This window comes from Burkholderia sp. AU45388 (assembly GCF_030481585.1).
GTDB classification, from domain to species: Bacteria; Pseudomonadota; Gammaproteobacteria; order Burkholderiales; family Burkholderiaceae; genus Burkholderia; species Burkholderia sola.
On sequence record NZ_JAUJPV010000022.1, the window covers coordinates 56477 to 113758 of the forward strand.

49 protein-coding genes, 1 pseudogene and 1 riboswitch (1 of these 51 running past the window's edge) are annotated in these 57282 nt (G+C 67.8%); of the genes and pseudogenes, 29 read left to right on the forward strand and 21 right to left on the reverse strand.

Going from position 1 to position 57282, the window contains the following annotated elements; translation table 11 throughout:
• The 4 genes from QZM72_RS27660 to QZM72_RS27675 all read right to left on the reverse strand — a co-directional run.
• A protein-coding gene (locus tag QZM72_RS27660) for a hemagglutinin repeat-containing protein (protein ID WP_301739684.1) crosses the window boundary here: on the reverse strand, nucleotides 1-2777 show its 5' portion. The gene continues 7186 nt to the left of window position 1, outside the view; 2777 of the gene's 9963 nt are visible here — the first part of the coding sequence; its start codon is at nucleotides 2775-2777; the stop codon falls past the left edge of the window.
• 407 nt (nucleotides 2778-3184) lie between these two features.
• Entirely contained in the window at nucleotides 3185-3610 is a 426-nt protein-coding gene (locus QZM72_RS27665; RefSeq protein WP_256979672.1) for a transposase, read from the reverse strand.
• Between the two features lie 68 nt (nucleotides 3611-3678).
• Nucleotides 3679-4644 carry a LysR family transcriptional regulator gene (locus QZM72_RS27670; RefSeq protein WP_089468371.1) on the reverse strand — a complete coding sequence of 322 codons (966 nt, stop codon included), beginning with the start codon at nucleotides 4642-4644 and terminating at the stop codon, nucleotides 3679-3681.
• Nucleotides 4645-4821: 177 nt separating this feature from the next.
• Nucleotides 4822-5796, reverse strand: coding sequence for a GlxA family transcriptional regulator (locus QZM72_RS27675; protein ID WP_089468372.1), 975 nt, complete (start codon nucleotides 5794-5796; stop codon nucleotides 4822-4824).
• A 116-nt stretch (nucleotides 5797-5912) separates the two neighbouring features.
• On the opposite strand from QZM72_RS27675, the gene QZM72_RS27680 reads away from it, so the two are divergent.
• Nucleotides 5913-6596, forward strand: a complete 684-nt coding sequence (locus QZM72_RS27680; protein ID WP_089468373.1) for a DJ-1/PfpI family protein — start codon at nucleotides 5913-5915, stop codon at nucleotides 6594-6596.
• 59 nt (nucleotides 6597-6655) lie between these two features.
• Nucleotides 6656-6967 carry a cupin domain-containing protein gene (locus tag QZM72_RS27685; protein ID WP_089468790.1) on the forward strand — a complete coding sequence of 104 codons (312 nt, stop codon included), beginning with the start codon at nucleotides 6656-6658 and terminating at the stop codon, nucleotides 6965-6967.
• Between the two features lie 57 nt (nucleotides 6968-7024).
• On the opposite strand, the pseudogene QZM72_RS27690 reads toward QZM72_RS27685, so the two are convergent.
• Nucleotides 7025-7195, reverse strand: a pseudogene (locus QZM72_RS27690) (PAAR domain-containing protein); the annotation flags it as partial.
• 416 nt (nucleotides 7196-7611) lie between these two features.
• Between QZM72_RS27690 and QZM72_RS27695 the strand changes: the two are divergent.
• Both QZM72_RS27695 and QZM72_RS27700 read left to right on the forward strand, forming a co-directional pair.
• Nucleotides 7612-8499, forward strand: a complete 888-nt coding sequence (locus QZM72_RS27695) for a LysR family transcriptional regulator (protein ID WP_089468374.1) — start codon at nucleotides 7612-7614, stop codon at nucleotides 8497-8499.
• 244 nt (nucleotides 8500-8743) lie between these two features.
• A complete protein-coding gene (locus tag QZM72_RS27700; protein WP_301739685.1) occupies nucleotides 8744-11851 on the forward strand; it encodes a transglycosylase domain-containing protein in 3108 nt (1035 codons plus the stop codon).
• Between the two features lie 39 nt (nucleotides 11852-11890).
• On the opposite strand, the gene QZM72_RS27705 is transcribed toward QZM72_RS27700, so the two are convergent.
• Complete coding sequence (locus QZM72_RS27705; protein WP_089468376.1) at nucleotides 11891-12238, reverse strand: GFA family protein; 348 nt, start codon at nucleotides 12236-12238, stop codon at nucleotides 11891-11893.
• Between the two features lie 148 nt (nucleotides 12239-12386).
• On the opposite strand from QZM72_RS27705, the gene QZM72_RS27710 reads away from it, so the two are divergent.
• Entirely contained in the window at nucleotides 12387-12632 is a 246-nt protein-coding gene (locus QZM72_RS27710) for a DUF1272 domain-containing protein (protein WP_089468377.1), read from the forward strand.
• A gap of 24 nt (nucleotides 12633-12656) precedes the next feature.
• Here the strand turns inward: QZM72_RS27710 and QZM72_RS27715 are convergent, their stop codons facing one another.
• Nucleotides 12657-13367, reverse strand: coding sequence for a FadR/GntR family transcriptional regulator (locus QZM72_RS27715; protein ID WP_301739686.1), 711 nt, complete (start codon nucleotides 13365-13367; stop codon nucleotides 12657-12659).
• A gap of 120 nt (nucleotides 13368-13487) precedes the next feature.
• Here QZM72_RS27715 and dgoD point away from each other — a divergent pair, with 120 nt between their 5' ends.
• Nucleotides 13488-14636: a galactonate dehydratase gene (gene dgoD / locus QZM72_RS27720; RefSeq protein WP_089468379.1), complete on the forward strand. Its 1149-nt coding sequence runs from the start codon at nucleotides 13488-13490 to the stop codon at nucleotides 14634-14636.
• Between the two features lie 148 nt (nucleotides 14637-14784).
• On the opposite strand, the gene QZM72_RS27725 is transcribed toward dgoD, so the two are convergent.
• On the reverse strand, nucleotides 14785-15717 hold the full coding sequence (locus QZM72_RS27725; protein ID WP_301739687.1) for a CopD family protein: 933 nt from the start codon (nucleotides 15715-15717) through the stop codon (nucleotides 14785-14787).
• A gap of 390 nt (nucleotides 15718-16107) precedes the next feature.
• On the opposite strand from QZM72_RS27725, the gene QZM72_RS27730 reads away from it, so the two are divergent.
• From QZM72_RS27730 to QZM72_RS27740, 3 genes are all read left to right on the forward strand, one after another.
• On the forward strand, nucleotides 16108-16872 hold the full coding sequence (locus QZM72_RS27730) for a c-type cytochrome (RefSeq protein WP_089468381.1): 765 nt from the start codon (nucleotides 16108-16110) through the stop codon (nucleotides 16870-16872).
• A 19-nt stretch (nucleotides 16873-16891) separates the two neighbouring features.
• Nucleotides 16892-18190 (forward strand): cytochrome c, encoded by a 1299-nt coding sequence (locus QZM72_RS27735; protein WP_006477897.1) that lies wholly within the window; start codon nucleotides 16892-16894, stop codon nucleotides 18188-18190.
• A gap of 137 nt (nucleotides 18191-18327) precedes the next feature.
• A complete protein-coding gene (locus tag QZM72_RS27740; RefSeq protein WP_301739688.1) occupies nucleotides 18328-19779 on the forward strand; it encodes a DEAD/DEAH box helicase in 1452 nt (483 codons plus the stop codon).
• Here the strand turns inward: QZM72_RS27740 and QZM72_RS27745 are convergent.
• From QZM72_RS27745 to QZM72_RS27755, 3 genes are all read right to left on the reverse strand, one after another.
• A complete protein-coding gene (locus QZM72_RS27745) occupies nucleotides 19773-20279 on the reverse strand; it encodes a hypothetical protein (protein ID WP_301739689.1) in 507 nt (168 codons plus the stop codon). The two genes, QZM72_RS27740 and QZM72_RS27745, sit on opposite strands and share 7 nt — an antisense overlap.
• A gap of 70 nt (nucleotides 20280-20349) precedes the next feature.
• Nucleotides 20350-21177, reverse strand: coding sequence for a ferritin-like domain-containing protein (locus QZM72_RS27750; protein WP_301739690.1), 828 nt, complete (start codon nucleotides 21175-21177; stop codon nucleotides 20350-20352).
• Nucleotides 21178-21502: 325 nt separating this feature from the next.
• Nucleotides 21503-23143 carry a gamma-glutamyltransferase family protein gene (locus tag QZM72_RS27755; protein WP_301739691.1) on the reverse strand — a complete coding sequence of 547 codons (1641 nt, stop codon included), beginning with the start codon at nucleotides 23141-23143 and terminating at the stop codon, nucleotides 21503-21505.
• A 209-nt stretch (nucleotides 23144-23352) separates the two neighbouring features.
• On the opposite strand from QZM72_RS27755, the gene QZM72_RS27760 reads away from it, so the two are divergent.
• Nucleotides 23353-24132 carry a DeoR/GlpR family DNA-binding transcription regulator gene (locus tag QZM72_RS27760; protein ID WP_006493999.1) on the forward strand — a complete coding sequence of 260 codons (780 nt, stop codon included), beginning with the start codon at nucleotides 23353-23355 and terminating at the stop codon, nucleotides 24130-24132.
• Nucleotides 24133-24432: 300 nt separating this feature from the next.
• Nucleotides 24433-24630, forward strand: a complete 198-nt coding sequence (locus tag QZM72_RS27765) for a hypothetical protein (protein WP_050014609.1) — start codon at nucleotides 24433-24435, stop codon at nucleotides 24628-24630.
• 92 nt (nucleotides 24631-24722) lie between these two features.
• On the opposite strand, the gene QZM72_RS27770 is transcribed toward QZM72_RS27765, so the two are convergent.
• Nucleotides 24723-25091: a hypothetical protein gene (locus tag QZM72_RS27770; RefSeq protein ID WP_041489246.1), complete on the reverse strand. Its 369-nt coding sequence runs from the start codon at nucleotides 25089-25091 to the stop codon at nucleotides 24723-24725.
• 162 nt (nucleotides 25092-25253) lie between these two features.
• Here QZM72_RS27770 and glpD point away from each other — a divergent pair, with 162 nt between their 5' ends.
• From glpD to QZM72_RS27790, 4 genes are all read left to right on the forward strand, one after another.
• A complete protein-coding gene (glpD, locus tag QZM72_RS27775) occupies nucleotides 25254-26777 on the forward strand; it encodes a glycerol-3-phosphate dehydrogenase (RefSeq protein ID WP_301739692.1) in 1524 nt (507 codons plus the stop codon).
• A 111-nt stretch (nucleotides 26778-26888) separates the two neighbouring features.
• On the forward strand, nucleotides 26889-28391 hold the full coding sequence (glpK, locus tag QZM72_RS27780; RefSeq protein WP_301739693.1) for a glycerol kinase GlpK: 1503 nt from the start codon (nucleotides 26889-26891) through the stop codon (nucleotides 28389-28391).
• Nucleotides 28392-28471: 80 nt separating this feature from the next.
• Nucleotides 28472-29188, forward strand: coding sequence for an MIP/aquaporin family protein (locus QZM72_RS27785; protein WP_050014615.1), 717 nt, complete (start codon nucleotides 28472-28474; stop codon nucleotides 29186-29188).
• A 278-nt stretch (nucleotides 29189-29466) separates the two neighbouring features.
• A complete protein-coding gene (locus tag QZM72_RS27790; RefSeq protein ID WP_301739694.1) occupies nucleotides 29467-30153 on the forward strand; it encodes an HAD family phosphatase in 687 nt (228 codons plus the stop codon).
• Between the two features lie 68 nt (nucleotides 30154-30221).
• On the opposite strand, the gene ribB is transcribed toward QZM72_RS27790, so the two are convergent.
• The 3 genes from ribB to QZM72_RS27805 form a co-directional block, all read right to left on the reverse strand.
• Nucleotides 30222-30932, reverse strand: a complete 711-nt coding sequence (gene ribB, locus QZM72_RS27795) for a 3,4-dihydroxy-2-butanone-4-phosphate synthase (protein ID WP_006489272.1) — start codon at nucleotides 30930-30932, stop codon at nucleotides 30222-30224.
• A 118-nt stretch (nucleotides 30933-31050) separates the two neighbouring features.
• Nucleotides 31051-31199, reverse strand: a riboswitch (FMN riboswitch).
• Nucleotides 31200-31386: 187 nt separating this feature from the next.
• Complete coding sequence (locus tag QZM72_RS27800) at nucleotides 31387-32073, reverse strand: helix-turn-helix domain-containing protein (RefSeq protein ID WP_089468390.1); 687 nt, start codon at nucleotides 32071-32073, stop codon at nucleotides 31387-31389.
• A gap of 213 nt (nucleotides 32074-32286) precedes the next feature.
• Complete coding sequence (locus QZM72_RS27805) at nucleotides 32287-33462, reverse strand: MFS transporter (RefSeq protein ID WP_301739695.1); 1176 nt, start codon at nucleotides 33460-33462, stop codon at nucleotides 32287-32289.
• Nucleotides 33463-33610: 148 nt separating this feature from the next.
• Between QZM72_RS27805 and QZM72_RS27810 the strand changes: the two genes are divergently transcribed.
• From QZM72_RS27810 to lnt, 8 genes are all read left to right on the forward strand, one after another.
• On the forward strand, nucleotides 33611-34543 hold the full coding sequence (locus QZM72_RS27810) for a LysR family transcriptional regulator (RefSeq protein WP_301739696.1): 933 nt from the start codon (nucleotides 33611-33613) through the stop codon (nucleotides 34541-34543).
• 213 nt (nucleotides 34544-34756) lie between these two features.
• Entirely contained in the window at nucleotides 34757-36130 is a 1374-nt protein-coding gene (gene miaB / locus QZM72_RS27815) for a tRNA (N6-isopentenyl adenosine(37)-C2)-methylthiotransferase MiaB (RefSeq protein ID WP_301739697.1), read from the forward strand.
• 33 nt (nucleotides 36131-36163) lie between these two features.
• Nucleotides 36164-37210 (forward strand): PhoH family protein, encoded by a 1047-nt coding sequence (locus QZM72_RS27820; protein WP_006477874.1) that lies wholly within the window; start codon nucleotides 36164-36166, stop codon nucleotides 37208-37210.
• A gap of 150 nt (nucleotides 37211-37360) precedes the next feature.
• Complete coding sequence (ybeY, locus tag QZM72_RS27825) at nucleotides 37361-38137, forward strand: rRNA maturation RNase YbeY (RefSeq protein WP_301739698.1); 777 nt, start codon at nucleotides 37361-37363, stop codon at nucleotides 38135-38137.
• 12 nt (nucleotides 38138-38149) lie between these two features.
• Entirely contained in the window at nucleotides 38150-38782 is a 633-nt protein-coding gene (locus QZM72_RS27830) for a gamma-glutamylcyclotransferase (protein WP_301739699.1), read from the forward strand.
• A gap of 71 nt (nucleotides 38783-38853) precedes the next feature.
• Complete coding sequence (locus QZM72_RS27835) at nucleotides 38854-39003, forward strand: hypothetical protein (RefSeq protein ID WP_301739700.1); 150 nt, start codon at nucleotides 38854-38856, stop codon at nucleotides 39001-39003.
• A 291-nt stretch (nucleotides 39004-39294) separates the two neighbouring features.
• Nucleotides 39295-40182, forward strand: a complete 888-nt coding sequence (locus QZM72_RS27840) for an HlyC/CorC family transporter (protein WP_021160150.1) — start codon at nucleotides 39295-39297, stop codon at nucleotides 40180-40182.
• A 52-nt stretch (nucleotides 40183-40234) separates the two neighbouring features.
• Nucleotides 40235-41935: an apolipoprotein N-acyltransferase gene (gene lnt, locus QZM72_RS27845; RefSeq protein ID WP_089468395.1), complete on the forward strand. Its 1701-nt coding sequence runs from the start codon at nucleotides 40235-40237 to the stop codon at nucleotides 41933-41935.
• A gap of 54 nt (nucleotides 41936-41989) precedes the next feature.
• Here the strand turns inward: lnt and QZM72_RS27850 are convergent, their stop codons facing one another.
• Entirely contained in the window at nucleotides 41990-43717 is a 1728-nt protein-coding gene (locus QZM72_RS27850) for a tetratricopeptide repeat protein (RefSeq protein ID WP_301739701.1), read from the reverse strand.
• Nucleotides 43718-44037: 320 nt separating this feature from the next.
• Here QZM72_RS27850 and glyQ point away from each other — a divergent pair, with 320 nt between their 5' ends.
• The 5 genes from glyQ to QZM72_RS27875 are packed head-to-tail and all read left to right on the forward strand — an operon-like array spanning nucleotide 44038 to nucleotide 49479.
• Nucleotides 44038-45042 (forward strand): glycine--tRNA ligase subunit alpha, encoded by a 1005-nt coding sequence (gene glyQ / locus QZM72_RS27855; protein ID WP_006477868.1) that lies wholly within the window; start codon nucleotides 44038-44040, stop codon nucleotides 45040-45042.
• A 22-nt stretch (nucleotides 45043-45064) separates the two neighbouring features.
• Nucleotides 45065-47164, forward strand: a complete 2100-nt coding sequence (gene glyS / locus QZM72_RS27860) for a glycine--tRNA ligase subunit beta (protein ID WP_089468397.1) — start codon at nucleotides 45065-45067, stop codon at nucleotides 47162-47164.
• Between the two features lie 10 nt (nucleotides 47165-47174).
• Complete coding sequence (gene gmhB, locus QZM72_RS27865) at nucleotides 47175-47738, forward strand: D-glycero-beta-D-manno-heptose 1,7-bisphosphate 7-phosphatase (RefSeq protein ID WP_089468398.1); 564 nt, start codon at nucleotides 47175-47177, stop codon at nucleotides 47736-47738.
• Nucleotides 47739-47781: 43 nt separating this feature from the next.
• A complete protein-coding gene (locus QZM72_RS27870; protein WP_050014656.1) occupies nucleotides 47782-48546 on the forward strand; it encodes a 1-acyl-sn-glycerol-3-phosphate acyltransferase in 765 nt (254 codons plus the stop codon).
• Nucleotides 48547-48591: 45 nt separating this feature from the next.
• Nucleotides 48592-49479, forward strand: coding sequence for a M48 family metallopeptidase (locus QZM72_RS27875; protein WP_301739702.1), 888 nt, complete (start codon nucleotides 48592-48594; stop codon nucleotides 49477-49479).
• 108 nt (nucleotides 49480-49587) lie between these two features.
• Here the strand turns inward: QZM72_RS27875 and gloA are convergent, their stop codons facing one another.
• Nucleotides 49588-49971, reverse strand: a complete 384-nt coding sequence (gloA, locus tag QZM72_RS27880; RefSeq protein WP_006477863.1) for a lactoylglutathione lyase — start codon at nucleotides 49969-49971, stop codon at nucleotides 49588-49590.
• Nucleotides 49972-50390: 419 nt separating this feature from the next.
• Between gloA and QZM72_RS27885 the strand changes: the two genes are divergently transcribed.
• Entirely contained in the window at nucleotides 50391-51326 is a 936-nt protein-coding gene (locus tag QZM72_RS27885) for a DMT family transporter (protein ID WP_301739703.1), read from the forward strand.
• Nucleotides 51327-51416: 90 nt separating this feature from the next.
• Here the strand turns inward: QZM72_RS27885 and rsmA are convergent, their stop codons facing one another.
• The 4 genes from rsmA to QZM72_RS27905 are packed head-to-tail and all read right to left on the reverse strand — an operon-like array spanning nucleotide 51417 to nucleotide 57063.
• A complete protein-coding gene (gene rsmA, locus QZM72_RS27890) occupies nucleotides 51417-52244 on the reverse strand; it encodes a 16S rRNA (adenine(1518)-N(6)/adenine(1519)-N(6))-dimethyltransferase RsmA (protein WP_301739704.1) in 828 nt (275 codons plus the stop codon).
• A gap of 47 nt (nucleotides 52245-52291) precedes the next feature.
• Entirely contained in the window at nucleotides 52292-53281 is a 990-nt protein-coding gene (gene pdxA, locus QZM72_RS27895; protein WP_089468401.1) for a 4-hydroxythreonine-4-phosphate dehydrogenase PdxA, read from the reverse strand.
• A gap of 11 nt (nucleotides 53282-53292) precedes the next feature.
• Nucleotides 53293-54651: a peptidylprolyl isomerase gene (locus QZM72_RS27900; protein ID WP_301739705.1), complete on the reverse strand. Its 1359-nt coding sequence runs from the start codon at nucleotides 54649-54651 to the stop codon at nucleotides 53293-53295.
• Between the two features lie 51 nt (nucleotides 54652-54702).
• Complete coding sequence (locus QZM72_RS27905) at nucleotides 54703-57063, reverse strand: LPS-assembly protein LptD (RefSeq protein WP_089468403.1); 2361 nt, start codon at nucleotides 57061-57063, stop codon at nucleotides 54703-54705.
• Nucleotides 57064-57282: the final 219 nt, after the last annotated feature.

Here is a 57282-nt window from a genome sequence, read left to right on the forward strand (position 1 = left end):
AGCGTCGCCGGAGACAGCGTAAGGTCGGTACTGCGGGTCTGGATCGCGCCGCCCGCCGAATTGTCGATCGTGTTGCTGACGTCGACGTTCATCGCCGACGAGCCATACTGGGTGATCGTCCCGTTACGGTTCGTCAAATTCGGCGCGGTCAATGCGAGCTGATTCGCCTCCAGCGTGCCTTGACTGTTGTCGAGCAATTCGCTCGCGGTCACGCTCAGCGTCGACGCGGCGATCGACCCGCCGCTGTTCGACAGCGTTCGGCCCTGGATCGACGCGTTCGTATTCGCGCTGATCCTCCCGTTATCGTTTTTCAGCGTGCCGCCTACGATACCGAGGTCGGCGTTCGACAGCAGCTTGCCTCCGGTATTGTCGAGCGCACTGCCGACGGCTGCCGTCAATCCGGTTTGGCTGCTGATTACCCCGGCCGTGTTGTTCAGCGTCCCCGTTCGAGCTGCGACACGCCCATTGCTGGTAATGGTGCCGCCGGCATTCGACACTCGGCCCGTACCGTTATCGATGGTCAACGTACCGTTGCCGGCATGCGTGATCGTGCCGCCATCGTTGACGATAGCCGCCGCCCCGAGCGTGAGGTCGGTACTGTTGGTTTGCAACGTACCGCCGTTCGAATTGTCCAGCGTGCCCGACACGTTCGCGCTCGTCACGCCTGTGCCGGTCTGCGTAATCGTGCCGCCGTGGTTCACGAGATCGATCGCATTCAACGACACCTGGGCGGCCTGCACAGTGCCCGCACTATTGTCGAGGGTCGTGCCCGTCAGAGTGGCGGTCTGGCCGGCGATCGAACCGCCGTTGTTGGTCAGGCGCGCGCCTGCGTCGACCGCCACCTTCTGTGCGGCCTGCAAAACGCCGTTTGCATTGTCGACCGATTGCCCCGAGACATGCAGGTTTGCATGGGATGTGATCCTGCCGTGATTCGCGATATTGCCGCCTTGCACGGTGACGTCTCCATTGCCGCCAATGATGCCGCCCTGTGCGCCGTTCGCGGTCGTGCCTGCCGCATTGGTCAACTCACCGCCGGTCGTCACTGTCAGGCCATCGCCGTTGAGCGATGTGATCCGGCCCGCCGTGTTGTCCAGCGACGCGCCTGCTACTGTCATGCCGGCGGCGCTCTGGATCGTCCCTCGGTTGTTCGCGATTGCTCCGCCACGCAGGTCAGCCGTGCTTTCGGATACGAGTTCACCCGACTGGTTGGCGATCTGGCCGGCGACGTTGACCGACAGCGGCCCCTGCGACGACACCTTGCCGCCCTGGTTCGACAGGTTGCCGCCGGTCAGCGTCGTGCTGTTGCCGCTCGACAGGCTGCCGTGATCGTTGATCACGGTGCCCGATGCGTTCGCCTGAATGGCGCCTTGCGCGCTCGTCGTCGCGTTCGACAGGTTCACGTCGCCGGCCGTCGCGTTCAGCGACAAATTGCCGTTTGCAGCCGTCTGGCCGCCGGCGAGATTCACATTAGCGCCCGTCAGCGAGGCATTGCCGCCCGCGACGTTCTGGCCGGTCGCGCTCAGTTGGCCCGACGCACTCAGGTTCAGGTCGCCGCTGTGCGCGACGGAGCCGTCGTTGTTCACACCCGCACCGAGCGTGCCGGTCGAGTTGACACTGCCGGCGTTGACCGTCGTACTCTGCTGCGCCGCGAGCGTCCCGCTGTTCGTCAGATCGGCCGCAGTGTTCGCCGACAACGATTGCTGCGCATACGTGGTGCCGCTATTCTGGATGCCGCCCGACGCCGACATCGCGAGGTTGCCGCTTGCCGTGGTCTTGCCCGCGAGCACGAGCCGGCCGTCCGATTGCAACGTCAGATCGCCTGCCTGCGCCGCGATCGTCCCTGCGTTCGCGACACCAACGCCTGCGGAGTTGCCAACCAGAAACACCCTGTTGGCATACATGCCGCCCAACTGAGCTACGTCGATTGCGACAGCAGGAGCAGGGCCGTCACCGGCGATCTGCGTCGCGGCAAGCGTGTCGTGATTAACCTGGTTCGTACCGGCGATTACGTTGAGATTCTTCGCATAAATCGCGGCATTAGCCTGTACAGCACGGGCGATGATGTCGGTCTCATCAACATTCGAGGTATCGAGGCCCGCCCCTTGCACAGTTACAAGGCCGCGATTGACATTGAAGCCCGACAACGACCCGTCCGCGCCAAACTGCGGCACGCCGGTTGTCAAGACCGCGCGCGAGGTATTGATGAACCCGCCGCCGTCCACGACGATACCGGCAGGGTTGGCCAGCACGACCTCCGCCCGGCTGCCCGCGATCTCCACATATCCCTTGATCTGACTCGCCGCGGTGCTGTTGACCTGGTTGACGATGATGCGCGCCGCCTGCCCCGCACTCAGGTTCGGGTTGCCGTTGATATAGCCGGCCTGCTGCGTGTTGACGATCGTCGACGCGTTGTTCAGGATCGCGCCATTCTTCTGAACGTCGAACTGGTTATAGGTGTTCAACGACACGCCGGCAGCGCTCGGCGTGTTGATGTTGACTTGCGGCAGGCCGTTGGGCGTCTGCACCACCGCGGGCGCGTGAGGCCCGCCGCCGACGATCTGCGCATTCGCCCAGATCGGATTCGCGCCGGCTGCGACCAGCGCGCCGAACACAGTAACCCGTAACGCGAACATCGCTGCCGGATGCTCACCGCCGCGCTTGGCGACGCGGCGAGTTTCGCCCGTATTTGTTTTCCCCGTCCTGCTAGCCGTTTCTTCAACGGCGACCAACATACCCCGCACGCGGCTGAATACCAGCCGATATTGGTTCTTGTTCATGATTTTGGTCTACTCGCGATTTTTTGGTTTCGATCCGCTCTCACGGCATCGAACATCGCTGGAATCTAATTGAAACGTAGAAAGTCAGCGTCAAAGAACGTCAATCGTTGCCCGGTTGAAACAGTTCGTTCGCGCCGAAGCTCCAACACGGGCGCTCGCCCCTCTCCCCCGACCGTGGCAAGTTACATATTGCGTCGTCCGCAACTATGGGCGCCATTGTAATGGCAATCCGCGCGAATATTACCTCACCCATCACCTCAAAAATCCCTGACAGAATTGCGAGGGCGAATTGGCGCACAAACGATAATCAACTTTCTTTCAACCACATATCACCTTCCTGAGCCCGGCCAGCTATGGCCGCTCCGTCGATGCATTTCCGCGCCGGCGCACTTCGCTTAAAGGCCAGTTCAAAAAGACCGCTCCGTTCGGCTGAAGATATTCCGGCAGACGAGCGCGCAGGCCAGTTTTAAGAATGCCTCGTGAATGTCGGAGCGGCGTTCAAAGCGAGTACGAAGGCGACGGAAACCATGGAGCCACGAATGAGTTCGTTCGACGACCCAACGGAATTTCCCGAGACCGCTGCCGTGTTCGGTCCGACGCCTAGCGATAACCGGTCGGATGCCGCGCTCGCGAAGTCGGCGCAGCTCCGAGGGCGACAGCCCGCCGTATTTCGTCCGCCAGTTGTAGAACGTCGCATCGCTGATCCCCATCTTGCGGCAGACCTCCGCGACAGGCGTGCCCAACTCGGCCTGCTTCAATGCGTATGCGATCTGCTCTTCGGTGAACCTGCTCTTCTTCACGGCATGACCTCCTGGTCTTGATGACAACGTCATGCCGGAATTTTCCACTTTCAAATGGGACAGTTTTGTGGGCTAGGGTCACTTCAGCCCGCGCGCCGCGACTACGCCACCACCGCTCCGCGCAGCGCCTCAACCCCCACCTTCCCCCGCCAGTTCTCCCCACCCTCCAGCGCCGGCGTCGACTCGAACACCTCCGCGATCCAGTCGGCGAACACGCGCACCTTCTGCGACAGATGCCGATTGTGCGGATACACGATCGAGATAGGCTTCGGCTTCGGATTGCTATCCGGCAGCACCTCGACCAGCGAGCCGTCGAGCAGGTGCGGCAGCACCATGAACAGCGTCGGCTGGATCATCCCGAAGCCTTCGAGCCCGCACGTCACGTACGCATCCGAATCGTTGACCGTGACGCTGCCGTTCATCCGCACCTCGAACGGCTTGCCGTCGATCATGAACACCCACGGAATCGCCCGCGCGCCGTGGCTCGCGCGGAAATTCACCGCATGATGCTCGACGAGATCGGCAATCTCGTTCGGCTCGCCGTGACGGGCGAGGTAGTCGGGCGACGCGCACGTCACGCGCTTGAGCATCCCGATGCGCCGCGCGACCATCGACGAATCCTCGAGCGGGCCGACCCGGATCATGCAATCGATGCCCTCCTCGACCGGATCGACGTAGCGGTCGGACAGCCCCAGCTCGAGCGTGATGTCCGGATAGCGCTGCCGGAAGATCGACAGCGACGGCAGCACGACGCGCCGCCCGAGCGAACTCGGCATGTGGACGCGCAGCACGCCGCTCGGCTTGCGGTTGCCGGCCTGGAAACTGGCGTCGGCCTCGGCGATCTCCGCGATGATCTTCATGCAATGCTCGTAGTACGCGGCGCCCTCCGGCGTCAGCGACAGCCGGCGCGTCGTCCGGTGCATCAGGCGCACGCCGAGCAGCGCCTCGAGATTCTGGATGATGGTCGTCACCGACGCGCGCGGCATCGCGAGCGTGTCGGCCGCCCGCGTGAAGCTGTTCGCGTCGACCACGCGGGTAAAAACTTCCATTGCCTGGATTCGGTCCATGCTGCTTCCCTCTTTCGAATCGCCAACGGAACAGAATAGAGCGCGCGGTAGGCGCGGCACAAGCCCCCGCCTATTGTTGTCCGATCCTGAATAGTTTCGGCGCTTCGGACTGGAAACCGACCGGTTTCCGTTCAGTTCCGGGCAGCGCCCGCGCCGGCCCCGCCCATCCGTCGTCCGTCACCGCACGAACCGCTCGCGATATCCCTGCGGCGACACGCCGAGCACGCGCACGAAACTGCGTCGCAGCGTCTCCTCGGAACCGAAGCCGCAACGCCCGGCGATCCGCTTGACGGGCCACGCCGTTTCGCCGAGCAGGCGTTGCGCGGCCTCGACCCGGATCTGCTCGACCGCGCGCGCCGGCGTGCGGCCGGTCTCCGCACGATAGTGGCGCACGAAGCTGCGCTCGCTCATGCTTACGCGCTCGGCGAGCGCGGGCACCGACAGGTCGGCCGTCAGGTGCTCGGCCATCCACGCGTGCAGTTCGCCGAACCGGTCGGCGGTGCGCTGCATCGACAGCATCGTGCTGAACTGCGCCTGCCCGCCCGGACGCTTCAGGAACACGACGAGTTCGCGCGCGACGTCGAGCGCGGTCGCCCGCCCGAGATCCTCCTCGACCAGCGCGAGCGCGAGATCGATGCCGGCCGTCACGCCGGCCGACGTCCACAACGCGCCTTCGCGGATGAAGATCGGGTCCGGCTCGACGCGCACGTTCGGGTAACGCGCCGCGAATTCGTCGCAGCGCGCCCAGTGCGTGACCGCGCGCCGCCCGTCGAGCAGGCCGGCCTCGGCGAGCAGGAACGCGCCGGTGCAGACCGACGCCACGCGCCGCGCGCGAGCGGCCTGCTGCCGCACCCAGCGCACCACCCGCGCATCCTTCGACGCCGCATGCACGCCCTTGCCGCCGGCGACGATCAGCGTATCGGGACGGCGCGCAGCCGCGCGCAGCGACTCGGCCATCACGACGAGGCCGGACGACGTCTCGACGGGCCCGGCTTCGACGGCCACGACACGCGGCGCATACGGCGCCGGCTGCCCGCGCTCCAGCGCGAGCTCGTTCACGGACGCGAACACCTGCAGCGGCCCGGTCACATCGAGCAGCTGCGCACGGGGAAACGCGAGGACCAGGATCGAACGCGGGGCGGCGGCAGGCACGGCGATTGGCTGAAAACGTGGGTGATATGGCAATTTCGCCAAACACTACGCGCCTAGAATCGATCTGTCCATCCCGTGCCGAACGGCACGCGTTCCCTTCCCGACGGAGTCTTCGCATGACCCTGCATATCGGCCTTCTCGTCTTTCCGGGCGTCCAGCAACTCGACCTCACCGGCCCGCACGACGTGCTCGCGTCGTTGCCCGATGCGGCCGTCCATCTGGTGTGGAAGTCGCGCGACGCAGTCGCGTCGAGCAGCGGCCTCGCGCTCGCGCCCACCTGCACGTTCGACGACTGCCCGCCGCTCGACGTGATCTGCATCCCGGGCGGGATCGGCATCAACGAGCTGCTGCTCGATGCCGACACGATCGCGTTCGTGCAGCAGCGCGCGGCCGCCGCGCGCTACGTGACGTCGGTCTGCACGGGCGCACTGCTGCTCGGCGTGGCCGGCCTGCTGCGCGGACGGCGCGCGACGACGCACTGGCGGTTCCACTCGCTGCTCGAACCGCTGGGCGCGATACCGGTGCGCGAGCGCGTCGTGCGCGACGGCAACCTGGTCACGGGCGGCGGCGTGACGGCCGGCATCGACTTCGCGCTGACGATCGCCGCGGAGCTGGTCGGCGACGAAGAAGCGCAGGCGATCCAGCTGCAGCTCGAATATGCGCCCGCGCCGCCATTCGACGCCGGCTCGCCCGACACCGCGCCGGCGGCGGTCGTGACGCGCGTCACCGAACGGACGGCAGCCGGCTTCGCGAAGCGCAAGCAGATCGTCGAGCAGGCGCTGCGCGCGACGGCGCGCTGAATACGGATGTCGGAAAAATCACGGGAAAGCGGCACACACGCGTGCCGGAGAACACATCGATGAAGATCGTCCGGAGTGCCGCATTCACGGCGGATCGCGCGTGGGATGCGCTCGACATCGCGAACCTGAACGGCATCACGGTCCGGCTGCACTGGGCCGACCAGCCGTATCGCTGGCACGTGAACGACGGCGAGGAGGTGTTCGCGGTGCTCGATGGCCGCGTCGAGATGCGCTACCGCGACGCAGGCGTCGAGCATGCGACGGTGCTCGAGACGGGCGACGTCTTCCATGCGACGGTCGGCACCGAGCACGTCGCACATCCGCTCGGCGCCGCGCGCATCCTCGTGATCGAGACCGCAGGCAGCGTCTGACGGCGGACATCGGCGTCTCGAGGCCGCGCGAGCGCCACCGCCTGCGCGCGGCGGGGCTCAGCCCGAGATCGTCCCCGTCGCCTGCGACGGGATCAGTTTCGGCTGCGGCGTGCAGTGGCACTGGCACAGGTCGTGTTCGAGCGCGACGACCTTGCCCATCACGGTCGTCGTGCGCTCGCCGCCGTCCGACACGATCACGCCCGGCGACTTGCACGCCGCACAGAACACGGATCCGGCGCCACGCGCGCTCAGCCGCCGCGATGCGCCGAACCCGACTGCGTACGACTACCCGATCCACCGTTCCGTCGAGGCCGTGCGTCGGCACGAGTGCGCGAAGCCACCAACGCAACAGGGACGTATACGGTTCGGCATCACCTTGCATCGATAACGTCCGATGCTTTAACGAAAAAATTCGCCTATATTTTCGTACAATTACTAAATACAAATCCCCAAAAAAGGTTTAATGGCATACTAAATCAAATCGCCAATTCAACGCCTTAACGCCCGGGAACCCATCATTCTCCGACCGTTCGCACACCCGATAAATACGCGATTCCATAATAATCATTCGTTAAAACGGGTCGTTAAAATTCGGTAATCCGATAGATAGAATTCAATCAACACTTTCTGTTTATCGATAAAAAATGGACGAACTCCTACCGATGCGACTATTCGTCAAGGTCGCCGAACTTCGCAGTTTCGCGCGCGCAGCCACGGAACTGAACATCTCCAACTCGTCGGCCACCCGGCTCGTGATGAGCATCGAGGATCGGCTCGGCGCACGCCTGCTGAATCGCACCACCCGCAGCCTGTCGCTGACCGATGCGGGCCACCTCTATCTGGCGCAGATCCGCCACGTGATCGACGAAATCGACCGGGTCGAGGAAACGATCGCGTCGATGCATCACGAACCGATCGGCTCGCTGAAAATCGCCGCGCCTGTCATGTTCGGCATGCACGTGCTCGCGCCGGCCATCGACGCGTTCAAGACGCGCCATCCGGCGATCGTGCCGGAAGTGACAATCGTGGACCGTCACGTCGATCTCGTGTCGGAGGGTTTCGACATCGGGCTGCTGCTGTCGCAGCACATCAGCAACAACACCCTCGTGAAGCGCCCGCTCACGCGCATCAACCGGATCGTCTGCGCGGCGCCGCACTATGTCGAGAGGCACGGCGCGCCGGGCCATCCGCACGATCTCGCGTCGCACGCGGGCCTGGCATTCCATGCCGATTTCGCGGGCGAATACCTGTCGTTCGAACACGAACAGACGCGCACCACCGTGCGCCCGAACAAATCCGCATCGTCGAACAACGTGGGGTTGATCCGGAACTGGGCGTTGTCCGGCATGGGCATCGCGGTCCTGCCCGATTTCCTCGTCAAGCCGGATCTCGACGACGGCCGGCTGCTCGCGCTGCTGCCCGGCTATCGGCTCGAGACCCTCGAGATGAATGTCGCGTACCCGAGCCGCCGGCACTTTCCGCGCAAGGCGCGGCTGTTCGTCGATCATCTGATCGAGCATTTCGTCAGTTAAATGAAGGACGCAATCGCGCCCGATTTTCCTCGCCGATTCGCCGCCGCCCGCTCCCCACGCTTGGCCGGGGCGGCACGCCGGCAGGCGTGCCGACGGCCGTCGGCCCGTCGCTGGGACGGAACGGGCACGCCTGTTGCGCCGGCGCATCTCGGTAGTCAACCGCTCTTGGCAGCTCGCTGCGGAGGACTACACTAATCCTTAATGGGGTGTGGCCGGACAACCGCGCCCTCAGGGAGACGCCGCCATGAATCGGCCGCTGAATCGTATCCTCCCGCGCGTGACCGGTCCCGCATCGGTCTGGACGTGGGCCAAGTGGTCTTTGCTCGCCGCGCTGCTGATCGCGGTGGCGATCGTCGCACGGCTCGTGCAGACCGAGATCGAAACATCCCGGCTGCAGGCACGCTACCTGTCCGAGCTCACCCGCGACGTCGGCTACACGGTCGAGGCGGGGCCGAGCGATCACATCCGCTTCCCCGGGAACGGCCCGTACGACCAGCGCTTCGGCTACGCGATGATCCCCGCGTTCCAGCAGCGGTTGCTCGCGCGCGGGTTCGTCGTCAGCGAACAGGCGCGCGATTCGCAACGGATGCTGTCGCTCGGCGAGCGCGGGCTGTTTCTCCCTTACGAAGAGAAAGACCAGACGGGCCTGATGCTGTTCGATTCGACCGGCTCGCCGCTGTTCGCGACCGTGTTCCCGCAGCGCGTCTACGCCGACTTCGACACGGTGCCGCGCGTGATCACCGATTCACTGCTGTTCATCGAGGATCGCTACCTGCTCGATGCGAACCAACCGAACCGCAACCCGGCGATCGACTGGGGGCGCTTCAGCCGCGCGCTGGCCGACCAGGCGCTGCACGTGGTCAACCGCCATCAGGCGCGCCCGGGCGGCAGCACGCTCGCGACGCAGATCGAGAAATTCCGCCATTCGCCCGAGGGCCGCACCGCGACGCCGCCCGAGAAGCTGCGGCAGATCGCGTCCGCGTCGGTGCGCGCGTACCTGAACGGCCCGCAGACGATGCTCGCGCGCCGCACGATCGTGGTGCGCTACCTGAACTCGGTGCCGCTCGCGGCGCGGCCGCACGTCGGAGAAATCACCGGCATCGGCGACGGTCTCGCCGCGTGGTACGGCCGCGACTTCAACGAGGTGAACCGCGTGCTGTCCGCGCCGACGACCGGCGACAACGTCGACCAGCAGGGCAAGATGTTCCGCGAGACGCTGTCGCTGCTGATCGCGCAGCGCGCGCCGTCGTACTTCCTCAACCGCGGCTATCCGGCGCTGCAGAAGCTGACCGACAGCTACCTGCGGTTGCTGTCGAACGGCGGCGTGATATCGCCCGCGCTGCGCGATGCCGCGCTCGCCGCGCAGATCGAACGCAGCGCGCCGCCGGCCGCCGCGCGCGTGCAGTCGTTCGTGTCGCGCAAGGCCGTGACGTCCGCGCGCGCGTCGCTGCTGTCGGCGCTCGGCATCAGCGACCTGTACCAGCTCGACCAGCTCGACCTGCAGGCCACCAGCACGCTCGACAACGGCGTGCAGCAGGCGGTCGCCGAGCGGCTCGCGCGGGCATCGACGCGCGACGGCGCGCAGGCTGCCGGCCTGTACGGTTTCGAGATGCTCGCGCCGAAGGACGATCCGTCGCACCTCACGTACAGCTTCACGCTGTACGAGCACCGCAACGGCGCGAACATGCTGCGCGTGCAGACCGACAGCGTGAACCAGCCGTTCGACGTGAATCGCGGCGGCCGCATCAACCTCGGCTCGACCGCGAAGCTGCGCACGCTGATCACGTACCTGCAGATCGTCACCGATCTGCATGCGCGCTATGCGAACCTGTCGAACGCGGAGCTCGCGCGCGTGAAACCCGATCCGATCGACGGGCTGTCGCGCTGGGCGCTCGACTACCTGTCGCATACGCGCGACCGCTCGCTGCAGGCGATGCTCGATGCGTCCGTCGAACGCAAGTATTCGGCGAGCCCGGACGTGTTCTATACGGGCGGCGGCGCGCAGGTGTTCTCCAACTTCGAGAAGTCGGACAACGGCCGCATCCTGACGCTGCACGCGGCGTTCGAGCACTCGGTCAACCTCGTGTTCGTGCGGCTGATGCGCGACATCGTCCACTACGAAATGCTGCAGGCGGCCGGCCCGTCGTCGTCGTGGCTCAACGATCCCGCGCAGCGCCAGCATTACCTGCAGCAATTCGTCGACGGAGAAAGCCAGGTCTACGTGAAGCGCTACTACACGCGCTATGCGGGCAAGGCGCCCGACGACGCGCTCGCGCTGATGCTGCGCGACGTGCGCAAGTCGCCGCCGAAGCTCGCGACGGTGCTGCGCAGCGTCGCGCCGAACGAATCGCTCGCGTGGTTCGATGCGCAGATGCGCGCGCAACTGAAAGGCACGCCGGCCGCGACGCTGTCCGACGACGATCTCGCCGCGCTCTACGCGAAGTACGCGATCGACCGCTTCAACCTCAACGATCGCGGCTATATCGCGAGCGTTCATCCGCTCGCGCTGTGGACGCTCAACTACCTGCGCGCGCATCCGGCCGCGTCGCTCTCCGAGGTGCAGCGCGACAGCCGCGATGCGCGTTTCTACACGTATTCGTGGCTGTACAAGACCCGCTACCACGCGACGCAGGACCGGCGCATCCGCCGCATGGTCGAACTGCGCGCGTACGCGGAGATCACGAAGTCGTGGCGCGCGCTCGGCTACCCGTTCGCGGAAGTGACGCCGTCCTACGCGGCCGCGATCGGCGCATCGGGCGACCAGCCGGACGCGCTCGCGAAGCTGATCGGCCTGATCGCGAACGGCGGCCAGAAGGCGCCGACCGAGACGATCACACGGCTCGATTTCGCGAAGGGCACGCCGTACGAAACCCGCTTCGTGCGCGCGGCCGCGCAGCCGCAGCCGATGCTGGCGCCGGAGATCGTCAACGTGGCGCACACGCTGCTGCGCGACGTCGTGCTCCACGGCACCGCGCGCCGCCTCGCGGGCGGGCTCACGCTGCCGGACGGCAAGACGCTCGACGTGTACGGCAAGACCGGGACGGGCGACCAGCGCTTCAACGTCTACGCCCGTGGCGCGCGGCTGATCGAGTCGCGCAAGGTCAACCGCAGCGGCACCTTCGTGTTCGCGATCGGCGATCGGTTCTTCGGCGTGCTGACGGCGACCGCGCACGAACCGTATGCGGCGCGCTACGACTTCACGAGCGCGATGGCTGTGCAGTTGCTGAAGTCGATGGCGCCGGCGCTCGCACCGCTGATCGAACGCCCTGCCGACGCCGGCACGCGCACCGCCGGCCCGGCGCCGCAGGCGGAGACGCCTGCGCCGAACGCGGCGGCCGCGCAACCGTCGTGATCGGGCCGCGCCGCGCAGGCGCCCGCAACGGCGCGCCGCTCAGTGCGAGCGGCCGTCGTAGTGCGTGACGGGCAATGCGTCGAGATCGACGCCCTCGACGCAGCGCACGTTGATCGCGGCCATCGCGGTGCCGTCCGGATGGACGCCTTCGCCGAACGCGTGAATCCCGCAGCGCTTGCAGAAGCGATGCCGGATCACGTGCTTGTTGAACAGGTAGGTCGCGAGATTTTCGTCGGGCGTCAGCAGCTTCATGTGGTCGCGCGGCACGAACCACATCAGCGCGCCCTTGCGCTGGCAGATCGAGCAGTTGCACGCCATCACGCCCTGCAGGTCGCCTTCCGCCTCGAACGTCACGTCCCCGCAATGACAGCTTCCGCGATAAAGCATGGTCGTCTCCCGGTGCAGCCCGTGCGCAGCGCCGGCGCCCGAGCGGGACACCGTTGGCCGGGCCGATCCAAACGCGTACAGTAGCGCTCGCACGTGCCGCACGCAATGTCCGGGCGGCGCCCATCCCTCATCGACCCAGGAGACGATCATGCTCGAACTGCGCCCCGGCTGCGAATGCTGCAACAAGGACCTGCCGCCCGACTCGGCGGAAGCGCGCATCTGTACGTTCGAATGCACGTTCTGCGCGACCTGCGCGGACGACGTGCTGAAGGGCCGCTGCCCGAACTGCGGCGGCGACCTGGTCGCGCGGCCGCGACGGCCGGCGAGCCTGCTCTCGAAATACCCGCCGTCGACGGAACGCATCCACAAGCCGGGCGGCTGCGCGAACGCCTGACGGCGCCGCCTCACCCCGCGTCCGTCACGACATCTCGATCCGCGCACGCGTCACCGCGAGCAGCGTCGCCATCGCGCGGCGCGCGCCGCTCTCGTCGCGCACGCGGATCGCGTCGCTGACGGCCGTATGCTCGGCAAGCGACGCGTTGTACACGTCCGCCCGGCGCGCGTTCAGTTGCAGTTGCGCCTCGAGCGTGCGATCGATCAGCGCGCCGAGCGGCACCAGCAACTCGTTGCCGCCGGCCTCCAGCACGCTCAGGTGAAAGTGCAGGTCGGCGCGCACCCATTCGTCGACGTTGCGCGCGGCGGCCATCGCGCGCACCGCGTCGTCGATCGCGTCGAATGCTTCGGGCGTATGCGTGCGCGCGGCCAGCGCGGCCGCGTGCGGCTCGATCATCTCGCGCATCTCCTGCAGCTTCAGCGCGAACGCGAGCGGCGGCGCGACGCGCGCATACCAGTCGAGCAGATCGGCATCGAGCAGGTTCCACGAACGACGCGGCCGCACGCGCGTGCCGACCTTCGGCCGCGATTCGACCAGCCCCTTCGACGTCAGCGTGCGCAGCGCCTCGCGCATCACCGTGCGGCTCACGCCGTACATCTCCATCAGGTCGGGTTCCCTCGGCAGCAACGATTCGGGCGGATAGTCGCCGCGCAGGATCGCCGTCGCGAGCCGGAAGGCCGTCTGTCCATGCAGGTCGCGTTGAATGATCGTTCTCCGTCGGGCGGGGCTGCCCACTATCTGCGCATTAATGCTATTAATACTATTTTTTATTCGACTACGCTAGGATAACCGCGAAAGCACGGATCGTGCGCCGCGCCCGCGCGGGCGCGCCGGTCAATCATGGAGACTCGCGTCATGAAAATCACCCGCCTCGAAACGTTCGTCGTCCCGCCCCGCTGGCTGTTCCTCAAGATCGAGACCGACGAGGGCATCATCGGCTGGGGCGAGCCGGTCGTCGAAGGCCGCGCGCACACGGTCGAGGCCGCCGTGCAGGAACTGGCCGACTATCTCGTCGGCCGCGACCCGCTCCTGATCGAGGATCACTGGCAGGTGATGTACCGCGCGGGCTTCTACCGCGGCGGCCCGATCATGATGAGCGCGATCGCGGGCGTCGACCAGGCGCTGTGGGACATCAAGGGCAAGCATCACGGCGTGCCCGTGCATGCGCTGCTCGGCGGCCAGGTGCGCGACCGCATCAAGGTGTATTCGTGGATCGGCGGCGACCGGCCGAGCGACGTCGCGAACAACGCGCGCGCGGTGGTCGAGCGCGGCTTCAAGGCCGTGAAGATGAACGGCTCCGAGGAGCTGCAGATCGTCGACACCTACGACAAGGTCGAGCAGGTGATCGCGAACGTCGCGGCGGTGCGCGACGCGGTCGGCCCGCACGTCGGGATCGGCGTCGACTTCCACGGCCGCGTGCACAAGCCGATGGCGAAGGTGCTCGCGAAGGAGCTCGACCCGTACAAGCTGATGTTCATCGAGGAGCCGGTGCTGTCGGAGAACGCCGAGGCGCTGCGCGACATCGTCAACCAGACCAACACGCCGATCGCGCTCGGCGAGCGGCTCTACTCGCGCTGGGATTTCAAGCACATCCTCGCGGGCGGCTACGTCGACATCATCCAGCCGGACGCGTCGCATGCGGGCGGCATCACCGAGTGCCGCAAGATCGCGACGCTCGCGGAAAGCTACGACGTCGCGCTCGCACTGCACTGCCCGCTCGGGCCGATCGCGCTCGCCGCGTGCCTGCAGCTCGACGCGCTCAGCTACAACGCGTTCATCCAGGAACAGAGCCTCGGCATCCATTACAACCAGGGCAACGACCTGCTCGACTATCTGCGCAACCCCGAGGTGTTCCGCTACGAGGACGGCTTCGTCGCGATCCCGCAAGGGCCGGGGCTCGGCATCGACGTGAACGAGGAGAAGGTGCGCGAGATGGCGAAGACCGGCCATCGCTGGCGCAACCCGGTATGGCGCCACGCGGACGGCAGCGTCGCCGAGTGGTGATGAACGCGTGAGATGGAAGGATGCGTTGCGCGGCACGTGCGCCGCGCAACGCGTTCGACACGGCCGCCCCGACAAGGCGGCCGTTTTTGCATCCGCGCCATGCCGGCGGCGCGCGCCGGCGCCCGCCCGGCGCCCCGCCGTTCGGCCGTCAGCCGAGCGCGGCGAACCCCGGCACGCTGAACGACAGCACGGCCGCCGCGACAAACACGCCGATCATCGTCATCCCTTCGAGATGCAGGATGTTGCGGAACGTGTACGCGTCCTCGGTCGACGCGGTGCGGCGCAGGCGCGGCAGCGCCGAGAAGCGGTTGAGCCCGCCGAGCACGAGCGCGAGCGCGACGAGCAGCAGCTTCAGCAGCAACACGCGCCCCCACGTGCTGCCGTCGAGCGGCGCGAGCGAGCCGCCGAGCCCGCGAATTGCGTTGAGCACACCGGTGCCGAGCACGAAGACGACCGCGACGATCGACGTGCGCGACAGGTGCTGGCCGATGCGGATCAGCGCGCCGCGCGCGACCGACGTACCCAGCGCCGGCAGCACCGCGAGCCCGCCCGCGAGCACGAGGCCGCCCCACACGGCGGTGGCCAGCAGGTGCAGCGTCTGCACGCCGACCGCCGCGGACAACGCGCCGCTGTCGGCCGCATGGCCGAGCGACGCCTTGCCGGCCGCGACCACGATCACCGCGAGCCACAGCACCGCATGCGCGAGCGGGCCGTCCGGCTTCGCGAGCGCGACGATCGCGAGCAGCACCGCGCCGGCGAACGCGACGCTCCAGGCAAAGCCCGTGTGCGTTTGCATCAGCACGACGGGAATCGCGGCGAACGCACCGCCGAGCCCCGCGCCGCTCATCGTCGCGGCCTCGTAGACGAGCCAGCCGAGATCGGCGAGCACCAGCGCCAGCGCCGCCGCGGCCAGCGAATGTTGCGCGCGCAGCCATGCGGAATGCGACGGCGCGACGACCGGCCGCGCGCCGTCCTTGCCGAGCCACGCCTTGAGGAGCGCCGAGCCGACCGCCATCGCGAACGCCGCATCCATCAGCGCCGCGAGCGCGACCTGACCGATCCACAAGCTGTCGAACTTCATCGCGCGGCCCCTCCCGCAAGCGGCAGGCCGGCAGTGCGGCGGCAAGGGAACGGGCAGCGGGACGGACAGCGGGAGGCAGGCAAGGGCACGGTAGAAAACGTCATCGATGAATCCGGAAACGGGAGAAATGACTGGACCTGCGGCGGAGGCGGCGCCGCGCGACCCGCGAGTGTACGGTCTTCGATGGGGAAAACGCACGCCGGTTCACATGAGCCCGGCGCAATGCGCGTCAAATTGTCGCAAGTCGCAAACGGACAGGAACCGATGTCCTTTTGCCAAATAGCCGTCATTACCCATCGATGATAGAATGCCGCGTCGCAGCAGCCCGGCTGTCCTGCCGTCCATGCGCCGAGCCGATCGTAGCCCGGACAAGGTCCCCGACGAATAAACATGGAGTCTCGTGTGTCTTCAAGACGCCTCTTCCGTCCGCTGCTCGCCGTTCTGATGATCGGCGGCGCGGGCCTTATGAGCGCTGCCCAAGCGCAGACCAAGCCCACGGAGCAAGCGCACGCCCAGCAGGCGCCGCTCAAGGCACCCGATACGATGGCCGAGCGTGTGCGCGGCTGTACCGCATGCCACGGCGTCCACGGCCAGGGCACGGACAACGACTACTTCCCGCGTCTGGCCGGCAAGCCCGCCGAGTACCTGTACAACCAGCTCGTCAACTTCCGCGACGGCCGGCGCAAGTACCCGCCGATGAACTATCTGCTGACGTACCTGAACGACGATTACCTGAAGGAAATCGCCGAGCACTTCTCGGCCGAACGTCCGCCGTACCCGACGCCGGCGAAGCCGACGCTGCCGGCCGCGACGCTCGCGCGCGGCAAGCAGCTCGTCACGCAGGGCGACCCGTCCCGCAAGCTGCCTGCCTGCGTGGCCTGCCACGGCGCAGGGCTGACCGGCATGCAGCCGGCGATCCCGGGCCTCGTCGGCCTGCACGCCGATTACCTGAGCGCGCAGCTCGGCGCATGGCGCTCGGGCAACCGTCACGCGAAGGCACCGGATTGCATGCACGAGATCGCATCGAAGCTGTCGGATGAAGACGTGACGGCCGTGACCGCGTGGCTCGCCGCGCAACCGGCGCCCGCCAACCCCGTGCCGGCCCCGGCGCGTTCGATGAAGACTCCGCTCGCCTGCGGCAGCGAACCGCAATAAGGCAAGGGAGACAGACACAATGAAACGCAAGTCCCTGTTTGCACTCTCGGCCGTCGCGATCGTCGCGGCTGCCGCCCTCGTGCCGGTCCTGTGGCCGGGCAACGACACGCTGCACGGCGCCGCCGCCGTCGCGGCCACGCCGGCCGACCAGGCCGCACTGATCAAGAAGGGCGAATACCTCGCGCGCGTCGGCGACTGTATCGCATGCCACACCGTGCGCGGCGGCAAGTCGTTCGCGGGCGGCCTGCCGATGGCGACGCCGTTCGGCACGATGTACACGCCGAACATCACGCCGGACGACCAGAACGGTATCGGCAAGTGGACGTCGGACGACTTCTACCGCGCGATGCACACGGGTCGCTCGAAGGACGGCAGCCTGCTGTACCCGGGCTTCCCGTTCGCGAGCTACACGAAGGTCACGCGCGCCGATTCGGACGCGATCTACGCGTACCTGCGTTCGGTGCCGCCGGTGTCGGTGCCGAGCCGTCCGCACGAACTGAAGTTCCCGTTCAACAACCGCAACCTGCTGATCGGCTGGCGCACGCTGTTCTTCAAGGAAGGCGAGTACAAGCCGGATCCGACGAAGTCGGTCGAATGGAACCGCGGCGCGTATCTCGTCGAAGGCCTCGGCCATTGCTCGATGTGCCACACGTCGATCAACATGATGGGCGGCCCGGTGAGTTCGTCGGCGTTCGCCGGCGGCCTGATCCCGCTGCAGAACTGGTATGCGCCGTCGCTGACGAACGACAAGGAACTCGGCCTCGGCGACTGGCACGTGCAGGAGCTGTCCGACCTGCTGCAGGCCGGCGTGTCGCAGAAGGGCGCGGTGTTCGGCCCGATGGCGGACGTGGTCCACAACAGCCTGCAGTACATGACCGACGAAGATACGCGCGCGATGTCGACGTACCTGAAGTCGATCCCGCAGAAGGCTGAAGCGCCGAAGAACATGCAGTACGAGCCGTCGAAGCAGTTCGGCAACGCGCTGTTCGACCAGGGCAAGAAGATCTACGCGGACAACTGCGCGACCTGCCACGCCGAAACCGGCGCCGGCAAGCCGCCGGCCTATCCGCCGCTCGCGGGCAACCACTCGATCATGATGGAATCGGCGGTCAACCCGATCCGCATGGTGCTGAATGGCGGCTATCCGCCGAGCACGTTCAAGAATCCGCGTCCGTACGGGATGCCGCCGTTCGCGCAGTCGCTGTCGAACCAGGAAGTCGCGGCAGTCGTCACGTATATCCGGATGTCTTGGGGTAACAACGGTACGCCGATCTCGCCGCAACAGGTGAGCGACCTGCGTTCCGCGCCGCTCGACTAAGAAGCGGCTCACACAAACGGGGCGCGGCTGCGGGAAACCGCGGCCGCGCCCTTTTGCTTTTTGGCTGTTTAGCGATGCAGGTTTGCCGCGCGGGCCGCGCGCTGTGTCGCCGATCATAAAACTCAAGAGTGGTATCTATGTCTTTCGAATCTCTCGGCTTGGCCGAACCGCTGGTCAAGGCGGTCAACGAGCTCGGCTACACGTCGCCGACCCCGATCCAGCAGCAGGCGATCCCGGCCGTCCTCGGCGGCGGCGACCTGCTCGCCGGCGCACAAACCGGCACCGGCAAGACCGCCGGCTTCACGCTGCCGATCCTGCAACGCCTGCACACGTTCTACGCCGAGCACCGTGGCGCGAAGCGCGCGGTGCGCGCGCTGATCCTCACGCCGACGCGCGAACTCGCCGCCCAGGTCGAGGAAAGCGTGCGCGCGTACAGCAAGTACCTGAAGCTGCGCTCGACCGTCATGTTCGGCGGCGTCAGCATCAATCCGCAGATCGACGCGCTCAAGCGCGGCGTCGACATCGTCGTCGCGACGCCGGGGCGCCTGCTCGACCACATGCAGCAGAAGACCATCGACCTGTCGGATCTCGACATCCTCGTGCTCGACGAAGCCGACCGGATGCTCGACATGGGCTTCATCCACGACATCAAGCGCGTGCTCGCGAAGCTGCCGCCGCAGCGCCAGAACCTGCTGTTCTCGGCCACCTTCTCCGATGAAATCAAGGCGCTCGCCGACAGCCTGCTCGACTCGCCCGCGCTGATCGAGGTCGCCCGCCGCAACACGACCGCCGAGAGCGTCGCGCAGAAGATCCACCCGGTCGACCGCGACCGCAAGCGCGAGCTGCTCACGCACCTGATCCGCGAACACAACTGGTTCCAGGTGCTGGTGTTCACGCGCACCAAGCACGGCGCGAACCGGCTCGCCGAGCAGTTGACGAAGGATGGCATCAGCGCGATGGCGATCCACGGCAACAAGAGCCAGTCGGCGCGTACGCGCGCGCTGGCCGAGTTCAAGAACAGCACGCTGCAGGTGCTCGTCGCGACCGATATCGCCGCGCGCGGGATCGACATCGACCAGTTGCCGCACGTCGTCAACTTCGACCTGCCGAACGTGCCCGAGGATTACGTGCACCGGATCGGCCGCACGGGCCGCGCGGGCGCGACCGGCGAAGCCGTGTCGCTCGTGTGCGTCGACGAGAAGCAACTGCTGCGCGACATCGAGCGGCTGATCAAGCGCGAGATCCCGCAGGAAGTGATCGCGGGCTTCGAACCCGATCCGCATGCGAAGCCGGAGCCGATCCAGCAGCGCCGCGGGCAGCAGCAGCCGCGCGGCGGTGGCGGTGGTGGCGGCAATCGCCAGCCGCGTGCCGGCGGCTCAGGCCAGCCGGCCGCGAAACGCGACGGCAACGCGCAACCGAAGGCTGCCCAGCAGAAGGCCGCGAAGCCGCGCACGCAAGGCGGCGCCGGCGCGGGCGGCAACAGCGGCGGACGTCCGGCAGGCGGCAACAACGGCGCCCGCCCGGCAAGCGGCAACGCCGCGCATCCGAACCGCAACCGTTCGTCGCGCAGCGGCCAGCGCGGTCACTGAAGCCGCGCGGCCGCGCGCCGCAGGTGCTCGATCTGGCGTTGCCAGCGTGCGAGCACCGCGGCGCGCTCCTCTTCCAGCGTGAACGTGACGCCTGTCGCGAGACGCGCATAGCCGACCCGCTGCGCATCGCCGTGCGCGATCGTCGCAGCGAATCCGGCCAGCCCGCCGAAGTCTCCTTCGAGCGGCGCCATCTCCAGTTGCGCCTGAAAGAACGCGCCGTCCGCGACGAGCGTCAACGCGGCCGCGCGCCGTTGCGCGATCGCGCGCGCCGCTCGCGACTGCGGCCAGAGCGCGATCAGCAGCGTGCGCGCATCGTGTGCGTAGATCTCGCCGACGCCGAGCAGCGTCGTGCGCAACTGGCCGTCGTCGGTCGCGACGATCAGCGACGCGGCGACGTCGGCATGGCGCTCGAGCGCGGTGCCGTCGAACAGCGACACGACGGCGGGCGGCCACGCGTCGAACGTCCATTGTTCGAGCGCGTGGCGATGGGTATCGGTCATGATGGCGTGGCCCGGCTGCGGATCGGATGAGGAGGCGCCAGCACACGCGCGCCGAGCCCTCCCGCGGCGATCAGCGCAGGAAAACGTGCCGCGTGATCTTCGTGAGCGGATAGTGAACGCCCGGCTGGATTTTCGCGGGCAGGTCGAGCGGCTTGAGCAGCATCTTCACGCACATGTCGGCCGACAGGTTGCGACGAACGAGCGAATTGATGCGCGCCGCGCGCTCGCGGTTGTACTGGCTGTCGCCGACGCGGTCCGGATAGCGGATCGCGAACACGTGGCGCAGCGCGATCTCGGAATCCTCGTTCTTGATTTCCATCACGCGGCGCGCGAGCGCACCAAGCACCGCGAGCCGGCCGTTGCCTTCGACCTGGTTGTACTTCTTGAAGAACTTGAAGAAGTGCTTGTAGTGACGCACTTCGTCCGTGCGGATGTTGTCGGTGATTTCCTTCAGCACCGGCTCGTCCGAGCATTCGTTGATCGCGCGATAGAGCGTGGCCGTGCCCGTCTCGACGACGCAGCGTGCGACCATTTCGAGCGCGCGGGTTTTTTCGAACGCCTCGACCGAGCAGGTCTTCGAATACTCGGCGAAGAAATTCGCGAAGGCCGTATCCCAGTCGAACTCGGGCCACACGTGCGCGATATACGCCTTCAGCGCGCGGCCGTGCTGCAATTCTTCGGGCTCCCACGCACTGTTGAGCCATGCGGAGACTTCCGGATCGTCATTGAAGAATTCGCTCAGATTGCTCGTATAGAGATCCGAGCCGCTCTCGATGAACGACGACGCGCACAGCAGCAGCAGCAGATCCTCGTCCGCGGCGGCACGCTGACGATCGATCCGGTTCAGGTCGATGTCCTCGATACGCCACGGCATCACATGCGTCGTTTTGGTGTCCATGGTAGTGCGCTCCCAGTCGTCGCGCGGAGGCCGGCCCGTGCCTGGGGCACAGGCGCCAGCCGATCCGCAGGCGGCGTTTTACTTGCGTTTATAGTGAGTCGGTCCGGCCGAACCATCCTGGCATCTTAGCCGGACTTTGAAGTTCGTGCTCCAGAGCACTGACCATACCCGACAGGCGCAGTTCCACGGCGTCCGTTGCCGTTCGTTAGATGAGTCCTTCAAACCGCTTGCGCGCCTTCGATGGCATGCGCCGCGCCAAACGCAACGGGCGGCCGCCGGGCCGCCCGTGATACGGGGAAACTGCAAGGCGAGCTGAAGCGATCCGTCAGAAACCGGCCGCGAGCCCGTCGCGCCGGCTGTCGCTCGCGGCCACGTAGCCGCGCTCCGGATCGTCGGGATCGAGGCGCCACACGAACTGTCCGGACCCGAAATCCATGTAAGGATCGTCGATCGACTGGATCGTATGGCCGCGGGCGGCCAGCGCGTCGACCGTCGCGCGGTTCATCGTCGCCTCGACGTCGAGCGTGAAGTCGCGGTTGACCTTCCAGCGCGGCGCGCAGCACGCGGCCTGCGGCTGCTGGCCATAGCCGAGCATCCGCACGATGGTCTGCAGGTGGCCCTGCGGCTGCATGTCGCCGCCCATCACGCCGAAGCTCATCACGGCCTCGGTGCGGCCGTTGGCTTCCTCGGTGACGAACGCCGGGATGATCGTGTGGAACGGCCGCTTGCCGCCCGCGACGACGTTCGGCGAAGCCGGGTCCATCGAGAAGCCGTACCCGCGGTTCTGCAGCGCAATGCCGGCGCCGGGCACGACGAGCCCCGAACCGAAGCCCATGTAGTTCGACTGGATGAAGCTCACCATCATCCCGCGCTCGTCGGCCGCCGACAGGTAGATCGTGCCGCCCGAACGCGGCCGGCCGGCGGCGAAGTGCGTCGCACGCGCGCGATCGATCAGCTTCGCGCGTTCGGCGAGGTACGCATCGTCGAGCATCTGTTCGGGCGTGACGTCCATGGCGCGCGGATCGGCGACGTAGCGATAGACGTCCGCGAACGCGAGCTTCATCGCCTCGATCTGCAGATGCTGCGAATCGACCGAGTCGACCGGCCATTCGGTCAGGCCCGCATGCTCGGCGATGCCGAGCGCGATCAGCGCGGCGATGCCCTGCCCGTTCGGCGGGATCTCGTGAATCGTGTGACGGCCGAAGCGCTTGCCGATCGGCTCGACCCATTCCGGCCGGTACGCGCGCAGGTCGGCTTCGGTCAGCGCGCCGCCGCCTTCGCGCGCGAACGCGGCGATGCGCTCGGCGAGCGCGCCTTCGTAGAACGCCCGGGCGCCGTCCTTCGCGAGCGTGCGCAGCGTCTGCGCATGACCGGGCAGGCACACGCGTTCGCCGACGAGCGGTGCGCGGCCGCGCGGCATGAAGGTGTCCGCGAAACCGGGCAGGCCCTGCAGTTCGGGAATGGCCGCCGCCCACTTGTGCGCGACGATCGGCGGCACCGAATAGCCGCGCTCCGCGATCTCGATCGCCGGCTCGAGCAGGTCCGCGAACGGCAGCGAACCGAACTTCGCGTGCAGCGCTTCCCAGCCCGCGATCACGCCCGGCACGGTGACGGTGTCCCAGCCGCGCGTCGGCTTGTTCGCGATGCCGCGGGTGTCCTCGCCGTGGCGCTTGCGGAAGTAGTCGACGCTCCATGCGGCCGGCGCGACGCCCGATGCGTTGAGCCCCGACAGTCGCTCGCCATCCCACACGAGCGCGAACGCGTCGCCGCCGAGCCCGCACGACACGGGTTCCACCACCGTGATCGCGGCGGCCGCGGCCAGCGCCGCGTCGACCGCGTTGCCGCCCTTCCACAGCATCCGCAGCCCGGCCTGCGCGGCAAGCGGGTGCGACGTCGACACGACGTTGCGCGCGAACACCGGAATGCGGGTCGACGGATACGGGTTGTGCCAGTTGAAGCCACTCATCGATACACCTCGCGAAAGCTGGATGAACGTGCCCGCGCGAACGGGCAGTCCGCCATTCCAGCGCGATAAGCGCGATCGCACAAATTCATTTGTCACATGAATCCATGCCATTTCCGCATGAATCATGGGCGCCGACGCCCAGCAGGCCGGCCGAACGCCGTTACCGCCCTTACAATACCCGCTCCGTCTCACGACACGACCACCGAGCCATGACCCGAGATCCCCGCCTCACCCTCAACGCGCGCCAGCAGGAATTGCTCGAATGGGTGCAGCGCGACGGCTTCGTGACCGTCGACGATCTCGCCGCACACTTCGCGGTCACGCCCCAGACGATCCGCCGCGACGTGAACTGGCTGGCGGACCTGAACCTGCTGCGCCGCTACCACGGCGGCGCAAGCCTGCCGACCAGCTCGGAGAACGTGTCGTACACCGCGCGCCAGCGGATGTTCCACGACGAGAAGCGGCGCATCGCGGCGCTCGCGGCGTCGCACATCCCCGACCAGGCGTCGCTGTTCATCAACCTCGGCACGACGACCGAGGAAGTCGCGCGCGCGCTGAACCGCCATCACGGGCTGCACGTGATCACGAACAACCTGAACGTCGCGTCGATGATGAGCGGCTACCCCGACTGCGAGGTGCTGATCACGGGCGGCATCGTGCGGCCGTGGGACAAGGGCATCGTCGGCGAGCTCGCGATCGACTTCATCCGGCAGTTCAAGGTCGACTACGCGATCATCGGCACGTCGGCGATCGAGGCCGACGGCACGCTGCGCGATTTCGACACGCGCGAGGTACGCGTCGCCGAGGCGATCATGCAGCATGCGCGCACGGTCTACCTCGTCACCGATCATTCGAAGGTCGGCCGCCCGGCGCTCGTGCGCCAGGGGCATCTGAGCCAGGTGCACGCGCTCTTCACCGACAAGCCGCTGCCGCCCGAGATGGCCGATACGGTGGCCGCGGCCGGCACCCAGGTGTACGTCGCGGAATGACGGTTGCGATGCTGCACCGCACCTGAAACTTCAAGTGAAATCAAGAAGTTGGCGCCCCGCGCGAACCGCTTGGGGAGGGCGCTTCTGTCAAACGGAAAATTAACGGGGCACGATTTGTCGTTGCGTGCGCGCTCGACTAGACTCCAGTTCCCCGGCCCGTTCGCCGATCCGCCTGTGCCAGGGCGGTGCGAATTTCAAGGCCGGCGAATACAGCTTTCCCCCCAAGCCATACCCCGTGGGGTATCGCGCGTCGGCGTATGCGCCGGCCGCGCGGGCAGTCCGATTGCCATGGAGAGAACGATGCTGAGTCCGCATGAATTCGCCACGCTCTTGCTTGTGAAGGACGCGCCTGATCAGCGCGACATGGATCGGGATGAACTGGACATCCTGCTCGAACAACAGCTCGTCCGCCTGGAAGGGCTCGGCTCGGGGCGCAGATACTGCGTGACCGAGACCGGTGACGCCACGCTACGATCCGTCAAGTACCGCTATTCGTAAGCCCCGCTGTTCCCGACCTTGACCTGATCGCGCGGCCGGCCTCCCGGCCGCGCGGTCGTTCCCGCCTCCCGCCTGCCCGTTCGCCGCCGGCTTCAACCGCCGCGCAGCGTCGGATCGACCGCCGCCCGCCAACTGATGGCCTGCGCGCGCGCCCCGTTGAAATACGCGATCCAGCCCGCGCGTGCCGCCGCGTCCGGCGCCACGTAGTGGGTCGAAAGTTCGTTTACGAACGCACAATAGTTCGCTTCGGTCAGCCCGCGATACCGTTTCGCGACGTACGCGTCGTACAGCGTCGAATAGACCGGCTGCGCGTCCGCGCCCCAGTCGCGCGCGGCGCCGCCGCACGACGTCTGCAGATCGACGAATGACGGCGCCCGCCAGTTGCCGGCGAGCGGCGGCATACCCGCGCTGCACCCCGCCAGAAGGACGGCGCACACGCCGGCCCACATCCCAATACGCATGATTCACCTCGCGAAACGGTCGATTTCGCCAGTATCGTCCGGGATCGTGTCGCGCGCTACTGGCCCCGCTTTATCGAACTTTACTTTTTCGATTTCGTTCGTTAAATTTCGAATTCGAACATTTCATGTTCGCCCCATTTCAACAGACGATAAGGACAGCAGGTGACCCAACCGAATCGCTACGATCTGCTCGTCGTCGGCGGCGGCATCAACGGCGCGGGCATCGCGCGCGATGCGGCCGGCCGCGGCCTGTCGGTCATGCTCTGCGAGCAGGACGACCTCGCGTCGCACACGTCGTCGTCCAGCACGAAGCTGATTCACGGCGGCCTGCGTTATCTCGAGTACAACGAGTTCGGACTGGTGCGCAAGGCGCTGCAGGAACGCGAGACGCTGCTGCGCGCGGCGCCGCACATCATGTGGCCGCTGCGCTTCGTGATGCCGCACATGCCGAACCTGCGCCCGGCCTGGCTGATCCGCATCGGCTTGTTCCTCTACGATCACCTCGCGAAACGCGAACTGCTGCCCGGCTCGCGCGGCATCGACATGCGCCGCCATGCGGCCGGCGCGCCGCTGATCGACTCGATCAAGCGCGGCTTCGTGTATTCCGACGGCTGGGTGGACGACGCGCGCCTCGTCGTGCTGAACGCGATGGATGCGAAGGAGCGCGGCGCCGAGATCCTCACCCGCACGAAACTCGTTTCCGCCGAACGCCGCGGCGACGAATGGGAAGCGCGGCTCCAGCAGGCCGACGGCTCGATCCGCGTCGTGCAGGCGCGCGCGATCGCGAACGCGGCCGGCCCGTGGGTCGGAGACGTGCTGCACGGCGCGCTCGGCCGCGGCGCGCATCACAGCGTGCGGCTCGTGAAGGGCAGTCACATCATCACGCGCCGCCTGTTCGATCACGATCACGCGTACATCTTCCAGAACCCGGACAAGCGGATCATCTTCGCGATTCCGTACGAGCACGACTTCACGCTGATCGGCACGACCGACGTCGAATACACGAACGATCCCGCGAAGGTCGCGATCGATCGCGACGAAACGCAGTATCTGTGCGATTCGATCAACCGCTACTTCAAGCGCAAGATCTCGCCGGCCGACGTGCACTGGACCTATTCGGGCGTGCGCCCGCTGCTGGAAGACGAGAACGCGGCGAACGCGTCCGCCGTCACGCGCGACTATCGCCTCGAACTCGACGACGGCGCGGGCGCGCCGCTGCTGTCGGTGTTCGGCGGCAAGATCACGACGTTCCGCAAACTCGCGGAAGAAGCCGGCGACATGCTGTGCCGCGCGCTCGGCCGCGACGCGAAGACCTGGACGGCCGGCGTCTCGCTGCCCGGCGGCGATATCGCCGACGCGAAATTCGACGTGTTCGCCAGCGCGTTCGCGAAACGCCATCCGTGGCTGCCCGCCGCGCTCGCACGCCGCTATGCGCGCGCGTACGGCACGCGTGCGGAGCGCGTGGTCGACGGCGCGAGCTCGCTCGCCGACCTCGGCGCCGAAATCGCGCCGGGCGTCCACGACGCCGAACTGCGCTACCTGCGCGACGCCGAATGGGCGACCTGCGCGCAGGACGTGCTGTGGCGCCGCTCGAAGCTGGGCCTGCACGTCGCGCCCGGCACGCTCAACGCCGTGACCGCCGCGGTCGACGCGTGGTTCGCCGCCGCGCATGCGCCGCACGCGTGACTCGAATGCACATTGCAGTTGCAGTTGCCTGACCGACGTTGATTCACCGACGCGCCGCCCACATGCGGCGCGCATCACAACTAAGCCAATCCACGGATGGAGATGAGAGACATGCAGGACCAGTACATCCTCGCGCTTGACCAGGGCACCACGAGTTCCCGCGCGATGCTGTTCGATCGCCAGGGCAATATCGTATCGATCGCCCAGAAGGAATTCGAACAGATCTACCCGCAACCCGGCTGGGTCGAGCACGACCCGCAGGAAATCTGGTCGACGCAAGCCGGCGTCGCCGCGGAAGCCGTCACGCGCACGGGCCTGAACGGCACGTCGATCGCGGCGATCGGCATCACGAACCAGCGCGAGACGACCATCGTCTGGGATCGCGAGACGGGCCAGCCCGTCTACAACGCGATCGTCTGGCAGGATCGCCGCACGGCCGACTTCTGCGATTCGCTGAAGAAGCAGGGCCTCGAAGCGAAGGTGCGCGCGAAGACCGGCCTGCCGATCGACTCGTACTTCTCCGCGACGAAGATCCGCTGGATCCTCGACAACGTGCCGGGTGCGCGCGAGAAGGCCAGGCAGGGCAAGCTCGCGTTCGGCACCGTCGACAGCTGGCTCGTGTGGAACTTCACGAAGCACGAGCTGCACGTGACCGACGTGACGAACGCGTCGCGCACGATGCTGTTCAACATCCATACGCGCGAGTGGGACAGCGAGCTGCTCGAACTGCTCGACATCCCGCGCAGCATGCTGCCGGAAGTGAAGGCGTCGTCGGAGATCTACGGCCACACGAAGACCACCGTGTTCGCGTCGAAAATCCCGCTCGCGGGCATCGCCGGCGACCAGCACGCGGCGCTGTTCGGCCAGATGTGCACGACGTCGGGCATGGTGAAGAACACCTACGGCACCGGCTGCTTCCTGATGATGAACACCGGCGACAAGCCGATCGAGTCGAAGAACAACCTCGTCACGACGATCGCGTGGCAGATCGGCGACGACGTGCAGTACGCGCTCGAAGGCAGCATCTTCATCGCGGGCGCGGTCGTGCAGTGGCTGCGCGACGGCGTCGGCCTCATCAAGACGGCCGCCGAGATCGAGGCGCTGGCCGCGACCGTGCCGCACACCGACGGCGTGTATCTCGTGCCCGCGTTCGCCGGCCTCGGGGCGCCGCACTGGAACGCGCGGGCCCGCGGCTCGGTGTTCGGCGTCACGCGCGGCACGACGGCCGCGCACCTCGCGCGCGCGGCGCTCGATGCGATCGCGTACCAGTCGCTCGACGTGCTGGCCGCGATGGAAGCCGACTCGGGCATCAGCATCGGCGAGCTGCGAGTGGACGGCGGCGCGAGCGCGAACGACCTGCTGATGCAGTTCCAGGCCGACCTGCTCGGCGTCGACGCGGTGCGTCCGCAGATCACCGAGACGACCGCGCTCGGCGCGGCCTATCTCGCGGGCCTCGCGATCGGCTACTGGAAGAACCTCGACGAAGTGCGCAGCCAGTGGCAGCTCGATCGCCGCTTCGCGCCGGCGATGCCGAAGGAGCAGGTCGAGCAGCGCATGGCCGGCTGGCAGCGTGCGGTACGTGCCGCGAAGGCATGGGCCGACGACACGCAGTAATCCGAACAACACCAAACGACATACAACAACACCGGCGGACCGCGTAGCGCGCGAGTCCGCCGTGACTTCGAGAGACAACCATGTCACCTTATATTGCAGAATTCATCGGCACCGCGATCCTCGTGCTGCTCGGCAACGGCGCGGTTGCAAACGTGCTGCTTGCAAAGACCAAGGGCAAAGGCGCGGACCTGATCGTGATCGTGATGGGCTGGGCGATGGCGGTATTCGTCGCGGTCTACGTGACCGCGTCGTTCAGCGGCGCGCACCTGAACCCGATCGTCACGATCAGCCTCGCGCTCGCGGGCAAGTTCGCGTGGTCGAAAGTCGGCGGCTACGTGCTCGCGCAGATGCTCGGCGGGATGGCGGGCGCGCTGCTCGTGTGGCTCGCGTATCGCCAGCACTTCGCGAAGGAAGCCGATGCGGACCTGAAGCTCGCGGTGTTCTGCACGGCGCCGGCGATCCGCAGCACCACGCACAACGTGCTGACCGAAGCGATCTGCACGTTCGTGCTGATCCTCGGCGTGCTGTATCTCGCATCGCCGCAGGTCGGCCTCGGCGCGCTCGACGCGCTGCCCGTCGGCCTGCTGGTGCTCGGCATCGGCATCTCGCTCGGCGGCCCGACCGGCTATGCGATGAGCCCCGCGCGCGACCTGTCGCCGCGCATCATGCATGCGCTGCTGCCGATTCCGGGCAAGCGCGACAGCGACTGGCGCTATGCGTGGGTGCCGGTGATCGGCCCGCTGCTCGGCGGCGCCGCGGCGGCCGGCCTGTATCTGCGCCTGCACGCGATGGCCTGATCGCGGTCCGAACGACGCGTGCGGCGTTCGCTGCCGCGCGCGTCGCTCCCCTCTTTTTTCCCTCGGTCGTCATGAGCCGCGACCCGGGCGCGCCGCCGGCCGACTCCATTCGCCACTCGGGCGGCATCGCGACGGACACGCCCGAACCGTTCCTCCTCGAACGCTACCGGCACGCGGCCGCATCGGGCACATTGACCGCCGCGCCGCACGGCCCGCGCGTGAAAGCACGTATGATGGCGAATCGATCGGCGTCGCCGATATCCCGCGTTTTCATCACCATGCTCGATCACCTCATCTGCGACTGCGACGGCGTGCTCGTCGACAGCGAAGTCATCGCCGACCGCGTGCTGCTCGACACGCTGTCCGCCACGTTCCCGAACCTCGATTTCGAAGCCGCCGCGAAGTCGGCATTCGGCCAGCAGACGTCGCGTTTCCTCACCGGCATCGAATCCCGCTTCGGGATCGAAATGCCCGCCAACTTCATCGAGACCATCGAGCACAACATCGAGGTCGCGCTCGCGCAATCGCTCGCGCCGATCAGCGGCGTGCGCGATGCGTTGCTGAAGGTCACGCTGCCGGCTGCCGTCGTGTCGAACAGCCGGCTCGTGCGCGTGCGCAGCTCGCTCAAGCGCGCATCGCTCACCGAGATCTTCGGCGAGCGCGTGTTCAGCGCCGAACAGGTCGCGCGGCCGAAGCCCTACCCCGACGTCTACCTGCACGCGGCGCACACGCTCGATGTCGCGCCGGCGCGCTGCGTCGTCGTCGAGGACAGCATCTCGGGGTTGAATGCCGCGCGCGCGGCCGGGATGAAGACGATCGCGTTCGTCGGCGCGAGCCACATCCCCGACAACTACGCGGACGCGCTGCGCGCGATGGGCATCACGCGGATCATGCGCAGGATGGAAGAACTGCCGGCGCTCGTCGAAGCCGGCATGCGCGGCGAATTCGGCGACGTGCAGTCCTGATCGTCATTCGGGCCGGATCGGTCGATCCGGCCGCGCTACGGACGCGCGAACGCGCGCCTTTCCTTCTCTCAAGCCGGCTCGCAGCAGCGTTCGCGCGCCGCGGCCAGCGCCTCGCGGAACTCGACGAGTTCCGCGATCGTCAGCATCGGCAGCCCGTGCCGTTGCGCGAAGCGCTCGACATCGTCGCCGCGCGTCATCGTGCCGTCCGGATTCATCAGCTCGCACAGCACGCCGGCCGGCTTCAGGCCCGCGAGAATCGACAGGTCGACCGTGCCCTCGGTGTGACCGCGGCGCGCGAGCACGCCGCCCGGTTGCGCACGCAACGGAAACACGTGGCCGGGGCGCACGATGTCGTGCGGCTTCGCGCCGTCGGCGATCGCCGCTCGAATCGTCGTCACGCGATCGGCCGCCGACACGCCGGTATGCACGCCTTCGCGCGCCTCGATCGACACGGTGAACGCGGTGCCGTTGCGGCTTTCGTTGGTCTGCACCATCGGCGGCAGTTCGAGCGCCCGCACCGTGTCGTCGGTCAGGCACAGGCACACGATGCCGCTGCACTCGCGAATCAGCAGCGCCATCGTCTCGGGCGTGATGCGCTCGGCGGCGACGATCAGGTCGGCTTCGTTCTCGCGGTCGTGGTCGTCCTGCAGCACGACCGCGCGGCCTGCGCGCATCGCGTCGAGCGCGGCGGCGATGCGCGGCGGCACCGGTTCGGAATCCAGCAGAGGGAGATCGGCAAAGGCGTCGGCAGGCGCCGACGAAACGGACATCAAGGACATGTGAAACGCTCCTCGCAAAGACGATTTGGGCGAAAAACGTTTCAGGGCATTGCAAACAGACAGAACGACAACCCGCTTCGCATGCAGCGCGAAGCGGCCCTGACGGACATGACTATCTGCACATCTTCTCTCATCCGGACTGTGACCGTCGGCTCTGGCATTCGACCAGATCTGCTGACCCCGCGCGGATGCGCGGGCGCTCGCGGGCTCGCCGGCTTACGCCAGCCTACCGCCGGTGGGGAATTTCGCCCCGCCCTGAAGACGCACTGATTGCCGGGCGGGAACGCCCCGTCACCGGCGAGCCAAGCATACAACAGCCGCACGCGACGCGCAGCGAATGACCGGTAAAACCTTACTGACGACCCCGTCTAACGGCATCGTCGGAACGGCCGGAGCGCCCGCTCGCGATCCCGCGACGATCGGGGCGCACCGCCGCGCCGCTCGGCCTGCGCGATCAGTTGACGGCCGCGTGCGCCGCGTCGGGCACGAGCCAGCGCGGCGGCACCTCGGGGCTCACCGTCACGCGGAACGCACGCGCTTCGCTGTCGCCCGGGTTGCGCAGGCTGTACGGCTGGTCGGCGTCGAACACGATCGCGTCGCCGGTCGCGAGCAACTGGCGGCGGTCGTGCACGCTCACTTCGAGCGTGCCTTCGCTGACGACGAGGTTGACCGTCGTGCCGGGCGCGCGGCGCGCGCCCGGCTCGGTATGCAGCGGCGCGATCCGCAGCTCGTGGAATTCGGCCGCGGCCGGCTCGCCCTCCGGATACAACGCACGTGCCGAAAAACGGCCGTTCGAGCTGACGACGCGCGACGCGCGCTCGGCCGCCAGATGCTCGAAACCGTTCACCGCATGGCGCCGCAGGAACGCGGCGACCGACACCTTCAACGCCGCGGCGATCTTGCAGAGCACCTTGATCGACGGCACGCTGCGCGCGGATTCGATCTGCGCGAGCATCGCGCGCGACACGCCGGACAGCCGGGCGAGCGCATCGAGCGACAGTTGCCGCTCGGCGCGCAAGCGCGCGAGATTCACGCCGACGACCTGCTCGAGCACGTCGAACGACGCGGAGCCGCGCCCGTCGGCGGCATTACCGGACTCGAAGGAAGACACGTCGCGCACGAGCGCCAGGGATGAAGACATAGCATGGCCTCCGGGCCGCTGCGCGGCCCTGCGTAGGGGGTAAGCCGGAATCGGGTTGCGCCGGTCGTTGGCGCGTATCGAGACGCTATCACCCGGCCTGGTACGGGCAAACGAAGTTATCTTCACACCGTTATCAGCATCGCGGAGGAATGTGTTTCTCGCGAACCTTTTCCCGCCGCCATGGCGTCGCCGCGCAGCGGGCCGTGGCGACGCTCACCGCGCCGCCGGCGCCGCGCAGCGTGCCGGGCCGCGCGCATCGAGCCGCATCGCGAGCCACGTGACGACCAGCGCCGCGAACGTCACCGCGACCGCGACCCACGGCAGCGCATCGAGCGCGAAGCCGTGTTCCAGCGCGAGGCCGCCGAGCCAAGCGCCGCCCGCGTTGCCGACGTTGAACGCGCCGATGTTCAGCGTCGACGCGAGATGCGGCGCGCTCGCGGCCTTCTCGACCACGCGCGCCTGCAGCGGCGGCACCGTCGCGAACGCGGCGATCCCCCAGACGAATACCGTAACCGCAGCCGCGACCGGCAGGTGGCTCGTCTTCGCGAACACGGCTATCACGGCCATCAGCGCGACGAGGATCGCGATCAGCGACGGCATCAGCGCGCGGTCGGCCAGCTTGCCGCCGATCGTGTTGCCGATCGTCAGTCCCGCGCCGAACAGCACGAGGATCAGCGCGACCGCGCGCGGCGAGTAGCCCGACACGGTCTCGAGAATCGGCGCGATGTAGGTGAACACGACGAACACGCCGCCGAAGCCGAGCACGGTCATCAGCAGCGCGAGCCACACCTGGGGCTCCTTCAGCACGCGCACTTCGTGGCCGAGGCCGACCGGCCCGCCGTCGTGGCGGTTCGGCACCAGCGCGGCCACGCCGCCGAGCGCGAGCACGCCGAGCGCGGCGACGATCCAGAACGATGCGCGCCAGCCGAGCACCTGGCCGACGAACGTGCCGAACGGCACGCCCAGCACGTTCGACAGCGTGAGCCCGGTGAACATCAGCGCGATCGCGCTCGCGCGCTTGTCGGCCGGCACGAGCGACGCAGCGACCACCGCGCCGATCCCGAAGAACGAGCCGTGCGCGAACGACGTGACGACGCGCGCGACCATCAGCATCGCGTAGCCGGACGCGGTCGCGCACAGCACGTTGCCGACGATGAAGATCGCCATCAGCAGTTGCAGCGCGGCCTTGCGCGGCATGCGGCTCGTCAGCACCGCGAGCAGCGGCGCGCCGGCCGCGACGCCGAGCGCGTAGCCGGTGACGAGCAGGCCGGCCGACGGCAGCGACACGGCGAGGTCGTGCGCGACTTCGGGCAAGAGGCCCATGATGATGAATTCGGTGGTGCCGATGGCGAAGGCGCTGATCGCGAGCGCCAGGAGCGGAATGGGCATGACGTTCTCCGGAAGGCGGCGGCCGCGGCGCGTGGTCGGGTGCCGCACCGCACAAGAAAGCGGGATGTGCGCGCATTGTCCCGAAGACGCCTATATTTGATAATTGGCGTGGCATTTGAACCATTTTCAAATATTTCTGGAAAATCGCATGGACCGACTGGGCGATATCCGGCTGTTCGTCGAGGCGGCGGAGCTGGGCAGCCTGTCCGCCGCCGGGCGCAAGCTGAACCTGACGCCGGCCGCCGCGAGCGCGCGGCTCGCGAAGCTCGAGGCGAAGATCGCGACGCGGCTGTTCGAGCGCTCGACGCGCCAACTGCGGCTCACCGACGAAGGCAGGCTGTACCTGAACTGCTGCCGGCAGGCGCTGCAGGCGCTCGACGACGCGGACGCGATGCTGCAGGAAGGCCGTAACGTCGTGAGCGGCAAGGTGCGGCTGTCGTCGACGTCCGATTTCGGCCGTCACCAGTTGCTCGACTGGCTCCACGAATTCACGACGCTGCATCCGGGCGTCACGTTCTCGCTGACGGCGTCCGATTCGTCGGCGAACCTGTGGCAGGACGAGATCGACCTCGCGATCCGCTTCGCCGCGCCGCCCGACGGCGCGCTGATCGCCCGCCGGCTCGCGACCAACCGGCGCGTGCTGTGCGCGGCGCCGTCGTTCGTCGAACGCCATGGCGTGCCGGCCGATCCGCACGATCTGGCCCGTTTTCCTTGCAACGTGATCACGATCGCGTCCGGCCCGATGAACACCTGGCATTTCACGCGCGGCGACGAAGTGCAGATCCACACGGTGCCGGTGTCGACCGCGTTCGAGACCAACGACGGCGGCCTCACGCGCGAATGGACGCTGCGCGGCCACGGCATTGCGCTGAAGTCGCTGTGGGACATCGCCGACGACGTCCGCGCGGGCCGGTTGCGCGTGCTGCTGCCCGACTGGCGGCACCAGGACGCGCCGCTGCACGCGATCTATCACAGCAAGCGCTACATGGCGCCGCGCGTGCGCGCGCTGCTCGATTTCCTCGCCGAGCGCTTCGCGCGCGAGGAAGCGGCGCTCGACGACCTGTTGACCGCGTGCCGCTGACAGCCGGCCCTCCACTACTTCAGGGTCGGAACGCGCAACCCGGCGTCGCACGCCCGCAACCGGCCGCCCGTCCGCGTGACGTGAAAAGCTATAATGGAAGGCTTTCCCGACGGCCTTTCCTGCCCGATGCGCGCGATTCGCGTGCCGCGCACGGCCGTCCCGATTCACCCTTGACGACGCCCCCAGGTCAACCACTGCGAACGGCGAATCCCCATGACCAAGAAAGTTTACGTAAAGACCTTCGGCTGCCAGATGAACGAGTACGACTCGGACAAGATGGTGGACGTGCTCAATGCGGCCGAAGGCCTCGAAAAGACCGACACGCCGGAAGACGCCGACATCATCCTGTTCAACACGTGCTCGGTGCGCGAGAAGGCGCAGGAAAAGGTGTTCTCCGATCTCGGCCGCGTGCGCGAGCTGAAGGAAGCGAAGCCGGGCCTGCTGATCGGCGTCGGCGGCTGCGTCGCGAGCCAGGAAGGCGCGTCGATCGTGTCGCGCGCGCCGTACGTCGACCTCGTATTCGGCCCGCAAACCCTGCATCGCCTGCCGCAGATGATCGACGCGCGCCGCGCGAGCGGCCGCGCGCAGGTCGACATCACGTTCCCCGAAATCGAAAAGTTCGACCACCTGCCGCCCGCGCGCGTCGAGGGGCCGAGCGCGTTCGTGTCGATCATGGAAGGCTGCTCGAAGTACTGCAGCTACTGCGTGGTGCCGTACACGCGCGGCGATGAAGTGTCGCGCCCGCTCGACGACGTGCTGACCGAAGTGGCCGGCCTCGCCGACCAGGGCGTGCGCGAAGTCACGCTGCTCGGCCAGAACGTGAACGCCTACCGCGGCGCGCTGACGGCCGGTTCGACCGACATCGCCGATTTCGCGACGCTGATCGAATACGTCGCCGACATCCCCGGCATCGAGCGGATCCGCTACACGACGTCGCACCCGAAGGAATTCACGCAGCGCCTGATCGACACGTACGCGAAAGTGCCGAAGCTCGTGAGCCACCTGCACCTGCCGGTCCAGCACGGCTCCGACCGCATCCTGATGGCGATGAAGCGCGGCTACACGGTGCTCGAATACAAGTCGGTGATCCGCAAGCTGCGCGCGATCCGCCCCGACCTGTCGCTGTCGACCGACATGATCGTCGGCTTCCCCGGCGAGACCGAGGAGGATTTCGACAAGATGATGGCGCTCGTGCACGAGATGAGCTACGACACGAGCTTCTCGTTCATCTACAGCCCGCGCCCCGGCACGCCGGCCGCGAATCTCGCCGACGACACGCCGCGCGAAGTGAAACTCAAACGTCTGCAACATCTGCAGGCGACGATCGAGGAAAACGTCGCGCGCATCAGCCAGTCGATGGTCGGGAAGGTCGAGCGGATCCTCGTCGAGGGCCCGTCGCGCAAGGACCCGAACGAGCTCGCGGGCCGCACCGAGAACAACCGTGTGGTGAATTTCCCGGCGCCGCTCGCGTCGCACCCGCGCCTGATCGGCCAGATGATCGACGTGAAGATCAACCATGCGTACCCGCATTCGCTGCGCGGCGAGCTCCTGCTCGTCAGCGACGACGCGAGCGCGGCCACCCACTGACCGACCGCCGCCCGACAGGAGCCCGACGCTACTTTGAAGACCGTCCAAGCACTGGAATTCACCGCCCCGCGCGACGACAACGCGCGCCTCGCCAACCTCTGCGGCCCGCTCGACGAAAACCTGCGGCAGATCGAACAGGCGCTCGACGTCACGCTCGCGCGGCGCGGCCACCGGATCACGATCCGCGGGCGCGGCGCCAAGCTCGCGCTCGCCGCGCTCGAAAACTTCTACAACCGCGCGCGCGATCCGCTGTCGGTCGACGACATCCAGCTCGCGCTGGTCGAAGTGCGCCACACGGCCGGCAACGGCCGCCAGGACACGGTCGACGTGCGCTTTCGCGGCGACCCCGACCATCCGTTCGACGAGCCCGTCGCGCAGCTCGACGCCAGCGAGCCGGAGGAAGAGCCGGGGCCGAAGCTCTACACGCGGCGCGCCGACCTGCGCGGCCGCACGCCAGCCCAGCGCGAATACCTGAAGCAGATCCTGCAGCACGACGTGACGTTCGGCATCGGGCCGGCCGGCACCGGCAAGACCTACCTCGCGGTCGCGTGCGCGGTCGACGCGCTCGAGCGCGACCAGGTCAAGCGGATCGTGCTGACGCGCCCGGCCGTCGAGGCCGGCGAGCGGCTCGGCTTCCTGCCCGGCGATCTCGCGCAGAAGGTCGACCCGTACCTGCGTCCGCTGTACGACGCGCTGTACGACCTGCTCGGCTTCGACAAGACGGCGAAGATGTTCGAGCGCCAGATGATCGAGATCGCGCCGCTCGCGTACATGCGCGGCCGCACGCTGAACCACGCGTTCATCATCCTCGACGAGGCGCAGAACACCACGCCCGAGCAGATGAAGATGTTCCTCACGCGGATCGGCTTCGGCTCGAAGGCGGTCGTGACCGGCGACACGAGCCAGGTCGACCTGCCGCGCGGCCACAAGAGCGGCCTCGTCGAGGCGCAGCAGGTGCTCGGCGGCGTGCGCGGCATCGCGCTCACGCGCTTCACGAGCGCCGACGTCGTGCGCCATCCGCTCGTCGCGCGCATCGTCGAGGCGTACGACGAGTTCCACGCGCAGCATCAGGACGGCTGAGCGGCGGCGCCCGCGCGCTGCCCCCCACCTCCCGGCCCGGCCCGCCAGACGGCGCGCCGGGCTTTTTTTCGCCCGCGCGCGGCCGGTCCGAATTCGGGCGCGATCGGCCGTTTGGTGTATCCTCGACGCGTCCCAATCGCCGCACGCGTCATGAAATCCTCCCGTTCCCGCAAGTCCGGTCGCGCACCGTCCGCCGCGTCCGAATCCCCCCGCCTTTCGCTGTTCGACGCGAAGGGCAAAGCCCGCACCGTCAACGCGCAAGGGCTGCGGATCGACTTCCCGGACGGCCGCAGCCTGATGTTCGACCTGTCGGGCAGCTCGGGCGACGCGGCCGTCGCGATCGTCGCGCAGCACAACGATCCGGCGATGCGCGCGAAGCTCGCGCTGCAGCCCGAGCACTACGACAGCGTGACGCTGCACGTCGGCGCCGAGTTCGCACCGCGCGAAGACGATCCCGAAGACGGGCCGCGCGCGCTGGAATTCGACCTGTCCGTGCAGTACGGCGACGAGATCACGAGCGACGTGCGCAAGACGCTGCCGAAGCGCAAGCTGATCGCCGAATGGATCGAGCCGGCGCTGTTCGCGAGCGCGCAGCTCACCGTGCGTTTCGTCGGCGAGAACGAAGGCCGTACGCTGAACGCCGGCTACCGTCACAAGGACTATCCGACCAACGTGCTGACCTTCGCGTACGACCCGGCGCCCGACGGCACCGTGATCGGCGACCTCGTGCTGTGCTGCCCGGTGGTCGAGAAGGAAGCGCACGACCAGGGCAAGCCGCTCGCGGCCCATTACGCGCACCTGCTGGTGCACGGCGCGCTGCACGCGCAGGGCTACGACCACGAGACGAGCGACGAGGACGCGGCCGAAATGGAAGCGCTCGAAGTCGACATCCTCGCGAAACTGGGTTTCCCGAACCCGTACCAGTAAGCCGTCCGCCCGATGCGCCACGCCGCGATGCTGCCGCCCGCCTACCCGCCGTCGATCGGCGAAGGACGCCTGCTGACGGAAGACGAGCTCGCGGCGTCGCTCGCGCACACGATGCGCGACTGGGACGGCCGGCAGGATCTCTGGCTGTTCGGCTATGGCTCGCTGATCTGGAATCCCGGGCTGCCGACCGTCGCCGCCGTGCGCGGCAAGGTGCACGGCTATCACCGCGGGCTCTACCTGTGGTCGCGCGTGAATCGCGGCACCCCCGAACGGCCGGGCCTCGTGCTCGCGCTCGATCGCGGCGGCTCGTGCTCGGGCATCGCATTCCGGCTCGCCGGCCCGACCGCGCAGCCGCATCTCGAGACGTTGTGGAAGCGCGAAATGCCGATGGGCTCGTACCGGCCTGCGTGGCTGCCGTGCTCGCTCGAGACCGGCGAACGCGTGAACGCGCTCGCGTTCGTGATGCGCCGCGACGCACCGACCTATACGGGCAAGCTGACCGACCCCGTCGTGAAGGAAGTGTTCCGCTGCGCGGCCGGCCGCTACGGCACGACGCTCGACTACGTGAGCCGCACGGTCGACGCGCTGCGCGCGAGCGGCATCCCCGACCGCGCGCTCGAAGGGTTGCTGGCGCGATGCCGATGATCCGGCACGACGCGCGGCCTGCCGCCATGCGTCCCCACGCCGCCTCGCGCATCCGCACGAGGCCACACCCGATGAAATCGTCACGCCGGTCGCGTTGCAGGATCGCCGCGCTGCTCGTCGTCGCGAGCGTCGTGCTGTCCGGCTGCGGCATACTCGGCTGCGGCGGCGCCGCGACCAACGGCGCGGCCGCCGGCGGCTGCTCGGCCGGCATGCGGTTCTGAGCCGCACGCGACGCGTGCGCGCGCCTGCGGCGGAATGCCGCCTCGCCGGCCGTTTCCCGCGGCCGGCCGCCCGCCCTGCCCGCCGCCATTTTTTTGCCGCCGCGCCCCGCCGGCGCTTTCTGCGATAGGATGGACCCGACGACGACGCGCCCCGCGCGGCCGTCCGCGAGCGGGGCCCGCGCGAGCCGCCCACCCTGGCCGTACGGCCGGGTGACACGGTCGCGTCGTGCCCTTGGTGTATCCTTGCCTACTCCGTGACCGCGCGCCCCGGCATGACCCGGGCGCACCACCATGAACGATTCGTATCCCAGTCGTAAGCCAACCGACAAACCGCAAGAAAAGCGCTCGCTGCTCGAGCGCCTGACCGACTTCATCTCGCCCGAGCCCGAATCCCGCGGCGAGCTGCTGGAAATCCTCCAGGACGCCCACGAACGCAACCTGATCGACGCCGATTCGCTGTCGATGATCGAAGGCGTGTTCCAGGTCTCCGATCTGTGCGCGCGCGACATCATGGTGCCGCGCGCGCAGATGGACGCGATCAACATCGCCGACAAGCCCGAGGATTTCATCCCGTTCGTCCTCGAAAAGGCGCACTCGCGCTACCCAGTGTACGAGGAGAACCGCGACAACGTGATCGGCGTGCTGCTCGCGAAGGATCTGCTGCGCTTCTACGCCGAGGAAGAATTCGACGTGCGCGGGATGCTGCGCCCGGCCGTGTTCATTCCGGAATCGAAGCGCCTGAACGTGCTGCTGCACGACTTCCGCGTGAACCGCAACCACCTGGCGATCGTCGTCGACGAATACGGCGGCGTGGCGGGCCTGATCACGATCGAGGACGTGCTCGAACAGATCGTCGGCGACATCGAGGACGAATACGACTTCGACGAGGAAGCCGGCAACATCATCTCGGGGCCGGACGGCCGCTACCGCGTGCGCGCGCTCACCGAGATCGAACAGTTCAACGAGACGTTCGGCACCGATTTCCCCGACGACGAAGTCGACACGATCGGCGGCCTGATCACCCATCATTTCGGACGCGTGCCGCACCGCGGCGAGAAGCTGCAGCTCGGCAACCTCGTGTTCGAAATCCAGCGCGGCGATGCGCGCCAGGTTCACGTGCTGCTGGTGCGCCGCAACCCGCTCGCCAGCCGTCGCGCCGAAACCTCGCACGAAGACTGACCGTTCCGCGCCAGCCGCCCCTCCTTCAACCGCTCGCCCTCTTCCGCTTCACATGGACGATCCGATTCCGTCCCGCCCGGCTGGCGGCCTTCTCGCGCCGGCGCCCGCCCGCGCGCTGCCGCGCTGGCACTATCCGGCCGCGCTGCTCGCCGGCGCGGCCAATACGCTCAGCTTCGCGCCCACGCCGCACGGCGGCTGGCTGCAGCTCGTCGTATTCGTCTGGTTTTTCGCGCAGCTCACGCGCACGTCGAGCTGGCGCGGCGCCGCGCTCACCGGCGGCGCGTTCGGCTTCGGCAACTTCATCAGCGGCGTCTGGTGGCTCTACATCAGCATGCACGTGTACGGCGAAATGGCCGCGCCGCTCGCGGGCGGCGCGCTCGTGCTGTTCGCGCTGTACCTGTCGCTGTACCCGGCGTTCTCGGCCGGGCTGTGGTCGTTCTGCGCGGGCCATGCGTGGCATCGCCGCGCGCCCGACCCGCGGCCGTTCTCGCCGACCTGGCATGGCGCGTTCGCGTTCGCGAGCGCGTGGGCGCTCGGCGAATGGCTGCGCGGCACCGTGTTCACCGGCTTTCCGTGGCTCGGCAGCGGCTACCCGCAGGTCGACGGCCCGTTCGCGGGCTTCGCGCCCGTGGTCGGCGTATACGGGATCGCATGGGTGCTCGCGCTGTTCGCCGCGCTCGTCGTGCAGGCGCTCGCCGCCGCGCGCCCGTCGCCGGTGCGTGACGGCGAAGCCGGCGCATCGGGCGGCGACGCTCGCGTGCGCATCGCCGCGCCGGCCGGCATCGCCGTCGTGCTCGTCGCGGCCGGGCTCGGGCTGTCGCAGGTCACATGGACCGTGCCCGCGAACGCGCCGCTCACCGTGCGGCTGCTGCAAGGCAACGTGAAGCAGGACATCAAGTTCGAGCAGGAAGGCATCGACGCGGCGATCAAGATGTACCAGCAGATGATCGTCGAGAAGCCGGCCGACCTGATCGTCACGCCCGAGACCGCGATCGCGGTGATGATCCAGGAGCTGCCCGAGCCGTTCGCCGTCGCGATCCGCAAGTTCAGCGACACGACCGGCTCGGCCGTGCTGTTCGGCGCAGTCGGCGCATCGGTGACCGAGGACGGCCGCTACTTCGACTACACGAACAGTCTGTACGGCGTGACGCCGAACTCGCGCGACATCTATCACTACGACAAGCATCACCTCGTGCCCTTCGGCGAATTCATTCCGTGGGGCTTCCGGTGGTTCGTCAACCTGATGAAGATGCCGCTCGGCGATTTCGCGCGCGGCGCGCCGGTGCAGAAGCCGTTCCTCGTGCACAACCAGCCGGTGATGGCCGATATCTGCTACGAGGACTTGTTCGGCGAGGAAATCGCCGCGACGATCCGCGACAACCCGCAGCCGCCCGGCGTGCTCGTCAACGTGACGAACCTCGCGTGGTTCGGCGACACGATCGCGCTCGACCAGCATCTGCAGATCGCACGGATGCGCTCGCTCGAAACGGGCCGGCCGATGCTGCGCTCGACCAACACGGGGATGACGGCCGCGATCGACGCGCACGGGCGCGTGCTCGGCCAGTTGAAGCCGTTCACGATCGGCTCGCTCGACGTGCGGATCGAAGGCACGAGCGGCTTCACGCCGTACGTGATGAGCGGCAACAACATCGTGCTCGCGGTGTCGTTCGTGCTGCTCGCGTTCGGCTTCACGTTCGGGCCCGGGCTGCGCCGACGCAACGGCCGGAAGCCCGGCGACGACGCAGCGCAATGACGCGACGGGCCGCTGCCGCGCGCGGCGGCCCGTGAGCGCGAACCGGCCGGCTCCTCAGGCCTGCCGGGCCGGCCGCTCCGATTGATCCGATTGATCCGATTGATCCGATTGATCCGATTGATCCGATTGATCCGATTGATCCGATTGATCCGACGGATCCGGCTGCGCGGCGAGCGCCCGCAAGTCGCGGCTCACTTCGTCCATCACCGGCGCCCACGCGCCGAACGTCGGCTGGCGGTACAGCGTCGCGGTCGGATACCACGGGCTGTCCCGGCGATCGAGCAGCCACGGCCAGTGCGGATTCACGTCGAGCAGCACCCACGTGCGCGCGCCGAGCGCGCCGGCCAGATGCGCGACCGACGTGCACACGGTGATCACGAGATCCAGCGCGCCGATGAACGCGGCCGTGTCGTCGAAGCTCGTCAATTCGGCCGTATAGTCTTCGATCGCGAAACCGGCCGCGCGCGCGGCGGCGACATCCGCATCCGCACCCGGCTGCAGCGAATAGAACGTAACGCCGTCGATGCCGCGAAACGCGCTCGCGTAGCGCTCGAGCCCGACGCGCCGGAACGGATTGCGCTGGTGGCCCGCACTGCCCGTCCACACGAGCCCGACCTTCAGCCGGCCGTCGCCCGCGAGCCGCGCGCGCCATGCGTCGCATGCGGCCGGCTCGGCCCGCAGGTACGGCACCGACGCGGCGAGCGTCGACGCCTCCATGCCGAGCATCAGCGGCAGGCCGATCAGCGGCACTTCGTAATCGAACGCCGGCAGCGCATCGACGCCGCCGCCCGCGCCGAACACGTCCGCGTGCACGCCGAGGCTGCGCTGCATCAGCGTGCCGAGCGCCGGAAACGTATTCCACGCGAGCCGGCCGCCCTCGCGATGCACGCGCTCGGCGAGCGGCGCGACGAAACGGCAGAACTGCAGCACGTCGCCGAGCCCCTGCTCGCCCCACACCAGCAGCGTCTTGCCGGCGAGCGGTTCGCCCTGCCAGCGCGGGCCCGGCAGCGCCGGCCGGCGACCGCGCAACTCGCCCGCGCCGTCCCAGCGCGCCTCGTGGCCGCGCCAGCCGACCGCATGGTTGCCGCGCACCAGCTGGATGATCGCGAGATTGAAGCGGAACGATGCGTCGTCGGGCGCCAGCTCGCACGCACGCGCCGCATGGCGCTCGGCGTCGTCCCAGCGCTGCGCCTCCTTCATCGCCATCGCGACGTTGTTCATCGCGAGCGCATTGTCGGGCGCGAGATCGGCGAGCCGCGCGGCGCACGCGAGCGCGCCGTCGAGGTCATGCGTCGCGATCCGCGCGACGACGAGGTTGATCCATGCCTGCACGTCCCGCGGATCGTGCTTCACAGCCGCGTCGAGCAGCGCGATCTCCTCCGCGCGTTCACCGCCCGACAATCGCAGCGCGATCGCGAGGTTGTTGCGCAGCGACGGCCAGCCGGCATCGATCGCAAGCGCCGCGCGGTACGGCGCGACCGCATCCGCGTGACGGCCGGCCACCTGCAGCGCATAGCCGTGGTTGAAATACGTGCTTGCGCCCGGCTGCGCGCGCACCGCGCATTCGGCGAGCGCAATCGCGTCGGCCGTGCGCTGCCGCGCGACGAGCGCCGTCGTGAGCCGCGCCAGCGCGTCGGCATCGACCGCATGCAGATGGGCGGCGGCGGCCAGCCACAGATCGTGCGCGGCGCGCTCGCCGCGCGCCTGCGCGTCGGCGGCCTGCCCGAGCAGGGCGAGAAACGGCGGAAGCAGCGGAATCAGAATGTCGTTCGGTTCGTCCATGCAGTCGGCATCGGCAAGCGGTGACGCGGCACGCATGGCGCGCGCCGCAATACACGCATCTTAACGCCCGCGCGAAGCGGTACGGCACGCACGTCGCGGCAGGTCGCACGCGGCCCCGCGGCGCCCGTGGGCCATGCGCGCGCGGGCCGCGGGAAGCAGGCCGGCGGTGCCGGCATCCGCCTTCCGGCCGCATCCGGTCGCCGATCCGGTAAAATTACGCGTTTCAGCACACTAACAAGCCGCGCCGCCGCGCGAGCCGACCCTCCGGGCCCGCCCGGAGCGCCGCCCGCAACGGAGCGCCAGCGCCACGAAGGCTCTTCATGCTTACGTTTCAGCAAATCATCCTGACGCTGCAGTCCTACTGGGACAAGCAGGGTTGCGCCCTGCTCCAGCCCATCGACATGGAAGTCGGCGCGGGCACGTCGCACGTCCACACGTTCCTGCGCGCGGTCGGCCCCGAGCCGTGGCGCGCCGCGTACGTGCAGCCGTCGCGCCGCCCGAAGGACGGCCGCTACGGCGAAAACCCGAACCGCCTGCAGCACTACTACCAGTACCAGGTCGTGCTCAAGCCGGCGCCGGAAAACATCCTCGACCTGTACCTCGGCTCGCTCGAGGCGCTCGGCTTCGACCTGAAGCAGAACGACGTGCGCTTCGTCGAGGACGACTGGGAAAACCCGACGCTCGGCGCGTGGGGCCTCGGTTGGGAAGTGTGGCTGAACGGGATGGAAGTCACGCAGTTCACGTATTTCCAGGAAGTCGGCGGCCTCGAATGCAAGCCGGTGCTCGGCGAGATCACGTACGGCCTCGAGCGCCTCGCGATGTACCTGCAGAAGGTCGAGAACGTGTACGACCTCGTGTGGACCGAGTGGGAAGAGCAAGGCCCGAACGGCCCCGAGCTGCGCCGCCTGTCGTATGGCGACGTGTACCACCAGAACGAGGTCGAGCAGTCGACCTACAACTTCGAGCACGCGAACGTCGACCTGCTGTTCACGTTCTTCAACAGCTACGAAGCGGAAGCGAAGAAGATGATCGACGCGCAGCTCGCGCTGCCCGCGTACGAGCTCGTGCTGAAGGCCGGCCACACGTTCAACCTGCTCGACGCGCGCGGCGCGATCTCGGTCACCGAGCGGGCAGCGTACATCGGCCGCATCCGCGCGCTGTCGCGTCTCGTCGCGCAGGCTTACTACGACTCGCGCGAGAAGCTCGGCTTCCCGATGCTCGGCAACCCGCCGGGCGTGCCGGGCCTCACCACCGACGCCCAGGACGCCGCGCAACCGGCATGGGCGCCGCCGCTCAAGGTCGAACGCAAGATCGATCAGGACTGACGAGACGAGATTTATTCCAGACATGACGCACAATCATCCCGCCCCCCTGCTCGTCGAACTGCTGACCGAAGAGCTGCCGCCGAAGGCCCTCGCGCGCCTCGGCGACGCGTTCGCCGAAGGTATCGCCCAACGCCTCGCCGCGCGCGACCTCGTCGAAGGCGAACTCGTGTTCGAGCGCTACGCCACGCCGCGCCGCCTCGCGGTCGTCGTGCAGAACGTGCGCGCCGTCGCGCCCGACAAGCAGGTCCGCGAAAAAGTCCTGCCGGTGTCGGTCGCGCTCGACGCCGAAGGCAAGCCGACGGCCCCGCTCGCGAAGAAGCTCGCGGCGCTCGGCCACCCGAACGCGTCGATCGCCGATCTCGAACGCGCGCAGGACGGCAAGGCCGAAGCGTTCTTCATCAACTACTCGGCGGCCGGCGCCACGCTCGCCGACGGCCTGCAGGCCGCGCTCGACGAAGCGCTCGCGAAGCTGCCGATCCCGAAATTCATGACGTACCAGCGCCCGGACGGCTCGGACGTGAAGTTCGTGCGCCCGGTGCATCGCCTGACGGTGCTCCACGACGACCGCGTCGTGCCCGTCACCGCGTTCGGCGTCGATGCCGGCGATACGACGCTCGGCCACCGCTTCCTGTCCGACGGACTCGTCGCGATCCAGCATGCCCGCGCCTATGCCGACACGCTGCGCGACAAGGGCCGCGTGATCGCGCACTTCGCCGATCGCCGCGAAACGATCCGCACGCAACTGAACGAACATGCGAACGGCGACACGGTCGTGATGCCCGAAGCGCTGCTCGACGAAGTCACGTCGCTGGTCGAATGGCCGGTCGTCTACCCGTGCCGCTTCGAGGACGAATTCCTGCAGGTGCCGCAGGAATGCCTGATCCTCACGATGCAGACGAACCAGAAGTATTTCGCGCTGACCGACGTCGCCGGCAAGCTGCGCTCGCGCTTCCTGATCGTGTCGAACATCGAGACGAAGACGCCGGGCGAGATCGTCGAAGGCAACGAGCGCGTCGTGCGCCCGCGCCTCGCCGATGCGAAGTTCTTCTTCGAGCAGGACAAGAAGAAGCCGCTCGCCGAGCGCGTGCCGCAACTCGCGAACGTCGTCTATCACAACAAGCTCGGTTCGGCGCTCGCGCGCGTCGAGCGCCTCGAGGCGCTGGCCGGCGAGATCGCCCCGGCGATCGGCGCCGACACCGCGCACGCGAAGCGCGCCGCGCGTCTCGCGAAGGCCGACCTGCTGACCGACATGGTCGGCGAATTCCCGGAACTGCAGGGCACGATGGGCACGTACTACGCGCGTCACGACGGCGAAGCCGACGACGTCGCGCTCGCGTGCGCCGAGCACTACCAGCCGCGCTTCTCCGGCGACGCACTGCCGACCACGCCGGTGTCGACCGCCGTCGCGCTCGCCGACAAGCTCGAAACGATCGTCGGCATCTGGGGCATCGGCCTCGCGCCGACCGGCGAGAAGGATCCGTTCGCGCTGCGCCGCCACGCGCTCGGCGTGCTGCGCCTGCTGCTCGAGAAGCAGCTGCCGCTCGATCTCGTGTCGCTGCTGCGCACGGCCCACGCACGCTTCGACGGCGTGCCGGGCGTCGCCGAATCGACCGACGCGATCTTCGCGTTCTTCATGGATCGCCTGCGCGGCCTGCTGCGCGAGCGCGGCTATTCGGCCGGCGAAATCGACGCGGTGCTGAGCCTGAACCCGACGCGCATCGACGATCTCGTCGCGCGCCTGGACGCGGTGCGCGAATTCACGCGCCTCGCCGAAGCCGAAGCGCTCGCGGCCGCGAACAAGCGGATCTCGAACATCCTGAAGAAGTCGGAAGGCGGCGCGAACGGCGCGGTGCAGCCGACGCTGCTCGTCGAGGCGGCCGAGAAGGCGCTGCACGAACAGCTCGCGGCCGTCACGCCGCACGTGCAGTCGCAGCTCGAGGCGCGTGCGTACACGGGCGCGCTGTCGGCGCTCGCCGCGCTGCGCGCGCCGGTCGACACGTTCTTCAACGACGTGATGGTCAACGCGGAAGATCCGGCGCTGCGCGCGAACCGTCTCGCGCTGCTGTCCGCGCTGCACCAGCAGATGAACTGCGTCGCCGACATCTCGAAGCTCGCCGCATAAGGGCCGCACGATGCCGACCAGCCCCAACCGAAAGCTCGTCGTCCTCGACCGGGACGGCGTGATCAACGTCGATTCGGATGCGTTCATCAAGACGCCCGACGAATGGATCGCGCTGCCCGGCAGCTTCGAGGCGATCGCCCGGCTCAACCACGCGGGCTACCGCGTGGTGGTCGCGACCAACCAGTCCGGCATCGGTCGCGGGCTGTTCGACATGGCCGCGCTCAACGAGATGCACCTGAAAATGCATCGCGCGGCGGCCGCGGTCGGCGCGCGCATCGACGCGGTGTTCTTCTGCCCGCACACGGCGGAGGATCACTGCGACTGCCGCAAGCCGAAACCCGGCATGATGCAGATGATCGCCGAGCGCTTCGAGATCGATCCCGGTCACACGCCGGTCGTCGGCGATTCGCTGCGCGACCTGCAGGCCGGCGTCGAGGTCGGCTTCCAGCCGCACCTCGTGCTGACCGGCAAGGGCAAGAAGACGCTCGCCGCGGGCAATCTGCCGCCCGACACGAAGGTCCACGACGACCTGCGCGCGTTTGCGCTCGATTTTCTTTCACACGAACACGAGTGATGCGGCTGCCGCGCGCATCCTCCCCAACGCCAGACTCACGCCGATGCGCTTCGTCCGCTCCCTGCTGCTGCTGATCTACTTCATCCTGTACACGGTGCCGTACGCCACCGCGTGCTTCATCGCGTTCCCGTTCATGCGCCCCGACGCGCGCTACTGGATGGCGGCCGGCTGGTGCAAGTCGACGCTGTGGGTCGTGCGCTGGCTGAACGGCATCCGCTACCGGATCGAAGGGTTCGAGAACCTGCCCGACGGCCCGGCCGTGCTGCTGTCGAAGCACCAGTCCGCGTGGGAGACGCTCGCGTTTCCGGCGCTGATGCCGAAGCCGCTGTGCTACGTGTTCAAGCGCGAGCTGCTGTACGTGCCGTTCTTCGGCTGGGCGCTCGGGCTGCTGCACATGGTCAACATCAACCGCAAGGAAGGCAAGAACGCGTTCAATTCGGTGATCCGCCAGGGCAAGAAGCGCCTGTCGGAAGGCGCATGGATGATCATGTTCCCCGAAGGCACGCGCACGCCGGTCGGCAAGCAGGGCAAGTACAAGACGGGCGGCGCGCGCTTCGCGATCGAAACCGGCACGCCGGTCGTGCCGATCGCGCACAATGCAGGTCGTGTGTGGCCGCGCAACTCGTTCACGAAATTCCCGGGCGTCGTCACGGTGTCGATCGGCAAGCCGATCCCGAGCGAAGGGCTGACGCCCGATGCATTGAACTCGCAGGTCGAAGCATGGATCGAAGCGGAAATGCGCCGCATCGATCCCGATGCGTATCGTCAGGCGGGCAACGCCGGCACACGCGATGCCGCGCGCGCCTGACGCCCCGGATTGCAGCCGTTGCGTACGACAAAAAGAAGCGAACTGATGAAACAGCGTCCGCGGCCACGGCCTGCCGTCGTGGCCCTCGATCATCGCCAGATGGATCTGCCGCTCTTCGACGGGCCGGCCGCCGCGCCGTCGGCGCCGGCCGCTCCGCCCGCACCGCCCGAAGCCGCCCCCGCTGCTCCACTCGATCCGGGTCCAGCGCCCGATCGCTCGCGCGTGCGCACGTTCGCGCTCGACAGCCGCGTGCTCGAATACCGGCTGAAGCGCTCCGCGCGCCGCACGATCGGCTTCACGATCGACGGCAGCGGGCTGTCGATCACCGCGCCGCGCTGGGTCACGCTCGCCGACATCGAAGCGGCGATCGCCGAAAAGCAACGCTGGATCTTCGCGAAGCTCGCCGAGTGGAAGACGCGCACCGAGCAGCGTGCGCTGCCGCAAATCGACTGGCGCGACGGCGCGCAACTGCCGTATCTCGGCAAGACGGTGACGATCGCGCTCGGCGCGGGCGCCGTCGCCTTCGACACCGACGCGCTGCGGCTGTCGCTGCCGCTGCCCGTGCAGGCCGACATGCAGCAGATCAAGGATCGCGTGCAGGGCTGGCTGCAGGGCGAAGCGAAACGCATCTTCGGCGAACGCCTCGTGGTCTATGCGGAAAAGCTCGGCGTCACGTATTCGATGTATGCGCTGTCGTCGGCCGCGACGCGCTGGGGCAGCTGCTCGAGCGACGGCAAGATTCGCCTGAACTGGCGGCTGATTCATTTCCCGATGTCGATCATCGACTACGTCGTCGCGCACGAGCTGTCGCACCTGCGCGAGATGAACCACAGCCCGGCCTTCTGGCAGACCGTCGAATCGATTTTCCCCGAGTTCCGCGAAGCGCGGCACACGCTCAAGCATCATCCGCCCGAGCTGCTGCCGTCGCTTTGACGCGCGCGGCTGCGCTGCCAACGAAAAAGGGCGATGCGGATTACCCCCGCACCGCCCTCTCTACTGCTGCGGCGCACGTCGTACGCCGCAGCCCGGTTCATCCGGCGCTTACTTCTTCTGGATGAACTCGATCTTGTAGCCGTCCGGATCCTCGACGAACGCGATCACGGTCGTGCCGTGCTTCATCGGGCCTGCCTCGCGCGTGACCTTGCCGCCTTGCGCCTTGATCTTCTCGCAGGCCGCGTACGCATCGTCGACCGCCACCGCCAGATGGCCGAAGCCGTTGCCGAGATCGTAGGACGGCGTCTCCCAGTTGTGGGTCAGCTCGATCACGGTGCCCGTGCTTTCGTCTTCGTAGCCGACGAACGCGAGCGTGAACTTGCCTTCCGGATAATCCTCGCGACGCAGCAGCTTCATGCCGAGCAATTCGGTGTAGAACTTGATCGAGCGGTCGAGATCGCCGACTCGCAGCATCGTATGCAGCAAGCGCATGTGTTGTACTCCTGTGGGGACTTTCCAGAGTCGGAAATTCTACCGGAGTCGGGTGAAATTCGCCGGGGGCGCCGAGCCGGGGGCGCCGAGCCGGGGGCGCCTAGCCGGGGGCGCCTAGCCCGGCGCGCCGAGCCCGGAACGGGCCCAACAAGCACGCGGCCGATGCCGCGTATCGGTTGCCTCGGCGCGACCGGGCGCGCAACGACTGAAAGCGGCAAGATCCGGCTCGCCCGACCCCGCGCCGATCGGATAACATCCTGCCACTTCGCACCAAAAGCGGGCATGCGCGCCGCCGCCCGACCGCGACCACCCACTTTTTCTTGCCGCCCCACTGCCGTGCGAAACCGTCGATTCGAGCGCGCCGGACGCGCCGCCCGCCTGACCTCCGCGCCACAAGGCCCGACCAGCGAGGCGCGCCGATGACCGCGCTTGCCGCCGCCCCCGTGCGCCGCGCACTCGATACGCGCGCCGTCGGCCTGATGCTGCTGCTGTGCGCGATCTGGGGCTTCCAGCAGGTCGCGATCAAGAGCACGAACGCCGCGATCGCGCCGATGTTCCAGGCCGGGCTGCGCTCGGTGATCGCCGCGGTGCTGCTGTGGGGCTGGGCCCGCACGCGCGGCACGCCGCTGTTTCAGGCGGACGGCACGCTCGGCGCAGGCATCGCGGCCGGTGCGCTGTTCGCCGGCGAATTCATCTGCGTGTTCTTCGGGCTGACGCTGACGAGCGCGTCGCACATGGCGATCTTCCTGTACACGGCGCCGTGCTTCACCGCGCTCGGCCTGCACCTGTTCGCACCCGGCGAGCGGCTGCAGCGCACGCAATGGGCCGGCGTCGGCCTCGCATTCGCCGGCATCGCGCTCGCGTTCGCGGACGGCTTCCTGAAGCCGCGCACGCCCGGCGCATCGGTGCTGGCCGGGCTCGCCGGCGACGCGCTCGGGATCCTCGGCGGCGCGATGTGGGCCGCGACGACGGTGGTGGTGCGCTCGACCGCGCTCGCGCGGGCCAGCGCGAGCAAGACGCTGTTCTACCAGCTCGCGGTATCGGCGGTCGTGCTGGTCGCGCTCGCCGCGCTGTTCGGCCAGATGTCGTTCGCGCGGATCACGCCGATCGCGCTCGCGAGCCTCGCGTACCAGTCGGTGATCGTCGCGTTCGTCAGCTACCTGTCGTGGTTCTGGCTGCTGACGCGCTACAGCGCGTCCCGGCTGTCCGTGTTCACGTTCCTGTCGCCGCTGTTCGGCGTCGCGTTCGGCGTGCTGCTGCTCGGCGAATCGGTCGGCTGGCGCTTCATGTCCGCGGCCGCGCTCGTGCTGACCGGCATCGCGCTCGTCAACGCGCCGCCGCGCCGGCGGATGTGACGACCGGCGCAAAGACACGCGGGCAATAAAAAAGCTGCCAGTCGGGCAGCTCTCTTCGATACAGCGGGTGGGCGGCTCGCGTCACGCACGTCATCCGGCCTTGCGCAGCGCCGCCAGCGCCTGCGCCACGCCGACGTATTCGGCCACGCGCACGTCCTCCGCACGGCGCGCGAGATCGAAGCCGAGCGCATCGAAATCGATCGTCTCGCGGTAGTCGCCGAGCGTGTTGCGCAGCATCTTGCGGCGCTGCGAGAACGCGGCGGTGACGATTTCACCGAGCAGCACCGGGTCGACGTCCGGTAGTTCGTGCGGCTCGTACGGAATCATCCGGACGATCGCCGAATCGACCTTCGGCGGCGGCTGGAACGATTCCGGCGGCACGTCGAGCATCTTTTCCATCACGTAGCGGTACTGCAGCATCACCGACAGCCGCGAGAACGCCTTCGTGCCCGGCTCCGCGACCATCCGCTCGACGACCTCGTTCTGCAGCATGAAATGCTGGTCGATGACCGCATCGGCGAACGTCATCAGGTGAAACAGCAGCGGGCTGGAGATGTTGTACGGCAGGTTGCCGACGATCCGCAGCGACGGCTTGTCGCCGGGCGCCGCGAGCGAGCGGAAGTCGAACGCGAGCGCGTCGCCCGCGTGCAGCTCCAGCAGCGTGCCGAAGCGTTGCTGCAGGCGCCCGATCAGGTCGCGGTCGAGCTCGACCGCGTGCAGCGGCGACTCGGGCGTCGCGAGGCGCTCGATCAGCGGGCCGGTCAGCGCACCGAGCCCGGGGCCGATCTCGACCATCCGCTGGCCGCGCGCGGGGCTGATCGTCGCGACGATCGAGTCGATCACGCCGTGATCGACGAGGAAGTTCTGCCCGAAGCGCTTGCGCGCGAAATGGCCTTGGTGCTGTCTGCTGTTCGACATCGACTGAGTAAAACGAAAAATGCGACGAATGGGATAAACCGGCAGCGTCAGGCTGCGCGGCGGTGGCGCGCCATCGTGACGGCCGTATCGAGCGCGGCGATCATGCTGCCCGGATCCGCGCGGCCCGTGCCGGCCAGATCGAGCGCGGTGCCGTGATCGACCGACGTGCGGATGATCGGCAGCCCGAGCGTCACGTTGATGCCCTCGCCGAACGTCGCGTACTTCAGCACGGGCAGACCCTGGTCATGGAACATCGCGAGCACGCAATCGGCATCGGCCAGATGGCGCGGCTGGAACAGCGTGTCGGCCGGATACGGGCCGCGCGCGTCGATGTGTTGCGCGTTCGCGCGAGCCAGTGCCGGCGAGATCACGTCGATCTCCTCGCGGCCGAGATAACCGTTCTCGCCCGCGTGCGGGTTCAGGCCCGTCACGAGGATGCGCGGCGCGGCGAGACCGAAATCGCGCCGCAGGTCGCGGTCGATGATCGCGAGCGTCTCGACGAGCCCGTCGATCGTCAGCGCGGCCGATACGTCCTTCAGCGGCAGATGCGTGGTCGCGAGCGCGACGCGCAGCGGCCGATGGCCGGTGCCGGCCAGCATCATCACGACGCGCGGCGTATGCGTGCGTTCGGCCAGGTATTCGGTGTGACCGGTGAACGGCACGCCCGCATCGTTGATCGTGCTCTTCTGCAGCGGCGCGGTGACGATCGCGTCGTACCGGCCCGCCAGCGCGCCGTCGATCGCGGCGTCGAGCAAGCCGAGCACGTACCGGCCGTTCGCCGCGTCCAGCTTGCCCGCTTGCGCGGGCGCCGCCAGCGCGTGATGCGCGACCGACACCTGCGCGCCGCCGGCCAGCGTGACCGCGTCGGCGCCGACCGCCGCCGCTCGCGCGTCGAGCAGCGCGGCATCGCCGAGCACGGTGAAATGCGCGTCGGGCCAGCGCTGCGCCGCATCACGCAGCGCCTGCACGGTCAGTTCCGGGCCGACCCCCGCGGGTTCGCCGGTCGTGATCGCGATCTGCAGCGCGCGCGTGGTCATCCGATGCTCGCTCAGTTCGCCGGGCCGACGCCGCCGATCTTGTACTGCACGTACGACGAATCGCGCAGCTCGCGCAGCCAGTCGGCATAGGCTTGTTCGGCCTTGCGCTGGCCGATCGCCTGACGGGCGATGTCCATCTGCTGCTGCACCGACCCTTCCGCGTCGCGGCGGTTCAGCACCTGGATCAGGTGATAGCCGTATTCGGTACGAATCGGCTGGCTGATCTGGCCGTCCTGCAGGCTGTTCATCGCGCGCTCGAATTCCGGCACGGTCTCGCCCGGGCTGATCCAGCCGAGATCGCCGCCCTGCGACGCCGAGCCGTCCTGCGAGTAGGTGCGCGCGAACTTCGCGAAATCGCCGCCGGCCTCGATCTGGTTGCGGATGTCGATCAGTTGCTGACGCGCCTGGCCTTCCGACTTGCCTTCGCCGACGCGCAGCAGGATGTGGCGCACGTGCGTCTGGACGATCTTCGGCGCCGCGGCGCTCGCGCCCTGGCTCGGGCGGCGATCGACGAGGCGCACGATCTCGAAGCCGTCGGGCACGCGGATCAGCGTCGGGTTGACCTGGCCCGGACGCAGCTTCGACGCGGCGTCGACGACGTCCGGCGGCAGCGCGCTCGGCGACTTGAAGCCGAGATCGCCGCCCTTCTTCGCGTCGTTCGCTTCGGAGTTGTTCTTCGCGAGGCGCTCGAAATCGGCGCCCGACTTCGCCTGCTGCAGCAGCGCTTCGGCCTTCTTCTGCGCGGCTTCGATGTCGGCCTGCGGCGCGTTGGTGGGCGCCTTGATGAAGATGTGCTGGAAGCGCAGGTCCTGCTGCTGCGATGCGTTCGGCCCGCGCTGGCTCGCGATGTAGTTCGCGACCTCGGCGTCCGACACCGTGATCTTGCCGTCGACCTCGCGCTCGCGCAGCTTCGACAGCATCAGCTCGGTGCGTGCGTCGCCCGTGAAGACGCTCCAGGGCACGCCCTGCGCCTCGAGGCGCGCGCGGTACTGGTCGAGCGTCATCCCGTTCGCCTGCGCGAGACGCTGCAGCGTGGCCTGCACGGTCGCGTCGTCGATGCGGATCCCGTCGTCCTTGGCCTTCTGCACCTGGATACGTTCGAGCACCATCTGGTTCAGCACCTGCGCGCGCAACTGGTCGGCCGGCGGCACCGGCGCGTTCTGCTGCTGCAGCCGGCGCGCGATCAGGCCGACGCGCTGGTCGAGTTCGCGGCCCGTGATCACGTCGTTGTTGACCACGGCGACGACTTCGTCGGCGAGCTGCGCACCTTGCGAACCGAGTGCCTGCGCCGCGGCCGGCGCGGCGGCGAGCAGCGCGGCGGACGCGGCGAGGCTGGACACGACTGCCGCGAAACGAAGGGTTTTCTTCATTGCCACTGAAACTCCATTGAAATCGTGCTGACCGGTGCAGACATGCCGGCGTTACTCGTAGTTGCTGAAGCGGGACATCGGCGGCGGCGGCGGCGGCAACGGCGTGTAGCCCGGCACCCCGGCGCGGAATGCGGACACGAGGCCGTTGTCGACGGTCGACAAGCCCTTGAGCGTCAGTTGCATCATGAAGCGCGTCGACGAGTTCTGCTGTCCCGACGAATTGATACCGTTCGCCGCCCGCTGCACCCCGACCCCGAGCGCCCAGCAATCCGCGTCGTATTGTAAGCCGACCAGACCGTCGACCACGCGATCTCCGGCGAAGTCGTAGTTGAAGCGGCCGATCGCATACAGGCGGCGCGTGAGCGGCCACTGCGCGGACACCAGGAACTGGTTGATCGGCTGGTTGTCGAGCGTGGTGTTCGTGCGCGTATAGCGGTAGCCGACGTTGATCACGCGGCGCTCGCCCGGGCTGTAGCCGAAACCGATGCTCGACTTCACGAGCTGGTTGTTGTTCTGGTTGTACTGGAACGCCGTTTCCGACATGAAGCCCGAGCCGAGCTTCAGCGCGGCGCCGACGATCAGGTCCGAGTGGCGCGCGAGCACGGCGCTCTGCCCGGGGGTCAGCGTGACGCGCTGATCGGCGAAGTAGTACTGCTGCGCGATCACGAAGCGCGCGCGCTCGTCGCCGGTGCGCGGATCGATGAAGCGCGACGTGAGGCCGGCCGTGATCCGGTTCGCGTCGGCGATCCGATCGTTGCCGACGAACGTGTTCGGCTGGTAGATCTCCGCGAGGCCGAAGTCCGATTCCGCGGTGTCGAACAGCGGCGCGTTCGACTGGTCGCGATACGGCGTGTACACGTAGTACAGGCGCGGCTCGAGGGTCTGGATGAAGTCCTGGCCGAACAGCCGCACCGAACGGTCGAAGATCAGGCCCGAATCGAAGCTCACGGTCGGGATCGACTCGGTGAAACGCTTCGGGTTGTTCGGCGTGGTCGACGACAGGTAATTTAGGTCGTACGACGCCAGGTGGTACTGGACCTTCGGCACCGCGAAGTAGCCGGGGCCGTACACGCCGTACGAGATGTACGGGTTGAAGACGACCCGGTCGCCCTGGGTCGCATCGGCGGTCGTGATGCGGAACCGCGAATAGTCGGCTTCCGCGCCGAAGTCGAACCCGCCGACGTTGTACTTCGTGTACTTCACGTTCAACTGCGGCTCGCGGCTGTACGGCGCGATCGACGGCGGCAGCGTCTGCCAGTGCTGGTAGCGCGCGAGCACCGACCACGGACCGTTGTTGTACGTGAGGCCGGCTTCCTGCTGGTACAGCGTCTGCGTCCCGTTGATGAACTGGTTCGCCGACCCGAGGTCTTCCGGATACGTGTTGTCCGAGACCTTGTTGAAGTAGACGTAGCCGCCGAAACCGCCACCGAAGTTCTGCTGGTGCTGCCAGTAGATCGCGTAGCGGTTGCGATGCGCGAGCCGGTCGTCCGGCAGGTAATTGGCCGTGAACGTGCCCGAATACGACGGCGACAGGTAGCGGAACGTCGCTTCGGCCATCACGCCTCGCCGCGAGATGATGCGCGGCGTGAGCGTCAGGTCGCGGTTCGGCGCGATGTTGAAGTAGTACGGCAGCGACAGCTCGAACCCGTTGTTCGAGTTCACCGAGAACGTCGGCGGCAGCAGGCCGCTGCGCCGCTCGCCGGACAGCGGGAACGTCATCCACGGGCTCGCGAAGATCGGCACGCCCTGGAAGAACAGCACGCCGTTGCGCGCGGTGCCCTCGTCGGCGCCCGTATCGAAGTCGAAGCGGCTGCCCTTGATGTACCACGCGGGGTTCGTCGAGCACTGGCACGCGGTATACGTGCCGTTGACGAACACCGAGCGCTCGTTGTCGACCATGTCGACGCGCTCCGCGCTGCCCGACCCGCCCGTCACGTTGAAGTGGTACTTCGGCGCGGTCATGAAGCCCTGGTTCGCCTCGATCTTCAGGTGCGCCTCGGGGCCGGCGAACGACGTGCCGCCATTGACCACCTTGACCTGGCCGTACGCATCGGCCATGTCGGTATCCTGATCGTAGTGGATCGCGTCGGCCTTCACGACGGCGTCGCCGCGCCGCAGCTCGGCCGAACCCTTCGCGGCGAGATCCTGCTCGGCGGTGCCGCTCGTATGGTCGGCGATCACGAAGGCGGCCGGCTTCGCGCCGTCCTTCAGCGGATGATCCTCGAGCTGGGGCGCGAGACGCAGATCCCACGGCGAGTCGAGCGGCTGCGGCTGCGCGGCCGCGCCCGACAGCTGCGCGTACGACACGGCCGGCACGAGGCCCGGCACGGCCAGGAGCGCAAGCGCGAGCCGCCGTTTGCGCGGCGCCCCGTCACCGGGGAAAACATTCGGGAATAGCGGTTTGGGCGGCATCTATCGTTTGGCGAATCGCCCCTTGTCAACCGCGCCTGCACGGCACCTTCGCGCGCGGCGGGCCGCGCCGTCGAGCCGCGACTGCGGCTCTTCGCAAACCGGGGAGGCGATCGGGCGGACGGCGCGACAGGCGGCGGGCCTGCACGGCGGAAGCTGACGCGGGGCGCGTCAAAAAAGTCGTGGGGTATTATATGGCAAGACGTTCCCCCCTCCGCCGAG

Coding starts and splice junctions, on each gene's coding strand:
- QZM72_RS27665 (WP_256979672.1), bottom strand. CDS start 3,610: ATGACGTTGTCATCAAGACCAGGAGGTCATGCCGTGAAGAAGAGCAGG.
- QZM72_RS27670 (WP_089468371.1), bottom strand. CDS start 4,644: ATGGACCGAATCCAGGCAATGGAAGTTTTTACCCGCGTGGTCGACGCG.
- QZM72_RS27680 (WP_089468373.1), top strand. CDS start 5,913: ATGACCCTGCATATCGGCCTTCTCGTCTTTCCGGGCGTCCAGCAACTC.
- QZM72_RS27685 (WP_089468790.1), top strand. CDS start 6,656: ATGAAGATCGTCCGGAGTGCCGCATTCACGGCGGATCGCGCGTGGGAT.
- QZM72_RS27695 (WP_089468374.1), top strand. CDS start 7,612: ATGGACGAACTCCTACCGATGCGACTATTCGTCAAGGTCGCCGAACTT.
- QZM72_RS27700 (WP_301739685.1), top strand. CDS start 8,744: ATGAATCGGCCGCTGAATCGTATCCTCCCGCGCGTGACCGGTCCCGCA.
- QZM72_RS27705 (WP_089468376.1), bottom strand. CDS start 12,238: ATGCTTTATCGCGGAAGCTGTCATTGCGGGGACGTGACGTTCGAGGCG.
- QZM72_RS27710 (WP_089468377.1), top strand. CDS start 12,387: ATGCTCGAACTGCGCCCCGGCTGCGAATGCTGCAACAAGGACCTGCCG.
- dgoD (WP_089468379.1), top strand. CDS start 13,488: ATGAAAATCACCCGCCTCGAAACGTTCGTCGTCCCGCCCCGCTGGCTG.
- QZM72_RS27725 (WP_301739687.1), bottom strand. CDS start 15,717: ATGAAGTTCGACAGCTTGTGGATCGGTCAGGTCGCGCTCGCGGCGCTG.
- QZM72_RS27730 (WP_089468381.1), top strand. CDS start 16,108: ATGGAGTCTCGTGTGTCTTCAAGACGCCTCTTCCGTCCGCTGCTCGCC.
- QZM72_RS27735 (WP_006477897.1), top strand. CDS start 16,892: ATGAAACGCAAGTCCCTGTTTGCACTCTCGGCCGTCGCGATCGTCGCG.
- QZM72_RS27740 (WP_301739688.1), top strand. CDS start 18,328: ATGTCTTTCGAATCTCTCGGCTTGGCCGAACCGCTGGTCAAGGCGGTC.
- QZM72_RS27745 (WP_301739689.1), bottom strand. CDS start 20,279: ATGACCGATACCCATCGCCACGCGCTCGAACAATGGACGTTCGACGCG.
- QZM72_RS27750 (WP_301739690.1), bottom strand. CDS start 21,177: ATGGACACCAAAACGACGCATGTGATGCCGTGGCGTATCGAGGACATC.
- QZM72_RS27755 (WP_301739691.1), bottom strand. CDS start 23,143: ATGAGTGGCTTCAACTGGCACAACCCGTATCCGTCGACCCGCATTCCG.
- QZM72_RS27760 (WP_006493999.1), top strand. CDS start 23,353: ATGACCCGAGATCCCCGCCTCACCCTCAACGCGCGCCAGCAGGAATTG.
- QZM72_RS27765 (WP_050014609.1), top strand. CDS start 24,433: ATGCTGAGTCCGCATGAATTCGCCACGCTCTTGCTTGTGAAGGACGCG.
- QZM72_RS27770 (WP_041489246.1), bottom strand. CDS start 25,091: ATGCGTATTGGGATGTGGGCCGGCGTGTGCGCCGTCCTTCTGGCGGGG.
- glpK (WP_301739693.1), top strand. CDS start 26,889: ATGCAGGACCAGTACATCCTCGCGCTTGACCAGGGCACCACGAGTTCC.
- QZM72_RS27785 (WP_050014615.1), top strand. CDS start 28,472: ATGTCACCTTATATTGCAGAATTCATCGGCACCGCGATCCTCGTGCTG.
- QZM72_RS27790 (WP_301739694.1), top strand. CDS start 29,467: ATGCTCGATCACCTCATCTGCGACTGCGACGGCGTGCTCGTCGACAGC.
- ribB (WP_006489272.1), bottom strand. CDS start 30,932: ATGTCCTTGATGTCCGTTTCGTCGGCGCCTGCCGACGCCTTTGCCGAT.
- QZM72_RS27800 (WP_089468390.1), bottom strand. CDS start 32,073: ATGTCTTCATCCCTGGCGCTCGTGCGCGACGTGTCTTCCTTCGAGTCC.
- QZM72_RS27805 (WP_301739695.1), bottom strand. CDS start 33,462: ATGCCCATTCCGCTCCTGGCGCTCGCGATCAGCGCCTTCGCCATCGGC.
- QZM72_RS27810 (WP_301739696.1), top strand. CDS start 33,611: ATGGACCGACTGGGCGATATCCGGCTGTTCGTCGAGGCGGCGGAGCTG.
- miaB (WP_301739697.1), top strand. CDS start 34,757: ATGACCAAGAAAGTTTACGTAAAGACCTTCGGCTGCCAGATGAACGAG.
- ybeY (WP_301739698.1), top strand. CDS start 37,361: ATGAAATCCTCCCGTTCCCGCAAGTCCGGTCGCGCACCGTCCGCCGCG.
- QZM72_RS27830 (WP_301739699.1), top strand. CDS start 38,150: ATGCGCCACGCCGCGATGCTGCCGCCCGCCTACCCGCCGTCGATCGGC.
- QZM72_RS27835 (WP_301739700.1), top strand. CDS start 38,854: ATGAAATCGTCACGCCGGTCGCGTTGCAGGATCGCCGCGCTGCTCGTC.
- QZM72_RS27840 (WP_021160150.1), top strand. CDS start 39,295: ATGAACGATTCGTATCCCAGTCGTAAGCCAACCGACAAACCGCAAGAA.
- lnt (WP_089468395.1), top strand. CDS start 40,235: ATGGACGATCCGATTCCGTCCCGCCCGGCTGGCGGCCTTCTCGCGCCG.
- QZM72_RS27850 (WP_301739701.1), bottom strand. CDS start 43,717: ATGGACGAACCGAACGACATTCTGATTCCGCTGCTTCCGCCGTTTCTC.
- glyQ (WP_006477868.1), top strand. CDS start 44,038: ATGCTTACGTTTCAGCAAATCATCCTGACGCTGCAGTCCTACTGGGAC.
- glyS (WP_089468397.1), top strand. CDS start 45,065: ATGACGCACAATCATCCCGCCCCCCTGCTCGTCGAACTGCTGACCGAA.
- gmhB (WP_089468398.1), top strand. CDS start 47,175: ATGCCGACCAGCCCCAACCGAAAGCTCGTCGTCCTCGACCGGGACGGC.
- QZM72_RS27870 (WP_050014656.1), top strand. CDS start 47,782: ATGCGCTTCGTCCGCTCCCTGCTGCTGCTGATCTACTTCATCCTGTAC.
- QZM72_RS27875 (WP_301739702.1), top strand. CDS start 48,592: ATGAAACAGCGTCCGCGGCCACGGCCTGCCGTCGTGGCCCTCGATCAT.
- gloA (WP_006477863.1), bottom strand. CDS start 49,971: ATGCGCTTGCTGCATACGATGCTGCGAGTCGGCGATCTCGACCGCTCG.
- QZM72_RS27885 (WP_301739703.1), top strand. CDS start 50,391: ATGACCGCGCTTGCCGCCGCCCCCGTGCGCCGCGCACTCGATACGCGC.
- rsmA (WP_301739704.1), bottom strand. CDS start 52,244: ATGTCGAACAGCAGACAGCACCAAGGCCATTTCGCGCGCAAGCGCTTC.
- pdxA (WP_089468401.1), bottom strand. CDS start 53,281: ATGACCACGCGCGCGCTGCAGATCGCGATCACGACCGGCGAACCCGCG.
- QZM72_RS27900 (WP_301739705.1), bottom strand. CDS start 54,651: ATGAAGAAAACCCTTCGTTTCGCGGCAGTCGTGTCCAGCCTCGCCGCG.
- QZM72_RS27905 (WP_089468403.1), bottom strand. CDS start 57,063: ATGCCGCCCAAACCGCTATTCCCGAATGTTTTCCCCGGTGACGGGGCG.